Annotated in this window: 28 protein-coding genes (2 of these 28 cut by a window edge); 11 read left to right on the forward strand and 17 right to left on the reverse strand. The window is 64.2% G+C overall.

The genetic code is table 11. From position 1 onward, the window contains the following. The 7 genes from TQ98_RS18850 to TQ98_RS18880 form a co-directional block, all read right to left on the reverse strand. Positions 1-239, reverse strand: the 5' end (the start) of a protein-coding gene (locus TQ98_RS18850; protein WP_044870427.1) for an acyl-CoA dehydrogenase family protein. It extends 922 nt beyond the left edge of the window; 239 of the gene's 1161 nt are visible here — the first part of the coding sequence; the start codon lies at positions 237-239; its stop codon lies beyond the left edge, outside the window. A 25-nt stretch (positions 240-264) separates the two neighbouring features. Next, positions 265-1047 (reverse strand): enoyl-CoA hydratase-related protein, encoded by a 783-nt coding sequence (locus TQ98_RS18855; protein WP_044870428.1) that lies wholly within the window; start codon positions 1045-1047, stop codon positions 265-267. Positions 1048-1415: 368 nt separating this feature from the next. Then, on the reverse strand, positions 1416-2813 hold the full coding sequence (locus tag TQ98_RS18860; RefSeq protein ID WP_044870429.1) for an amino acid permease: 1398 nt from the start codon (positions 2811-2813) through the stop codon (positions 1416-1418). 182 nt (positions 2814-2995) lie between these two features. Further along, a complete protein-coding gene (locus tag TQ98_RS18865; RefSeq protein WP_044870430.1) occupies positions 2996-5242 on the reverse strand; it encodes a hybrid sensor histidine kinase/response regulator in 2247 nt (748 codons plus the stop codon). After that, positions 5239-6012, reverse strand: a complete 774-nt coding sequence (locus tag TQ98_RS18870; RefSeq protein ID WP_044870685.1) for a transporter substrate-binding domain-containing protein — start codon at positions 6010-6012, stop codon at positions 5239-5241. The genes TQ98_RS18865 and TQ98_RS18870 overlap by 4 nt, the downstream gene beginning before the upstream one ends. A 4-nt stretch (positions 6013-6016) precedes the next feature. Continuing rightward, positions 6017-6730, reverse strand: a complete 714-nt coding sequence (locus TQ98_RS18875; RefSeq protein ID WP_044870431.1) for a response regulator — start codon at positions 6728-6730, stop codon at positions 6017-6019. 84 nt (positions 6731-6814) lie between these two features. Beyond that, entirely contained in the window at positions 6815-7465 is a 651-nt protein-coding gene (locus TQ98_RS18880) for a TetR family transcriptional regulator C-terminal domain-containing protein (RefSeq protein ID WP_044870432.1), read from the reverse strand. 150 nt (positions 7466-7615) lie between these two features. On the opposite strand from TQ98_RS18880, the gene TQ98_RS18885 reads away from it, so the two are divergent. From TQ98_RS18885 to TQ98_RS18900, 4 genes are all read left to right on the forward strand, one after another. After that, the gene (locus tag TQ98_RS18885) at positions 7616-8710 is read left to right on the forward strand and encodes a polyamine ABC transporter substrate-binding protein (protein WP_044870433.1); all 1095 of its coding nucleotides are present in this window, start codon (positions 7616-7618) and stop codon (positions 8708-8710) included. A gap of 33 nt (positions 8711-8743) precedes the next feature. Beyond that, a complete protein-coding gene (locus tag TQ98_RS18890; protein WP_044870434.1) occupies positions 8744-10162 on the forward strand; it encodes an aminotransferase in 1419 nt (472 codons plus the stop codon). Positions 10163-10205: 43 nt separating this feature from the next. Next, positions 10206-11054 carry a helix-turn-helix transcriptional regulator gene (locus tag TQ98_RS18895; RefSeq protein ID WP_044870435.1) on the forward strand — a complete coding sequence of 283 codons (849 nt, stop codon included), beginning with the start codon at positions 10206-10208 and terminating at the stop codon, positions 11052-11054. Between the two features lie 85 nt (positions 11055-11139). Beyond that, entirely contained in the window at positions 11140-11565 is a 426-nt protein-coding gene (locus TQ98_RS18900) for an organic hydroperoxide resistance protein (protein ID WP_044870436.1), read from the forward strand. 42 nt (positions 11566-11607) lie between these two features. Here the strand turns inward: TQ98_RS18900 and cheR are convergent, their stop codons facing one another. Then, positions 11608-12435 (reverse strand): protein-glutamate O-methyltransferase CheR, encoded by an 828-nt coding sequence (gene cheR, locus TQ98_RS18905; protein ID WP_044870437.1) that lies wholly within the window; start codon positions 12433-12435, stop codon positions 11608-11610. Positions 12436-12479: 44 nt separating this feature from the next. Next, on the reverse strand, positions 12480-13412 hold the full coding sequence (locus TQ98_RS18910) for a chemotaxis protein CheV (protein ID WP_044870438.1): 933 nt from the start codon (positions 13410-13412) through the stop codon (positions 12480-12482). A gap of 76 nt (positions 13413-13488) precedes the next feature. On the opposite strand from TQ98_RS18910, the gene flgA reads away from it, so the two are divergent. From flgA to TQ98_RS18930, 4 genes are all read left to right on the forward strand, one after another. Continuing rightward, on the forward strand, positions 13489-14250 hold the full coding sequence (gene flgA / locus TQ98_RS18915) for a flagellar basal body P-ring formation chaperone FlgA (RefSeq protein ID WP_103103005.1): 762 nt from the start codon (positions 13489-13491) through the stop codon (positions 14248-14250). A 129-nt stretch (positions 14251-14379) separates the two neighbouring features. Further along, a complete protein-coding gene (gene flgM / locus TQ98_RS18920) occupies positions 14380-14718 on the forward strand; it encodes a flagellar biosynthesis anti-sigma factor FlgM (protein WP_044870439.1) in 339 nt (112 codons plus the stop codon). Between the two features lie 49 nt (positions 14719-14767). Next, entirely contained in the window at positions 14768-15235 is a 468-nt protein-coding gene (locus TQ98_RS18925) for a flagellar protein FlgN (protein ID WP_044870440.1), read from the forward strand. 88 nt (positions 15236-15323) lie between these two features. Next, positions 15324-16073: a flagellar brake protein gene (locus tag TQ98_RS18930; protein ID WP_044870441.1), complete on the forward strand. Its 750-nt coding sequence runs from the start codon at positions 15324-15326 to the stop codon at positions 16071-16073. A 34-nt stretch (positions 16074-16107) separates the two neighbouring features. On the opposite strand, the gene TQ98_RS18935 is transcribed toward TQ98_RS18930, so the two are convergent. The 5 genes from TQ98_RS18935 to TQ98_RS18955 all read right to left on the reverse strand — a co-directional run bounded on the left by TQ98_RS18935 (position 16108) and on the right by TQ98_RS18955 (position 41773). Next, a complete protein-coding gene (locus TQ98_RS18935) occupies positions 16108-16725 on the reverse strand; it encodes a TIGR04282 family arsenosugar biosynthesis glycosyltransferase (protein WP_044870442.1) in 618 nt (205 codons plus the stop codon). Between the two features lie 99 nt (positions 16726-16824). Beyond that, entirely contained in the window at positions 16825-18153 is a 1329-nt protein-coding gene (locus TQ98_RS18940) for an MFS transporter (protein WP_044870443.1), read from the reverse strand. A gap of 63 nt (positions 18154-18216) precedes the next feature. Continuing rightward, positions 18217-19458 (reverse strand): glutamine synthetase family protein, encoded by a 1242-nt coding sequence (locus TQ98_RS18945; protein WP_177410224.1) that lies wholly within the window; start codon positions 19456-19458, stop codon positions 18217-18219. Between the two features lie 278 nt (positions 19459-19736). Further along, on the reverse strand, positions 19737-30158 hold the full coding sequence (locus TQ98_RS18950; protein ID WP_103103006.1) for a peroxidase family protein: 10422 nt from the start codon (positions 30156-30158) through the stop codon (positions 19737-19739). An 830-nt stretch (positions 30159-30988) separates the two neighbouring features. Then, positions 30989-41773 carry a peroxidase family protein gene (locus tag TQ98_RS18955; RefSeq protein ID WP_044870706.1) on the reverse strand — a complete coding sequence of 3595 codons (10785 nt, stop codon included), beginning with the start codon at positions 41771-41773 and terminating at the stop codon, positions 30989-30991. On the opposite strand from TQ98_RS18955, the gene TQ98_RS27680 reads away from it, so the two are divergent. Together TQ98_RS27680 and TQ98_RS18960 are read left to right on the forward strand one after the other, a co-directional pair. Further along, the gene (locus TQ98_RS27680) at positions 41760-42152 is read left to right on the forward strand and encodes a hypothetical protein (RefSeq protein WP_146036030.1); all 393 of its coding nucleotides are present in this window, start codon (positions 41760-41762) and stop codon (positions 42150-42152) included. The two genes, TQ98_RS18955 and TQ98_RS27680, sit on opposite strands and share 14 nt — an antisense overlap. Positions 42153-42167: 15 nt before the next feature. Continuing rightward, complete coding sequence (locus TQ98_RS18960; protein ID WP_044870705.1) at positions 42168-43676, forward strand: ATP-binding protein; 1509 nt, start codon at positions 42168-42170, stop codon at positions 43674-43676. 20 nt (positions 43677-43696) lie between these two features. On the opposite strand, the gene TQ98_RS18965 is transcribed toward TQ98_RS18960, so the two are convergent. From TQ98_RS18965 to TQ98_RS18975, 3 genes are all read right to left on the reverse strand, one after another. After that, on the reverse strand, positions 43697-44374 hold the full coding sequence (locus TQ98_RS18965) for a response regulator transcription factor (protein WP_044870704.1): 678 nt from the start codon (positions 44372-44374) through the stop codon (positions 43697-43699). A 97-nt stretch (positions 44375-44471) separates the two neighbouring features. After that, positions 44472-55073 carry a peroxidase family protein gene (locus tag TQ98_RS18970; protein WP_103103007.1) on the reverse strand — a complete coding sequence of 3534 codons (10602 nt, stop codon included), beginning with the start codon at positions 55071-55073 and terminating at the stop codon, positions 44472-44474. Positions 55074-55823: 750 nt separating this feature from the next. After that, positions 55824-56900, reverse strand: a complete 1077-nt coding sequence (locus TQ98_RS18975; protein WP_044870446.1) for a sigma-54 dependent transcriptional regulator — start codon at positions 56898-56900, stop codon at positions 55824-55826. A 274-nt stretch (positions 56901-57174) separates the two neighbouring features. Here TQ98_RS18975 and msuE point away from each other — a divergent pair, with 274 nt between their 5' ends. Next, positions 57175-57671 carry the 5' portion of an FMN reductase gene (gene msuE / locus TQ98_RS18980; RefSeq protein WP_044870447.1) on the forward strand. The gene runs 67 nt beyond the window's last position, so only the first 497 of its 564 coding nucleotides appear in the window; it begins with the start codon at positions 57175-57177; its stop codon lies beyond the right edge, outside the window.

Below are 57671 nucleotides of genomic sequence, written 5' to 3' on the forward strand. Positions count from 1 at the left end.
AGCTCACGTTCGACCAGGGCCTGGGACAGGTAGTCGAGGCCACCGCCCCCTACTTCCTCAGGCATGTTGAAGGCATAGAAGCCGGCGGCGAGGGCCTTGCCACGAATTTGCGCGGCCAGCTCCGGAGACACGGCATCGGCGCGGTCCACGGCTTCTTCATGGGGCAGCAGTTCCTTGTCGACGAAGGCGCGTACCGCGTCGACCAGCATTTCCTGTTCCTGGGTCAGTTGGAAGTTCATCGCTATGTCCTCGGGGTTCGGCGCATCAACGGCCGGTGAATTGGGGGGCGCGTTTTTCGGCAACAGCGCGCAGGGCTTCGGCGGCATCTTCGCTGCGGCCACAGAGCAGGCCGGCAGCCTGTTCGGCTGCCAGCTGCTGGGCCAGGCTGCGGCTGGCGCCGTCACGGATCAGGGTCTTGGTCTGGGCAAAGGCGAAGGTCGGGCCGGCGGCCAGGCGGGCGGCCAGTTGGCCGGCGACGTCTTGCAGTTGGTCATCCGCGCAGACTTCGCCCACCAGCCCGACGGCAAGGGCCCGCTCCGCGCCCCAGAGTTCGTCGAGGAACAGCAGGCGCTTGGCCTGCTCGGCGCCGATCAGGCGCGGCAGGTGCCAGCTGGCGCCGGCGTCCGGCGAATAGGCCATGCCGGTGTAGCCGGCCTTGAAGCGCGCCGAGGCGGCAGCGATGCGGAAGTCGCAGCACAGGGTCAGGTCCATCCCGGCGCCAACGGCGGTGCCGTTGATGGCGGCGATGGTGGGTTTGGCCAGCCCGTGCAGGCGGGTCATCAGGGCATGGGCGGTTTCGGTCCAGCCGTAGGTTTCCAGCTCGCCCCGGGCTTCGGCCTCGGCCCACTCGGCCAGGTCGGCGCCGGCACAGAAGCTGCGGCCCTCCCCGCTCAGCACGATGACCCGCACCGCCGGGTCGGCTTCATGGGCGTCCAGCAGTTCCAGCAGGGCTTTCAGGGTGGGAATGTCCAGCGCGTTGCGCTGTTGGGGGCGGTTCAGGGTGATCCGGGCGATGCCGGCTTCGACCTGGCTGAGCAGGGTGGTCATGGAAGCCCTCGTCTTGTTGTCGTTGCTGTGAGGAGGTGGAATCTGAGCCGATCCTAAACGAGTGTTCAGGAATCCGGCAATCCTGCCCGAATGGGGTATGTAACGGTGATGGCCAATAGATAAGTTGTTGTTTTTGATTGGTTTTTATTTTTAGGAGGGGAGGAAGGCGCGGGAGCTGTTACATCTTTGAACAACTCGGAACCGGGGTTGGGGGCTTTCCTGTGGGGGCGAATTCAATCTCTGGTCAGGCCGGAAGTCCCTGCGGGGGCTCTGCTTCCCTCTCCCCCGGCCCCTCTCCCGGAGGGAGAGGGGGCAACAAAAAAGCGCGGCAGATCACTCTGCCGCGCTTTTCCGGGTATCGCCGGAGATCAGGCCGCCGGGATCGGCACAGGGCTGCGCTGACGCTTGAACTGCAGGAAGTAGTAGGCGCCATAGCACAGGGCGATGAAGCCGAAGCCCCAGTACAGCGAGGAACGCTGGGCCGGGTCCATGGCCATGAACACGAACAGCGAGCCGCACAGCAGGATGCACGCCACCGGGATCAGCGGGAACAGCGGCGCGGCGTACTTCAGATCAGCCACGGTGCCGCCGGCCTGGTAGTGCGCGCGGCGGAAGCGGTACTGGGCCAGGGCGATGACGATCCAGGTCACGGTGCCGGCCAGGCCGCTGATGGCGGTCAGGATCATGAACAGGGTGTCGGCCGCGATGAAGCTGGTCAGCAGGGACAGCAATGCGAAGCACAGGGTGATGGACAACGCGAAAATCGGCACACCGCGCTTGTTCAGCTTTTCCAGGCTACGCGGCGCCATGCCGGTCTTGGACATGGCCCAGAGGATGCGGGTGCAGGCGTAGAGGCCGGAGTTACCCACCGAGAGGATGGCGGTGAGGATCACGAAATTCATCACGTCGGCGGCGAAGGGGATGCCCACCATGTCGAACACCTGGACGAAGGGGCTTTCCATCAGGCCAGCCTGCTGCCAGGGCACGATGGCAGACAGCACCACGATGGCCAGCACGTAGAAGATCAGCACGCGGAACACCACGTTGCGCACGGCGCGGGGGATGCTCTTTTCCGGCTGGTCGGTCTCGCCGGCGGCCACGCCCATGATCTCGCAGCCCTGGAAGGCGTAGACCACGGTCATCATCACGGCGAGCACGGCGGACAGGCCGTTGGGGAACAGGCTTTCGCCGATCAGATGGGAGAACTTCGGCGCCGGCTCGCCACTGGCCAGCGGCAGACCGCCGAACATGGCCAGGATGCCAACGACGATGAAGATCAGAATGGCCGCGACCTTGACGCCCGAGAACCAGTATTCGGCCTCACCGAAGGCACGGGTGCTGAGGGAGTTGATCCCGAACAGCAGGGCCACAAACAGCGCGGACCAGTACCAGACGGGGACATCCGGGAACCAGCGGTCCATCAGCATGCCGGCGGCGGTGAATTCCAGGCCGACCGTGGTGGCCCAGCTCAGCCAGTAGACCCAGCCCACCATGAAGCCGGTGGCGGGCCCGACGTAACGGGTGGCGTGTGCCTGGAAGGAGCCGGAAACCGGCATCTGCACCGAGAGTTCACCGAGGCAGACCATGACCAGGTACATCAGCAGGCCGGCGACCAGGTAGGCCAGCACGGCGCCGGCCGGGCCGCCCTGGTTGATGGTGAGGCCCGAGCCCATGAACAGGCCGGTGCCGATCACGCCGCCCAGGGACAGCATGAAGATATGGCGGCTCTTCAGAGCACGGGTGAGCTGGATGCGCTCTTCAGACATGGCGCACCTCCGAAACGAGGTGGCGGCAGCGCAGGCGGGCTTTGCGGGTCATTATTCTTGTCTCCAATAGGCCACGAGGACCGCGTTCGAGCGCGGTTCGGGTCGATTATTGGAAGGACTTGTAAGACGCCGTTGTAAGCCAGGATCGAAGTTGTAAAAAGTCGTAAGGAATTTGTTCGATTTCAGGAGGCGGGTTGCAGCAGGCCGTCCAGTGCCCGAGCAGAGCGCGCCAGCAGGTCTTCCAGCCGTGGCCTCAGCGCCGGCAAGGCGGTGACATCACCGGCCAGGGCCGCCGCTTCCAGCTCCCGCAGGCAGGTCGCCAGGGCACGCAGGCCCAGGGACTCGCTGCTGCCGGCGAGGCGATGGGCCAGGTGGCCGACTTCGGCGCAATCCTCGGCTGCCAGCGCTTCCAGCAGCCCGACGCGATGTTCGTCGAGCATGCGCCGCAGCAGCTCCAGCAGACCGCGCACCTTCTGTTCGCCGAGCAGGCCGCGATGGGTATCCAGCAGTTGCTGATCCAGCAGTTCGGCATCGCCCCCGTCTTCCAGCTTGCCCTCCTGCCCGGCCAGGGCTCGACGCAGGTCGTCCAGCTTCAGCGGCTTGGCCAGCGCGCCGTCCATGCCGGCATCCAGGCAGCTGCGCACCAGGGCCGGTTGCAGGCTGGCGGTAAACGCGAGGATGCGGCTGCCGCGATTCAGGCCCTGCAGGTCGTCACGGATCAGGCGACACAGTTCGGTGCCGGGCATGCCCGGCAGATGCAGATCGAGCAGGAGCAGGTCGAAGCGCCGCTGCCGGCACAGCGCCAAGGCGGGCTCGGCGTCCTCGACCAGGGTGACGCGATGGCCGTCGCGCTCCAGCAGCCCGGCCACCACTTCGCGGTTGAGGGCGACGTCTTCCACCACCAGCACGTCCAGCGACCGGGACAGAGGAGCGACCATCGAGGCGGCCGTCTGATCGCGGGCAGCGTCCAATACCAGCTCGAACCAGAAGCAGCTGCCCTCGCCTTCCTCGCTCTGGACGCCGATCTGCCCGCCCATCAGTTCCACCAGCCGCTTGCTGATGGCCAGGCCCAGGCCGGTGCCGCCATAGCGCTGGGCCACGGCTTCGCTGGCCTGGGTGAAACGCTCGAAAATCTTCGCCTGCATGTCTGGAGCGATGCCAATGCCGTCGTCGGTGACGCTGATGCGCAGGCGCTGGCCGCCGGGCAGTTCCTCCAGCAACTGCACCTCCACCAGGATTTCCCCCTCCTCGGTGAACTTCACCGCGTTGGCCAGCAGGTTGCTCAGCACCTGGCGGAGGAACTGTTCGGCGCCACGGCAGCGACCCTGCACGCGGGGATCGAGACGCGCGCGCAGGATGGTGCCGTTGGCGCTGGCCCGGGGCTCCAGCAGGGTGAGCACCTGGTCCACCAGCGCCGGCAGGGAGAAGTCCAGCAGTTCGGGCCGGCTCTCCCCTTCCTCCAGGCGGGCGAAATAGAGCACTTCGTTGAGGATCGCCAGCAGGCCTTCGGCGGCCTTGTGCAAGGCGTCCAGGCGCTGGCTGTCGCGCTCGCCAAGGGCCGCGCCGCGAAGCAGTTCGGCCATGCCGAGAATGCCGTTGAGGGGCGTGCGGATTTCATGGCTCATGGTGGCGAGGAAACGCGACTTGGCCAGGTTGGCCGCCTCGGCGTCTTCCTTGGCGCGCTGCAGGCTGGCAGTGCGCCGCTCCACCAACCCCTGCAGGGCCGCGCGGTCATCCTCGCGGCGCTGGATGTCGTCGAGGATGGCCCGGCGCATGTCGTCCAGGGCCTGGGCCACGGTGTCGATTTCGTCGGGGCTACGCCCGGCCCGGCGATTCAGGCGCAGGGTTTCGTACCAATCCCCGGCGCCGATGCGTCGGGTGAAGTCGGCCATCACCCGCAGGTGGCGGGTCACCAGCCGGTGGAACAGCCAGGACAGCGCTACCGCCAGGCCGCAGAGGAACACCCCCATCCACAGCAGGCTGTTGAGGCCGGTGGCGTAGAGGCGCCGGTAGACGGCGCCGAGGTCGATGGCGACTTCCAGCTCGCCGAGCGGCCGCACCTCACTGCCGGGCGGCTGGTAGGCCAGGGGGAAATGCACGCGGCGCAGGGGCCCGACTGGATTGGCGGCGCCGTCCTGCAAGTCGAAGTCCCGGCTGGTCAGGCGCACCTGGGCGATATCGGGGAAGTCCGCCAGGCCGCGCAGCTGCATCTTCAACTGCTCCTGGTTGAGGTCCCAGAGGCTGCGCTCGAAGCTGGTCAGGTAACCCACACGGATCAGCTCCAGACGCGCTTCGATATCCCGCATCTCGCGGCGATATTCCAGCAGCAGCTGCACGGCGCTCGCAACGAGGGTGAAGCACAGGCTGAACAGCAGGATGGAGCGCAGCAGACGGCGCAGCAGGCCGCTGGCAGGTTTCGGGCCGGTCATGGACGGGGCTCCGGCTGGACGACCATGTCGCGGTAGATGGCCTGGCTCTCATCCAGCCAGCGGTCGATCTGGCCACTGTCGGTGAGGCGTTGCAGCTCCTGGTCGATCTCGTCCATACGGGCAGCCAGCGGGGACTGACGGGCCACTGCCAGACGCAGGTAGTCCACCGCCAGGGTGATGGGCAGGGCACGAATGTCGCCGCCGCCGGGCAGATGCTCGATATAGAGCAGGCCGGTGCGGCGCTCGTAGGGGATGAAATCGATGCGGCCGCGAATCAGCTTGCCGAAGTTCTGCTGGCTGTCGGATACCCATTCGATGTTGCCGGCGCCGGCGACGGTGCGGTCGAAGGCCTCGCCGTAACTCTCGCCGAACAGCAGGCCGCCGCGGTAACCGGTCAGGTCCTCCAGCTTGTCGACCTTCAGTGGCCGCTGGCGGTTGTAGAAGATCGCCACTTCTTCGCGCAGCACCGGGACGGAGGCGAACTGCAGGTAGCGCTCGCGGGGCTCGGTGCGGTAGGCCAGCACCGCGTCCACCCTCCCCTCGGCGGCGTCCGTCAGGCAGCGCTTCCAGTTGCCCAGGTTGACGAATTCGACGTCCAGGCCGAGCCGGGCGAATACCGCTTTCACCACGTGGGGCGCCAGGCCGCGCATGTGCTTGCCATCGCTCCAGGAGATGGGCGGGTAGACCGGATGATCGCAGTAACGCACGGGCTGCGCGGCCAGCGCCGTGCCGCTCAGCAGCAGGAGCCCCAGCAGCCAGGCGCGCGCCATGAGGTCAGGCAGCGCTGGCATTGGCGGTGAACAGGTAGCCCGCGCCGTGGATGGTGATGATCAGCTGGGGCTCTGCCGGATCGTCCCGCAGCTTGCGGCGCAAGCGCCCTACCAGCACGTCGATGGAGCGGTCGTTGGGCAGCCACTCGCGGTTGCGGATCTGGTCCATCAACTGGTCGCGGCTCAGGGTGTGCCCGGCGTTGCGCAGGAAGACGCTGAGGAGCTGGAACTCGCCGTGGGTGAGCAGGGTTTCGCTACCGTCCTGATCGATCAGGCGGCGGCGGTCGCTGTCCAGCACCCAGCCAGCGAAGCGTTTGAGCTGGCCGGTAGCGGGCGCGGCCGGTTGCTGGGCATGGCGCACGCGACGCACCAGATTCTTGGCGCGGGAGACCAGTTCGCGGGGGTTCAGGGGTTTGACCACATAGTCGTCGGCGCCGCATTCCAGGCCGACGATGCGGTCGACCTCGTCGTTGCGGCCGGTGATGAGGATGATGCCGACCTCAGAGCGCACCCGCAGTTCGCGGGTCAGGGTCAGGCCATCCTTGCCGGGCAGGCGGATATCCAGCATCACCAGGTCAACCGGGCTTTCCGCGAGGCAGGCCTCGGCCTGTTCGGCGGTGCTGGCGCAACGGACCTGATAGCCCTCCTGGGCCAGGTACGACTGGAGCAGTTCACGGATCAGCGGATCGTCATCGACGATCAGCACGCTGGCAGACATTACGGTTGCCCTCCGCCTCCGCGCACGAGCGGGGCGTTCTTATTGTTGGAAGTGGCTGGAGGTTAACGTCGGCTGAACAGGCGATCAACAGCCCCCGACGGGTCGCAGGAAGCGCTGTACACCGCCGCTCTGCAGGCCATCGACCCAGGCCTCGCAGATCTGCACGCCCTGCTCCGGGGTGAAGGTCTGGGGATTCAGCCCGGATTCCAGCCAGAGCCCGTCCAGCAACGCACTGAGGCTGATGGCCGCGAGCTCGGCATCGAAGCCCGGCCAGCCCTGCTCCACCGCCAGCTCGTTGAGCACGTTGGCGAGGATGGCGCGGTACTCGCCATAGGAATGGTCGTGGGCCGCATTGATGGCCTGGGCGGTCTTCACCGCGCCCCAGAAGGCCAGCCAGGCTTCCAGCAATTGCGGGTCCAGCAGTTCGGCGGAGAAGGAGGCCTGGAAGAACGCCGACAGCCGCGCCCGGGGGCTGGGCGGCGCGTCGTCGATGGCATCACGCAGGAGCTTCATCACCCGTCCGGTGACGGCCAGGTAAGCCTCGGCCACCAGTTCGTCCTTGCCGGCGTAGTGATGGTTGATCAACCCCACCGAGACACCGGCCTCAGCGCAGATCTTGCGGATCGAAGCGCCCTGGAAGCCGTGGCGCTTGAGGCAAATGAGGGTCGCTTCGATCAGGTGCGCCTTGCGCAGCTCGGGGTCCAGTCGGGAGTAGCGCACATCCTGGGTTGTCATGCCGACAGCTCCTGTGGTGGTACGGCGAATCTGAACGAATGTACAGCAACAATTGAATCCCACCTACCCGTTCGGGTTATGGCCCCATCGCCGCCCGGCGCACAGAGTAGCCACAGGTGACCCAATAACGACACAAGAGGTGGAACCGACATGCGCAAGACCCTCGCTGCAGCACTCGGCGCGACGCTCATCCTGTTGCCGGCCCTTGGCCAGGCGGACGATGGCAATACCCTGCGCCTGTACAACTGGTCGGATTACATCGGCGAGAACACCCTCAAGGACTTCGAGAAAGCCACTGGCATCAAGGTGGTCTACGACACCTTCGATTCCTATGAGACGGTCCAGGGCAAGCTGTTGCCGGGGCGCTCCGGCTACGACCTGGTGGTGATGAACGCCGCGCTGGTACCGCCGCTGTTGAAGGCCGGGGTCTTCCAGCCACTGGACAAGAGCCGGCTGCCCAGCTGGGGCAACCTGGACCGGCAGGTGCTGGCCAGCCTGGAGCATTTCGATCCGGGCGTGACCTACTCCGCGCCCTATACCTGGGGCAGCAACGGCATCACCTACAACGTGGAGATGATCAAGGCGCGCATGCCCGATGCGCCCATCGGCTCCCTGGCGATGGTCTTCGATCCCGAGGTGGTGTCGCGCTTCGCCGACTGCGGCGTGACCCTGATCGACTCGCCCACCGATGTGCTGCCGCTGGCCCTGACCTACCTGGGCCGCGACCCGAACAGCGCCGCGCCGGAGGACTTGAAGGCCGCCCAGGACCTGCTGATGAAGGTTCGTCCCTATATCCGCAAGTTCGACTCCATGAGCTACCTCAACGGCCTGGCCAACGGCGACCAGTGCATCGCCATGACCTGGTCCGGCGACTACGCCACCGCCCAGGCCCGCGCTACCGAGGCCGGCGCCAAGGTGAAGCTGGATTACTTCATCCCGAAGGAAGGCTCGCTGATCTGGTTCGATGACTTCTACATCCCCAAGGATGCGCCCCATGTGGAGAACGCCCACAAGTTCATCGAATACATGCTGCAACCCCGGGTGATCGCTGACGTTACCGACTACATCCGCTATGCCAACAGCAACCAGGCCGCGACCCCCCTGGTAACCGCGGAGGTGCGCAACGACCCGGCGATCTACCCCGACGACGCCACCCGTGCCCGCCTCTTCACCCAGAAACCCCAGCCGCAGAAGGCCATGCGCCTGATCACTCGCACCTGGAATGCAGTGAAAACCGGCAAGTGATTTGAATTACCTGATGGACCCGAGGTTAAGACCATGACCAAGCTGAACGCCGACTTCTTCGCCCAGTTCGACAACGAGCGCCTGGTGGCCGCCGACAAGGCGCACTACATGCACGGCTACCACATCTTCGACGACCACCGGGAGAACGGCGCGCTGAACATCGCCGCAGGCAGTGGCGCCTATATCTACGACACCGCTGGCAACCGCTACCTGGATGCCGTGGGCGGCATGTGGTGCACCAACATCGGCCTGGGCCGCGAGGAAATGGCCGAAGCCATCGCCGACCAAGTCCGCCAGTTGGCCTACTCCAACCCCTTCTGCGACATGGCCAACGTCAAGGCCATTGAACTCTGCGAGAAGCTGGCGGAACTGGCCCCCGGCGACCTGGACCACGTGTTCCTCACCACCGGCGGCTCCACGGCCGTGGATACCGCCTTCCGCCTGGTGCAGTACTACCAGAACTGCCGTGGCAAGCCGGAGAAAAAGCACGTCATCACCCGGATCAACGCCTACCACGGCTCCACCTTCCTCACCATGTCCCTGGGTGGCAAGGCGGCGGACCGGCCGGCGGAGTTCGACTTCCTCAAGGACCGTATCCACCACATCTCCTGCCCCAACCCCTACCGCGCGCCGGCAGGCATGAGCGAGGCGGAGTTCCTGGATTTCCTGGTGAACGAGTTCGAGGACAAGATCCTCACCCTCGGCGCCGACCGGGTGGCGGCCTTCTTCGCCGAGCCGATCATGGGTTCGGGCGGCGTGATCATTCCGCCGGCCGGCTACCACAAGCGCATGTGGGAGGTCTGCCAGCGCCACGACGTGCTGTATGTATCGGACGAGGTGGTGACCTCCTTCGGTCGCCTCGGCGCCTTTTTCGCGTCGGAAGACGTGTTCGGCGTGGTGCCGGACATCATCACCACCGCCAAGGGCCTGACCTCCGGCTACCTGCCCCTGGGCGCGTGCATCTTCTCCGACCGCATCTGGCAGGTCATCGGCGAAGCGGACAAGGGTCGCTGCTTCAGCCACGGCTTCACCTACAGCGGGCACCCGGTGAGCTGCGTCAGCGCACTGAAGAACATCGAGATCATCCAGCGGGAGAATCTGCTGGCCCATGTGGACGACGTGGGCGCTTATCTGGAGCAACGGCTGCAGAGCCTCGCCGACCTGCCACTGGTGGGCAGCGTGCGCTGCAAGAAGCTGATGGCCTGCGTGGAGTTCGTCGCCGACAAGGCCAGCAAGGCCCTGTTCCCCGACGCGCTGAACATAGGCGAGCAGATCCACCTGCGGGCGCAGAAACGCGGCCTGCTGGTGCGGCCCATCGTCCACCTGAACGTGATGTCGCCGCCCCTGACCATCACCCACGCGCAAGTGGACGAGATCGTCGAGACCCTGCGGGAGGCCATCCTCGAAACCGCCGAGGACCTCAAGCAACGGGGCGACTATGCGGGCAATTGAAGGCGTCTGGCCGCCTGCAGGCGGTGCCAGTAGACTGCCGGACATGACCGAGTCCCAACCTGCCAGCACCACCCTCGCCGCCCTGCATGCCTGGCATGCGGGGCTGGCGCAGGCCATGGCCAGCGTCGCGGAACCGGTGTTCTGCGAGCACCTGATCGACGCCCTGAGAAGCCTGGTGCCCATCGAGTCGGTACTGCTCGGCCTGGAATGCAAGGGTCTGGCGCCGCGACCGCTCTACCAGTGCGGCATCCCCACCGAGTACCGCGAGGCGCTGATCGAGCGCTACTACGCCCGCGGCTATCTGCTGGACCCCTTCTGCCTGGCGATGGAGAACGGCCTGGCCGAGGGCTTCTACCACCTCTCGGAAATCGCCCCCGACGACTTCTTCAGCAGCGAGTACTACCGCACCAACTACCTCAAGTGCGGTTCCGTGGAAGACGCCCACTTCATCGTCGACCTCGGTGGCCAGCGCAAGGTGTCCCTGTGTGTGTACCAGGGCCGCAGTGGGGCGCGCTTCAGCCAGGAAGAGCTTGCGCTGCTGCGAACGGCGCACCCGCTGGTCCGCGAGCTGGTGCGCCAGTTCGATGAGCGCGGCGGCCTGATCCGCAGCCTCGACGGCCACGGCACGGCGCCCCTGCGCAGCGGCGCTCCCGCCGGCCTCAACCAGCAGATCCGCGAAGCCTTCATGAACTTCGGCGGCGACCGCCTGACCGAGCGGGAACGGGAAATCGCCCACCTGCTGCTGCGCGGCCACTCGGCGAAATCCAGCGCCAAGGTGCTGGAAATCTCCCCGGAAACCGTGCGCATGCACCGCAAGAATCTCTACACCAAGCTGGAGATCAGCTCCCAGGCGGAGTTATTCGCCCTGTTCATCGACTGGCTGACGGCCTGAGGGGCGACCTTCAGTCAGCCAGAGCCAGGTGAGTCGAATCCTTTGACTAGGCTTGGGTGTCTCGCCCACCAACAGGAGACTCACCATGCCCATCGAGAAAGCCCTGTATACCGCCTATGCTGAAGCCTACGGCGGCCGCGAAGGCCGCGCCGTGTCGTCGGACGGGGTGCTGGATGTGAAGCTGACCACCCCCAAGGAACTGGGCGGTGCCGGCGGGAACGGCACCAACCCTGAACAACTCTTCGCCGCCGGCTATTCGGCGTGCTTCCTCGGCGCCCTCAAGTTCGTCGCCGGCAAGGAGAAGATCGCCCTCAGCGAGGACACCTATATCGAAGGCGCGGTGGGCATCGGTACCCTGCCCACGGGCTTCGGCATCGAAGTGGAACTGAAGATCTCCCTGCCCGGGCTGGACAAGCAGGCCGCCAAGGCGCTGGTGGACAAGGCGCATATCGTCTGCCCCTACTCCAATGCGACGCGGGGCAATATCAATGTGACGCTGACGCTGGTGTGAGGCGCACACGGATAAAAAAGGGAGGCCGCTGGCCTCCCTCTTTCATTTCACCTTGTAGATGATCCCCGGACTGCACTGGACCATCTGGTACAGGTCCGGCAGGCCATTGAGCGCCTCGGAGGCGCCGAGGAACAGGTAGCCACCCGGCTTCAGCGTGGCGTGGATGCGGGTGAGGATGTCCTTCTTCACTTCCGCCGAGAAGTAAATCAATACGTTGCGGCAGAAGACGATGTCGAACTTGCCCAGCGCCGCGTAGCTGTCCAGCAGGTTCAGCGGGCGGAACTCCACCCGGCTGCGGATCGCCGGTTTCACCGCCCAGCGCCCCGGCCCCTTCGGATCGAAATAGCGCTGCAGGCGTTCCTGGGACAGGCCCCGGCCCATGGCCAGGCTGTCGTACTCACCGGAGCGGCAGGCAGTCAGCATGGTGGAAGAAAGGTCCGTGGCGACGATGCGAGCACCGCCCTTGAGCTGGCCGAGGTTGACCTTCTCGTACTCGTCGATCGTCATGGAAATGGAGAACGGCTCCTGTCCCGACGAACTGGCGGCCGACCAGATGCGCAACGGCTGGTTCGGGCTGGCCTTGATCAGTTCGGGCAGCACCCGGTTTTTCAGCACTTCAAAGGGATAGGTATCGCGAAACCAGAGGGTCTCGTTGGTGGTCATGGCATCGATCACCTGCTCGCGCAGGCCACCACGGGAAAAACCCTGGATGCGCTGCGTGAGCTCGCCCAGGGTCTTGATGCCGTTCTGCTCCATCAGCTTGTTCAGCCGGCTGGACACCAGGTACTGCTTGTTGCTGCCCAGCAGGATGCCGCAGGTCTTCTCCAGGAACACCCGGAACTGCTCGAAATCCACATTGCCTGAAGACACTAAGGGCGCCTCACCAATCTATTCCGTGTCAGGGGGCCGAGCCATCAGCCCCCATCCGTTACCCTGATGCGTTCCACCACACGGGCCGCCAGATCGTCCGGCTTGAACTTGGCGAGGAAATCGTCCGCGCCCACCTTCTTCACCATCGCCTGGTTGAACACACCGGAGAGCGAAGTATGCAGGAGGATATGCAGTTTCTGCATGCGCGGATCGTTGCGGATTTCCGCCGTCAGGGTATAGCCGTCCATCTCGGGCATTTCGATGTCGGAGACGATCATCAGCAGCTCCTGCTCCGGCGCCTTGCCCTCCTCCACCATCTCGCGCAGGTAGTTGTAGGCCTGACGCCCGTCGTTGAGGGCCTTGACCTCCACGCCGACGGTTTCCAGGCAGCGGATCACCTGCTTGCGCGCCACCGACGAGTCGTCGACGATCAGCACCCGCTTGCTGACGGCCTTGCTTTGGGTCTCGATGTCCACCACGCCTTCGGACACCACTTCGGAGGTGGGCGCCACTTCGGCGAGGATCTTCTCCACGTCGATGATTTCCACCAGCTGCTTGTCGACCCGGGTCACCGCCGTCAGGTAATGCTCACGACCGGTTCCCTTGGGTGGCGGATGGATCTCCTCCCAGTTCATGTTGACGATGCGCTCCACCGAGCGCACCAGGAAACCCTGCACCTTGGTGTTGTATTCCGTGATGATGACGAAGCTGTTCTTCAGGTCATCCAGGCCTCTGCGCCCGGTCGCCATGGACAGGTCGAGAATCGGAATGGTACCCCCACGGATATTGGCAACCCCGCGCACCACCGGACTGGACTTGGGCATCAGGGTGAGACGGGGGCACTGCAGCACCTCCTTCACCTTGAACACGTTGATCCCGTAGAGCTGCGATCCGTCGAGGCGGAACAACAGCAGCTCCAGGCGGTTCTGCCCGACCAGTTGGGTACGCTGGTTAACCGAATCCAAAATACCGGCCATGACCAGACTCCTCTGACACGCCCTTGAACGCCCGCTTCAGCCTAGCAGGCGGCACGAGCCTTGCTTCTCTAATTGTATGAACGCTTTGACGACGCTTTTCCGACACTTGATGGCAAAACGCCGCTTTTCTCTTGCGGCTGTTTTACCTGCTTTGTGCTGTCTCGGCTACAGCCCGATATCGGCTGCGGCCGTGACATCGCCCGAAGTGCTTATCGGCACGGCGGAAGGCTTTCTTGAGTACGCCGTCGAAGAATATCTGCAGCGCAGCAACATCCAGGGTCGCAGCGAAATCCAAGTCAACCGCCTCGATCCGCGCCTGCGCCTGGCCGAATGCGACAAGGAATTGACGACCAGCCTGGAAAGCCCGGCCCAGCCCCTTGGACGGGTGACGGTGCGAATCCGCTGCGACGGCAGTTCACCCTGGACAGTGTTCGTCCCGGCCCAGGTGAAGCTGTATCGCGAAGTGGTGGTGGTGACCCGCCCGTTGCGTCGCGGCGCCCCCATCGGGCCCCAGGACGTTTCCGTGGCCGAGCGCGACGTGGGCACGCTGAGCCAGGGCTTCCTGAGCGATCCGGAGCAGGTCGTCGGCCAGAAGACCACCCGCGCCCTGGTCCCCGACCAGGTGCTGGCGCCCCTGCACCTGCAGCAGGCCGAAGTGGTCAGCAAGGGCGACCAGGTGGTGATCAGCGCCGCAAGCAGCGCGATCAACGTGCGTATGCCGGGAGAAGCCCTGTCCAACGGCGCCCTGGGCGAGCAGATCCGGGTCCGCAACCTGAGCTCCGGCCGCGTGGTGAAGGCCCGCGTCAAGGGCCCGGGGCAGGTCCAGGTGGATATGTAGACATGATTCCGCTGGCGCCCCGGAGGGCTGATTTTCTAAACTCAGCCAGTACAAAAAAATTTCCTAAAGTTATCCCGGACAGGGCCGATAAACCGGTAAGCGTCCATATAGCGTCCGAGGTTCTTCATCATGGTTATCGACTTCAACCGGCTCAATAACGGCCCCACGCCCTCCAACTCTGGGCGCACCGGCAGCACCCAGGCCGGCAAGAGCGAAACCGTCACCAGCGGCCAGACCACTGCTCCCCAAACGACCGGCGAGCAGGCCCCGGCAGCCAAGAGCGGCGAATCCGTGCAACTGAGCAGCGAGGCTCAGGTGCTGCAGAAAGCCGGCGAAAAACTGCGCGACCTGCCCGTGGTGGACAAGGAGCGCGTAGAAAAACTCAAGCAGGCCATTGCCGACGGCTCCTACCAGGTCGACAGCAATCGCGTGGCCAGCAAGCTGCTGAACTTCGAATCCCAGCGCTAGTCCACGGGCGGCGCTGGGGAACTTGGACGCCCGATCCCCAGAGCGCGTAATGCAAGACACCAACCTGCTTCAGCTGTTCACCGACGATATCGGCCACGCCCAGCGTTTGCTTGAGCTGATGGACGAAGAATTCCAGGCCCTGGGCGAACGTGACCTCGCCCGCCTCGAAGGCCTGCTCGCCGAAAAACAGCCCCTGCTCGCCCAACTCGACCAGCACGGCCGCCAACGCAGCCAACTGCTGGCCAGCCTCCAACTGAGCGCCGACCGCGCCGGCCTCCAGCAGCTCGCCGAACGCTCGCCCCTGGGCCAGGAGCTCCTGGAGCGTGGCGACGAACTCGCCCAACTGCTGGAAAACTGCCAGAAAGCCAACGAACGCAACGGACGCCTGATCCGCGCCAATCGCGCCTCGGTCGGCGGCATGCTCGGCATCCTGCGTGGCGGCGAAACGCCTGGCCTCTATGACAGCCGCGGTGCCACCGCTAGAATCGGCCAGCAGCGCCCGCTAAGCCAGGCCTGACAAGAAATTACAAGAAGAATGCGAAGACAGGCGGAGCCCTGCCACCCTGCTTTGCGCAATCCGCTTTGTGTTTGGAGAGTCCTGGACCGTGTCCAACCCATTCCAAGAAGATAACGGCCCACAACCCCCCAAGGTGCTCAAGACACCCGTCGAGATCCTGGCCAACCTTCGCCTCCTGCAACAGCATCACGATCCCCTGATCATCACCTTCCACGACCGCAACCAGCGCTTCCAGAGCTACCTGGTGGAAGTGGACCGCGACCGCGGCCGGATCGCCCTGGACGAAATGATCCCGAACGATGGTGAGCGCTTCCTGAAGAACGGCGAGACCTTCCGCATCGAAGGTTTCCACGAGGGCGTGCGGATCGCCTGGGAAACCCAGCAACCCGCCACCGTCGGCGAGTTCGAGGGCGACCGCTGCTACTGGTGCCCCCTGCCCGACGAAGTGACCTACCACCAGCGCCGCAACGCGTACCGTGCCGCGCTCAAGCAGACGCAACTGGTGTCCATCGAGCTGGACGGCGACAAGCTGTCCAAGCCTTTCAAGGGTGTGATGCTGGATATCTCCGCCACCGGCTGCAAGCTGCGCTTCGAGGGCGATCTGACCGGCCGCGTGCAACCGGGCCAGGTCTATGAACGCTTCACCGCCCGCCTACCGATCGGCCCCATCACCACCTCCGTCGAACTGCGCCACCTGCGCTACGACGAAAAGCTCGATGCGAGCTTCGCCGGCATCCGCTTCCACAGCATGAGCGGCCTGGTGCAACGCAATGTCGAACGCTTCGTCTACCAGCTGCAGCGCGAAGCACGGCGGTTCGAGAAAGACGAGCTGTTCTAGCAGGCGGTGAGCGACTGCCAGACCGGCGCCGCCCTCAGACCGTCCCGAGCTTGAAGCCCAGCCGCCCCAGTCGCGGCAAGTGCTCGGGACTGTCCATCACCCAGAGCGATGGCAACAGCCCATGCTGCCACTCCAGTTCCTGCAGGCGCTCACAGGTCCGCGCGAGCACCTGGTTACTGCCCCATGGCATGGCCTCGAACAGGCGCGGATCGACGCGACGCAGGCCAAGCAGCGCATAACGTCCGTCTTCGGTCGGCCCCAGCACCGCCTGGTGATGGTCCAGGGCCTCGCACGCGGCTGACAGGTAGTCGGCATCCAGCATCGGGCAATGCTGGCCGATGAGCACCACGGCTTCGTTCTCGGACAGGCCAAGGGCGGCGATGCGGCGCATTCGCTCCCCCAGGTCGCCGACCGGCTGGCCCACCACCATCCAGTCATTGTCCTCGGCCAAGGCTTCCAGGGCTTCGTCCGGCCCATCCTCGATCCAGAAGATCCGTTCACTGAAGCCAAGGGGCGGGAGATTGAGAACGCGGGCCACCAGTTGCCGCTGCAACTGGCTGACTCCCGCCTCCCCCAGCACGGGGAGTAGCCGGGGGTCGAGCTTGCCGGCCTGCGGGGCGCTGGCCAGCAAATGCAGGGAAATGCTCAACATGACCAGATCCTCCTTGAAGTCCCGAGGCAAACCTCGGGACTGAAGCTCAGACAGTCATACCGGGCGATGATTGGGCAAAAGCGAAATGGCGTTGGGCCACTACTTGTTGGGTTGCGGTTCCTCGGCCGGCCCGGCGGACGGCTCAGTGGGCGGCGGCGGAATGTCGCCGTTCTGCATCTGATCCTGCACCGATTTCTCGTCAACGCGCGGGTCCAGTGCAGCCACCAGCGGCGAACTGGTCATGTTGTCCGGCGTGGGCACGTGGTGCAGCGGCGCCTCGTCGACCCGGTGCATGGCGGTGACCGCATCCGGCCGTACCCGCAGTACGAGTACCGCCGCGCAGAAGCAGACGAAGGCATAGAGCATGTTCGGCCCCAACTGCTTCATCAGGGCACCGGTCAGCAGCGGGCCGATACTGGCGCCGACGCCGAAGGTGATCAGCAGCATCGCAGTCAGCGATACCCGCCGCTCGGCTTCTATATGGTCGTTGGAGAACGCCACCGCCAACGGATAGAGACTGAACTGCAGCAAGCAGACCACGAAGCCCACCGGGAACAGCAGCTCCAGGGGCGCGGTCGGCATGATCGCCAGGGGCAGCGCCGCAAGCGCCAGCAGGGCCGCGGTGCTGCGGATCAGCACGGCACGATCGTGGCGGTCGGACAGCCAGCCCAGCGGCCACTGCACCAGCAGGCCGGCCAGGATGCAGCTACCCATGAACAGACCCACCTGGTCGATGGGCAGCCCCTGGGCGGTCGCATAGAGCGGCGCCAGACCATAGAAGGAACCGATCACCAGGCCCGACACCAGCACCGTGGTCATGGACTGCGGCACCCGCTTGATGAAGAAGCGCGGCTCCAGCGGCGCCGGATGCAACGGTGCCGGGTGCAGCTTGCGGGTCAGCGCCACCGGCACCAGGCAGAGGGCGAAGCACATGGCCACCAGCATCAGCAGTTCCGGCCCCAGCCCCGGATGCAGCACCAGCACCAACTGGCCCAGCACCAGGCCGAGGTAAGACGCCACCATATAGCCGGCAAAGACCTGCCCGCGCTGGCTGGCGTCGGCCTGCTCGGTGAGCCAGCTCTCGATCACCATGTACTGGCACATCATCCCCAGGCCCACCAGCATCCGCATGAACAGCCAGACCGGCAGGATGGAAATCAGCCCATGACCGAGCACCGCCGCGGTGACCACACCGGCGCAGGCCACGTAGGCCCGTATGTGCCCTACCCTGGCGATCAGCCGGTGCCCCAGCTTGCCGCCCAGGATCAGGCCGAAATAGTTGGACGCCATCAAGGCCCCCACCCAGAGCCCGTCCACCTTGTCGGCTGCCAGGCGCAGGCCGAGGTAGGTGCTGAGCAGGCCGGAGCCGATCAGCATGAGCAGGGTGGCGAAATATAGCGCACGAAAGGACTTCCAGATTCGATGCATTGACGCGCTCCAGGCGGCTTCCAATACAGAGAGGGCCGCCGGAATTGGCGGCCCCTGGTCGGATCAGACCTGGGCGGCGAGGATGCGCCGTTCCCAGGGCGTGATCTCATCGAAGAAGCTGCTGAGCTCCATCGTCTTTGTAGCAATGTAGCCTTCGATGAACTCCTTGCCGAACAGTTCACGGGCCAGATCACTGCGTTTCAGACGCTCGATGGCGGCATGCAAGGTACAGGGCAGGACAAGTTCGTCGGGGGCCTCGAATTCGCCCTGGATGGGCGCGCTCGGCTGCAACTGCTGCTCCATTCCGTAGAGCCCCGCCGCAAGGCTGGCAGCGATGGCCAGGTACGGGTTGGCGTCGGCGCCCGGCAGGCGGTTTTCCACCCGCCTGGCCACCGGTGCGCTGGCCGGAATGCGCAAGCCCGCCGCCCGGTTGTCGTGGGACCAGCAGGCGTTGTTGGGCGATGCATAGGGATGGCAAAGGCGCTGGTAGGAATTCACGTTGGGCGCGAAGAGTGCCGTGAAGTCCGCCATGGCCGCCTGCTGGCCGCCGATGAAATGGGCAAAGGCCGCAGTGGGCTCGCCATTGGCGTCGCTGAAGATGTTCTCGCCGCCATCGACGGTCACCACGCTCTGGTGAATGTGCATCGAGCTGCCCGGCGTATGCGCCAGCGGCTTGGCCATGCAGACCACCTGGATGCCGTGCCGTAGCGCCACTTCCTTGAGCAGGTGCTTGAACAGGAAAGTCTGGTCCGCCAACAGCAGCGGATCGCCATGAAGGAAATTGATCTCGAACTGGCTGACGCCCATTTCGTGCATGAAGGTGTCGCGCGGCATGCCGAACGCCTCCATGGTCCGATAGACCTCCTCGAAGAAAGGTCGCAGGCCATTGTTGGACGACACGCTGAACGCCGAGTGTCCCACCTCGCGCCGGCCATCCAGGCCGAGCGGCGGCAGGAACGGCTGGTGCGGATCAGGGTTGGTCGCGAAGACGAAGAACTCCAGCTCGGTGGCCACCACCGGTTGCCAGCCATGCTCGGCGTAGCGCTCCACCACCTTGCGCAGCAGGCCCCGGGTAGACAGTCCGGAAGGCCGCCCATCCAGCTCCTGGGCATCGCAGATCGCCAGGGCGCGCGGGCGCTCGCTCCAGGGCAAGCGATGGACCTGGGCAGGCTCCGCGACCAGGGCGAGGTCGCCGTCATCGCTGCCGTAGAAACGCGCCGGCGGATAGCCGCCCATGATGGCCTGCAGCAACACCCCTCGCGCCAACTGCAGCCGACGCCCGGACAGGAAGCCCTCCCCGGTCATCACCTTGCCCCGCATCACTCCGTTCAGGTCAGGGGTAACGCACTCGATCTCTTCAACGCCAGCCAATCGCTCGGTGAGCGGGCTGCGGACTTTGGTAGTCATGGTTATTGTCCTTGTGCACGACGACCGCTCTGGATGGCGGTTTGTACAAAATACGCACCGGCCGTTCGAAATATCAAGCAGGCTCCGAAACGATTTCTCCGGGTATGAAAAAGGGGTGAAGCGCCACGCGCTTCACCCCTTGTTCCGTTACCGCATCCCTCCTTCCGGCAAGCGTCTCAGCCCACGATAAAGTCCGCCTGGGTCACCGTAGTGGCATCCGCCACGCCCACCAGGACGATGGTGTTGGCCCCGATCGTCACTCGGGTATTCACCCCGACGTCGAGGATGGTGACGTTCGCCGCGAAGTTCGCCGCAGTGATACCCATGCCGGTGATGTCGATGTGGTCCTGGCCACCAGCCGGATCGGCATCGAAGTCCAGGATGCGGTCCTGGCCGAAGCCGGCTCCGAACGCGAAGGTGTCGTTGCCCAGGCCGCCAATCAGGGTGTCGATGCCGCCCGCCCCGTTCAGGGTGTCGTTGCCCGCCCCCCCTCTGAGGGTGTTGGCCAACCCGTTGCCGGTGCCGTTGAAGTTGCCACTGCCTCCGTAGTTCAGGTTCTCCAGGTTGGCACCCAGGGTGTAGCTCGCCAGCGAGGTCCAGACGCTATCCGTGCCCGCACCGGCCAACTCGATCACCACATCGCCTGCATCGGTTACCTCGTAGGTATCGTTACCTGCACCACCGCGCATGGTGTCCGCGCCGCCCTTGCCCATCAGCACGTCGGTACCTGTCCCACCGCCCATCTGGTTGTCCAACGCATTGCCTGTGCCGGTGAAGTTGCCATTGCCGCCGTAGTTCAGGTTCTCCAGGTTGGCACCCAGGGTGTAGCTTGCCAGCGAGGTCCAGACCGTATCCGTACCCGCACCGGCCGACTCGGCTACCGCATCGCCCGCATCGGTTACCTCGTAGGTATCGTTACCCGCACCACCGCGCATGGTGTCCGCGCCGCCCTTGCCCATCAGCACGTCGTTACCCACGCCGCTCACCAACAGGTTGGCCAGAACGTTGCCAGTGCCGGTGAAGTTGCCGCTACCACCGTAGAACAAGTTCTCGACATTGGCACCCAGGGCGTAGCTGGCCAGCGAGGTCCAGACCGTATCCGTACCCGCACCACCCGACTCGGCCACCACATCGCCTGCCTCGGTGACCTCATAGGTATCGTTCCCCGCACCACCGCGCATGGTGTCCACGCCGCCCTTGCCCATCAGCACGTCGTTACCCACGCCGCCCACCAACAGGTTGGCCAGCGCGTTGCCAATGCCGGTGAAGTTGCCAGTGCCACCGTAGAACAGGTTCTCGACATTGGCGCCCAGGGTGTAGCTCGCCAGCGAGGTCCAGACCGTGTCGCTTCCCTCCCCGGCCAACTCAGTCACCACATCCCCAGCCTCGGTCACCTCGTAGGTGTCATTGCCGGTACCGCCCGCCATGCTGTCCGCACCAGCCCCGCCAATCAGCGTGTCGCTCCCATTGTCGCCATTGAGAACATCATCACCCGCCAGACCGCGGAGCGTGTCGTTGCCATCACCGCCGCTCAGGGTATCGGCGCCTATGGAACCAATCAGGCTATCGCTACCCGGCCCCCCCGTGACCAGGGTGCCCACCACACTGGTCGCCGCCGAGGCCACCGACTCCGCGACGCCGCCATCATCGGTGAAGCTCGCCACCACCCGCAGCAGTTGGCCGAGCTGCGCCGCACCGACCGTGAAGTTCGCCCCCGTGGCACCGATGATGTTGGAGAAGCTCGCACCGCCGTTGGTGGAGAACTGCCACTGGAAGCTGAACACCGAAGTCGTGGTGCCATCCGCGTCGGCAATGGTCCCGCGGGTCGCGGTCAGCACTTGGCCCAGCGTCGGCGTGGTATCGCTGATCACCGGCGCACCGGTCGGCGCATCGTTCACCTGGGTAGCTGAGACCAGGGCAGTGGCGGCCGAGTACACGGTCTCCAGTACGCCATTGCGGTCCTTGTAGATCGCCTTCAGGCGCAGCGCTTGTCCGGCCAGGTCGGCGGTGACCCGGAAGGTCGGACCGGCCACCACGTCACTGTCGCCACCCGCGTTCAGCGTCTCGATGTCGACGAACACGCCGTCACCCTCGTCCACCTGCCAATAGAAAGCCACCGGCCCGGTGATGGTACCGCCGGGGTTGTCGGCATCGGTCACGCCCGCGATGGACGCCCGCAGCAGAGCGCCGACTTCCGGGGTCGTATCGCTGATCGTGGCCTGGCCGGTCGGACCGTTGTTGAGGCCCGGAACCAGCGGAATCGCCTGGTCGGAGAACTGCAGCCGCTCGATCCCGGTCAGGCGATCGACACCATCGCGGCCATCGACCGTGTCGGTCACGGTGATCACGTCATCCGAGAAGTCCAGCGTGGTGTCATTGTTGTCGATGCTGACCAGGTATTCCTCGAAGTTGCCGCGATATACCGCCGTGTCGTAGTTGAAGCCGGTGCCATTGAGGATCTCGCGAACGATCACCAGTTGCCCCGGATTCACCAACCCCGAAAGCACGGCCGAGGCGAGCGTCAGGTTGTTGGGCGTGCCTGCCAGGGCTCCGGACTTGCCGGTGATCACCCCGGTCAGGTGATTGGCGGTGCCGATTTCCACGCCCCCCACCTGGATGCTGATGCGCGCGTTCAGCGACTTGTCGCCATCGATCAGGTCGTTGCCACCGCCGCCGATGAGCAGATCACTGCCGTTGCCACCGAGGATGATGTTGCCGTCGCCGAACGCGTCGTCCGGAGTACCTGTGATGCCGTCGACGCCAGCTGCGGCGGTGCCGACGAAGGCCCGCAAGCCGATGATCAGGTCGAAGTTGGTCAGCGCGCTGCCGGCGGCTCCACCGTGGGTGGCGATGGCTACGGCATCGGCGTCGTCGCCGTGCAGCATATCGCTGAACCTGGAACCGGATAGGCCTTCGGTGGACGCGAAGCGTGACAGCACCGACGCCACGGATGGGGCGATGGGTGCCTCGTTGAAGGCGCGCAGGCGCATGTCGATGTTGACGCCGGCCGGGTCGTCGCGGAATACCGCCCAGTCGAAGCCCGACATCCCGACATAGCGGTCACCTTCCCCGCCATTGCCCATCATGATGTCGTCGCCGCCCTCACCGTCCATGCGGTCGATGATCCCGAGCTCGCCGTAGAATACGTCGTGGCCGATGATCGGGTCGTTGCCGAAGGCATCGAAGTTGTCGCCCGCGGCGCCGTCGGCCATGCCCTGCTGGATCCAGTCGTCACCCTCGTTGCCGAAGGTGAATTCGTTCGCGCGGCCGGCCAACAGGAAGTCGTTGCCCACGCCGCCGAAGATCTCGGACTCATCTTCGATCGTTATGATGAAGTCATTGCCGAACCCGCCGATCATCAGGTTGATGCCATTGCCGCCGTGGAGGACGTCGTTGCCCTCTCCGCCCTGGATGTTATCGTCGCCGCCCCGGTCGGTAATGATGTCGTCGCCGGCACCACCGAACAGCATGTCGTTGCCGTCACCGCCTTCGAGCCGGTCGTTGCCGGCGTCGCCGTGCAGGGTGTCATCACCGACGCTGGAAATCAGCCTGTCGTTGCCGGCAGTGCCGCCCAGCACCACATGGTCCTCGCCGCGGTAGATCAGCAGGCCGTCCCCGCGACCGACCAGCGGCAGCAAGGGATTGGTCCCCGTCGGGTCGTCACGCCCGGTGACGCCCAGGCCCGTGTGTTGCGCGAGCTGGTTCACTTCGAGGGTGAAGGCCGGGGTGGAGAAGATATCCCCCGGCAGGTGCACGGCGTCGGTGTTGGCCATCACCAGCTTGGCAAAGGAGTTGTTCTCCAGCTCGGTGAGGAAGTTCAGGCCGGCGGTGCGCTCCAGGTAGTAGAAGCGGTCGCCGTCCTGGAGTTTTTCCATCTGGTTCTCGAACACGAAGTTGAACGTCGAGCCCAGCAGGCCACCGAAGGGCATCTGCCGCTCGGCCAGGCCACCGATCCACAGGTCGATGTCATTCACCCCGGTGGCCGCCGCCGGCCCGTTGAGGAAGGCCAGGCGTTCGGCATTGAACGCGTCCGCCGCAGCGCCGGTCAGGGTTGGATCGCCAAACACCAGGTTGGTCGCCGCCAGCCGCTTGGCCGCCAATGTGGTGGCACTGGTGACGCTGGCGTGGGTGCCATAGGCGGCGATGAAATTCACCACCGACTCCTGATGCTTCAGGTTCGCGGCGAAATCCAGCCAGCTGGTGTAGGGCTTGAGCTGGGTGTCGCCGGTGGCGTTGTAGAACTCCTGGCGCGCCATGTTCAACGTCGGGACGCCGGTGTCGCGACCTCGGGTCAGGTTGATGGTCGGCAGGTCCAACGGCAAGCCCAGCAGGTTGTTGCGCAGGGCCTCGGTGACGAACTCGTCAATCTCGTTGCCCTGCTGCCGGGTCATGCCGCGGACGATGGCGCCAGCCGCCTGATCGGCGGATACCGCGACCGTACCCCCCGCACCGTTGCTCAACTGGTTGAACGCCAGCGGATTGAGGAAGGCCGCGATCAGCCCCATGGAGCTGTCGTTGGCGAAGGTCGGATCGAAGCGGTCCACGGTCTCGGTCAGCATCGAGTGGCCGAAGCGGTAAACGACGTGGGCGAACTCGGCGACGATGGCCGGGTTGATGTTGGTGTCGTAGACCTGGGTCGGCGCGAAGAAGACGTCCACCTGCGGCTGCACCTTGCGCGCGAACTCCTCGAACACCAGGTGCTGGTACTGCATCTCGGTGGTGAAGCGCGCAGCCTGGAACAGGCGTTCGCCATCCCAGACACCGGGTGACAGCTGCCACTCGGCGATGAAGTCCGGGTCGTTACTGGCCAGCACCACTGCCTTGATGTGCTCGATCATGCGGTTGTGTTCCGAGTGGAACACATGGTGCACGGCGGTCAGGCCGATGTTCTCGTTGCCACGGCCATCGCCGGTGATGAAGTGGGCATCGAGCAGCTCGTCATCATATTCCAGCCGCTGCCCGGTCACCGGGTCGGTTGCCACCGCATTGCCAGCGACATCGTCGGCATCCGCGGTCAGCAATGCGCCAGTGGAAGTGCGCGGATTGGCGTTATGCGCAATATCGTCGAGGAACGCGTGGTTGGTGCGTACCACATTGCCCGGCACCGCCAGGCCGCCAGCCTGCCCTTCGACGGTACCGGTGGCAGTGACGAACTGCGCGAAGCCGTTGGCGCCAGGCACGAACTTGCCATAGGCGTCGGTCACCAGCATGGGCAGGTTGGTGACATCGGCATCGGTGAGGAGGATGCCGAGCATCAGGGCTTGTGCCTTGACCTCTGCCCAGGTCGGCAGACCGCCACTGGCTCCATCGAGCAGCCGGCCGGTGGCCACCGGGTCACCCGCGGCATCCAGCGTGTACTCGCGCAGGAACACCTGATGCGAGGCGTGGGAGGTATAGGTCTGGTTCTGGTCGACGAAGGGCGTGGTCTGATTGTTGTGCAGATGCACGTCGTCAGACGTACCGAAGGTGTTGTCGGCCCCCGCCTGCACCAGGGTATTGGTGGCGCGGGTCAGCAACATGAAGCGCTGGGCCTCCGGCAGGTCATCTCCGGTTCCAGCGATGCCATCGGCCCCGAGCACCAGGGGATCATCGGCCTGCAATGGGACGAAGACAACGCCATTGCCCCCCTTGTTCACCAGGTCCAGGCCGTGATCGAAGAACTGGCCAAACAGGGTGAACCAGGAGTTGAAGCCCGCCGACAGACCTTCGTCCGGAGCCGTATTGGGAATGAACAGCGGCTGCCCCCGAGGAATGGCATTGCCGTTCAGATCGAGCAGCGTCCCCACCGGGAAGGCAACACCATTGGGGTCAAGCTGGGTGCCATCGGCGAGGATGCCTAGCCCGGCACCCACATAGGCCTGCACCGCGGCCGGGCTGGTGATGGTCTGGTCCACCACCAGGTTGGAAATGATCCGCGGATCGGCGTCCACGACATTCGCACCGGGACCACTGGTGGCGTAGTTGGTATTGGTGACGACGCCGCCAGGGGCGGGTCCGTTGCTGTCGAACTGGTCACCATCCTGGTCGTTACGGAAGAACTGATCCAGCAGGGTCGGGAACGGTTGGTCGGCCGCACCGAAGCCCTCCTGCCCCGGAACCAGGTTGTTGAAGCTGCCATCCACTGTCCGCAGGCCGAATGCGCCACGGGTGTTCGGCAGGATGTCCAGCAGGCTTTCGCCGGCGGCATGGCGTTCGGCAATCTTGATCTGGTCGAGGATGAACTGCAGGTCCCCACGGATCAGGTGCACGCCGCCATTGATGGGTTCAGTCGGGCTTTCGACCGGAATTGCCGCTGGCGTGGTCGGTACCACCACACCGGCCACATCGGCGGTCGGGGCGGAGAATGCGGTCTCCAGGACGCCTTCGTCATCCTGGTAGATCGCCTTCACGCGGATCGCCAGGCCGTTCTGCTCCGCGGTGACGCGGAAGGTACCGCGGGCAGCGGTCGAAGGGACATCGCCACCTTCGGTGACGATGTCCTGGAAGATGCCCGAGCCGGCAATGGTCTCGGCCTGCCAGATGAAGGTGATCGGCCGCCCGTTGAGCGTGCCGCCAGCGTTATCGGCGTCGGTGACCCCGGCCACGGAGGCTCTCAGCAATTGCCCGACTGACGGCGTGTTGTCCACCTGGCCGCTGGTGGCATCGAGGATGCTCAGCTGGCCTGTAGGCAGGCTGTTGGCACCACCGAGGACCAGCGTCTGATCGGCGAACTGCAGCCGCTCGATGTTCAGCAGGGTGTCCGAGCCCTCGGTACCGACGTTGTCGGTAACCGTGGTCACCCCATTGACCGTGGTGACGGTGTAGTTGGCGCGGTCGCCACCGAACACCGCCGTATCCACACTGTCATCGGTGTCGAGGATCTCGCGGACGATGCTCAGCTGGCTCGGGTTGATCTCGCCGGAGAGCATGCGCGGAATCAGCTCCTGGATGCTCTGCACGGTCGTTACATTGGGGTTGCCGGTGACCTGCACGCGCACGTTGAGCCAGCGGTCGCCGTCGATCAGGTCGTTGCCGCCACGGCCTTCGATGATGTCGCTGCCCGCACCGCCCAGCAGGATATTGCCGGCGCTGAAGGACACCACGCCAGGCCCGAAGGCATCGTCGAACAGGTCCTGCAGTCCGTTGATCAGGGCGATGTTGGTCAGGGTGCTGCCGAGTTCGCCATCGGTGGGGATGGTGGTGGCATCGGAGTGGTCGCCCTTGAGGATGTCGCTGAACGAAGAACCGGAAAGCCCTTCGACTTCCGCGAAGCGGTCGAGCAGGCCGGCATTGGAGGCCGGGACCGGCGGTTCCACCAGATCGTTGACCAGCAGGTCGACATTGACGCCACGCGGATCGCCACGGTAAGTGGCCCAGTCCCAACCGGACATGCCGTCGAAGTGGTCGGAACCTTCGGAGCCGACCATGATGTCGTCGCCGCCCTCGCCCATCACCTCGTCGAAGCCACCGCCACCGACGAAGACGTCGTTACCGGGCACCTCGTCGCGGGAGAACGGTGAGAAGTTGTCGCCGGGGGCACCGTCCTGGGTGCCGATCTCGATCCAGTCGTCGCCTTCGTTGCCCGCGGTCTGCAGGTTGCCCTTGGCGCCGTAGATGAAGTCATTGCCGGTACCGCCAAAGGTTTCCGACACGTCTTCGCCGGTGATGATGAAGTCACTGCCGCCACCACCGAGGATCAGGTTGAAGCCGTTGCCGCCGTGGATGACGTCGTTGCCCTCGCCACCCTTGATGTTATCGTCGCCACCCCAGTCGGTAATGATGTCGTCACCCGCGCCGCCATCGAGGTTATCGACGCCGTCGCCGCCTTCCAGGCGGTCATTGCCGGCATCGCCCCAGAGGGTGTCATCGCCGATGCTGGCGATCAGGATGTCGTTGCCGTCCGTGCCGCCGAGCACCACATGATCCACGCCGGTGTAGCGCAGGTAGTTGGTATCGGGCCCGGCGGTGTCCGGGTTGTCACGGATTACCAGCCCCAGCAGCGGGTTGTCGCCCAGCGGGTCGGAGTTGCCGGCAATGCCGTCCGTCCCTACCACATCGTCGGCGGTTCCCTGGATACCATCGGCGCCCGCCTCGTTCAGGCCGGTGTGCTGCGCCAGTTGATTGACTTCGAGAATCCACGCCGGGGTGGAGAAGATGTCCGCCGGCAGCCGGGTGATGTCGGTGTTCTCCATCACCATCTTGGCGAAGGAGTTGTTCTCCATCTCGGTGAGGAAGTTCAGCCCTGCCAGGCGACTCAAGTAATAGAAGCGGTCGCCGTTCTGCAGCGCCTCCATCTGGGTCTCGAAGACGAAGTTGAAGGTGGAGCCAAGCAGGCCGCCGAACGGCATCTGCTGCTCGGCCAGGCCGCCGATCCAGAAGTCCACCAGATCCAGGCCGGTGGTGGTCACGCCGTTGGCGCCATTGGCCCAGGCCCCTGTGCTGTTCAGGAAGTCCAGTCGGTCGATGGGAACATTGGCCCCCGTGCCGAGGACAATTGCCATCGCCGCAGCGCGCTTGGCTTCCAGGCTCGTCGCCCCGGTGATCGTGGAGTGAGTCCCGTAAGCGGCGATGAAATTGATCAGGGACGTTTCATGCTTGAGGTTGTCCATGAAATCGACCCAGCTGGTGTAGGCCGCCAACTGGCTGTCGCCGGTCATCGCGTGGAACTCGCGGCGCGCGGCGTTCAGTGACGGAATACCGGTGTCGCGGCCACGGGCGATGTTGATGGTGGCCAGGTCCAGTGGCAAGCCCAGCAGGTTGTTGCGCAAGGCTTCGGTTACGAACTCGTCGACCTCGTTGCCTTCCTGGCGGGTGGTACCGCGGATGATGGCCCCGGCCGCCGCTTCAGGCGTCGCGCCGCTGCCGGCGAATGCCAGCGGATTGAGGAAGGCAGTAATCAGGCCGATCTCGCTGCTGGCGAAATTCGGGTCGAGCCGGTCGATGGTCTCGGTCAGCATGGAGTGACCGAAGCGATAAACCGTGTGGGCGAACTCGGCGACGATGGCCGGGTTGATGGTGGCGTCGAAGCCGTTGGGCGCCAGGAATGCGTCGACGGCGGGCTGCACCTTGCGGGCGAACTCTTCGAACACGAGGTGCTGGTACTGCATCTCGGTACCGAACTTGGCGGCCTGGAACAGACGCTCGCCGTTCCAGTTCAGCCCATCCGGGGTCGCTGGCACGGCAGCCACCGGCGTCAGCAACCACTGGTTGAGGAAAGCCAGGTCGCCGGAGGCCAGGATCACTTCCTTGGTGTGTTCGACCAGGCGGTTGTGCTCGGAGTGGAACACATGGTGAACGGCGGTCAGGCCGATGTTTTCGTTGGCGCGGCCATCGCCGGCCATGTAGTGGGCGTCCAGCAGCTCGTTGTCGTAGGTGGCCGAATTCCCGTCATCCACCCCGGCCACTGCGTCGGCATCGACGCCCAGCAAGGCGCCGGTCTGGCTGTTGAATGGATTGGCGCTATGGGCGATGTCATCGAGGAAGGCATGGCCGGTGCGGATCGCGCCCACCAGGCTGATGGGTGCCGCTGGGTTGCCCTCGACCAGCACATTGCCGGGGAAGACCACTTGCGGGAATCCGTTCGGCCCCTTGATGAAATTGCCGTAGGCATCGGTGGCCAGCAGCGGGACGCTACCCACGTCGGCGTCGGTCAGGTCGATGCCGAGGATGTCGCGGGCCTGCGCCTTGACCACCGCCCAGGTCGCCATGCCACCCAACTCGACGTCGTCCGCCGTACCGAATCTGAGGTCTGCGCCCAGGTCACGATTGGTAATCAGCCGGCCGGTGGACACCGGGTCACCATCGGCATTCAGCTCGTAGGCACGCAGGAACACCTGGTGGGACGGGTGCGAGCTGTAGGTCTGATTCTGGTCGACGAAGGGCGAGGTGGTGTTCTGGGTTTCCTGGGTGTCATCGGCGGTGCCCAGCACGCCATCGGCTCCAGGACCGGCGAACTGGGTGGCGCGGGTCAGGACCAGGAAGTTGGTCTGGCTGCCCGGGACGAACAGCGGGTCGTCTTCCTGCAGCGGAATGAAGACAATCTCGTTGCCTCCCTTTGTAACCAGGTCCAGGCCATGGTCGAAGAATTGGCCGAAGAAGGTGAACCAGGTGTTGAAGGGGGCGGAAAGCCCTGCGTCCGGAGCGGTGTTGGGAGCAAACAGCGGCTGCCCGGCGGGGACCGGAACCCCGGCGAGGTCGAGCAGCGTGCCGACCGGGAATGGAACACCGCCAGGATCCAGTTGCGTGCCATCGGCCAGGACGCCGAAGCCGGCATCGACGAAGGTCTGGACCGCCGCCGGGTTGCTGATGGTCTGATCAACGATCAGGTTGCTGATGATCCGCGGCTGGGAGTCGACCACCGTACCGCTGCCCAGGTAGGAGGTGCCGTCTTCTCCCGGACGGAATACCGGTTCCAGCATGCGCGGGAAGAGTTCGTCGGCAGCGCCGACGGTTTCCTGCCCGCCCAGCAGATGGTTGAAGGAGCCGTCCACCGTGCGCAGGCCCCAGGGCACTTGCGAGTTGGGCACAAGAGACGTCAGTTCGATGCCGGCCGCGTGGGCCTCGGCGATCAGGATCTGCTGGAGAATGAACTCGAGGTCAGACTTGATGAAGTTGGCCATGTTGTTTACCTCAATCCGACAGCAATAAGTCAGGCCGAATCGCGCCCGCGCGGGTGCGATTCCACGTTTCGTCGAAGGAAAGCGATCAAGCCGGGCAAATCGCAGTCGCGGCCGAACCCGCCAAGCCTTGGTAGTGGCTCAGTTCCGACTGAATGGATTTGTCCCTGTCAGCGGCCGTCGTCGAAGGCGGCGCGTAAGCTCAGGCGTGAGGTGGTCCGTGGAAACGGACGCGGGGGGCGGCACAGGTCGATGGGCCGTTCGGCCCACCGGGCGAGACTGAATCGATGCTCATTGCGGTGTTCTCCCTAGCACTCTTGTGGCCGGCGCCGCAGCTGCGTCCCTCAACGCCCCTGCGTGCCAAATAACAGTCATGCTCGTTCACACCCTGACTAAAGTTCCGGGCCCATGCACTGTCAATAAACTGTCGCAATGTATTTCCATATGTAAAATGCAATTAAGCTATTGAATTAACTGGATTAAATGCAAAAACCACCTCCCTTGAATCGCACGGCAGGCCATAGCACCCTTCCAGCACACCTGGCACGCCTGTTCGGACACAGCTGAAAGCACCGTCCTAGAGCGGCTGAAGCCCATCTCCCCACTCATCAGCGGAATACAACCGTTGACGCTAATGGGAAATCCATGCATTTCGGCGGCACCTTTCTTGCTTGGAATCTGACGTGGCGCGGCAATGCGCGGTCCGCGACCCGAACCGGCCGAAATCCAGACAGTGATCGATTCCCGGGAAGGTTCTGCAGGCAGCAAAAAGGGGTGAAGCGCCAGGCGCTCCACCCCTTTTTTCGTTACCGCAGACTACTGGCGGCGCCTCCTCAGGTCGCCAGGATGAAGTCCGCCTGAGTCACGGTGGTGGCATCGGCCACACCCACCAGAACGATATGGTTCGCGCCGATGGTGACCTGAGTGTTCGCTCCCTGGTCGACGATGCTGACGCTGGCAACAAAGTTGGCGGCGGTGATCCCCAAGCCGGAGATGTCCATCAGGTCCTGACCGCCTGCGGGGTTGGCATCGAACCCCGCTATACGGTCGAGACCGAATCCGGCCGCCGCGAATCGGAATACATCGTTACCCAGTCCTCCGTTCATGACGTCGTTGCCGGCACCCCCTTCCAGGTGGTCGTTTCCGGCGCCACCGTTCAGAGTGTCGTTCCCAGCTCCGCCGTTCAGGGTGTCGTTGCCCACCCCCCCTGTGAGGGTATTGGCCAGCCCGTTGCCGGTGCCGTTGAAGTTGCCACTGCCTCCGTAGTTCAGGTTCTCCAGGTTGGCGCCCAGGGTGTAGCTCGCCAGCGAGGTCCAGACCGTATCCGTACCCGCACCGGCCAACTCGACCACCACATCGCCCGCATCGGTGACCTCGTAGGTATCGTTCCCCGCACCACCGCGCATGGTGTCCGCGCCGCCCTTGCCCATCAGCACGTCGTTACCCTTCCCACCGCCCATCTGGTTGTCCAACGCGTTGCCAGTGCCGGTGAAATTACCGGTGCCGCCGTAGTTCAGGTTCTCCAGGTTGGCGCCTAGCGTGTAGTTCGCCAGCGAGGTCCAGACCGTATCCGTACCCGCACCGGCCGACTCGACCACCACATCGCCCGCATCGGTGACCTCGTAGGTATCGTTCCCCGCACCACCGCTCATGGTGTCCGCACCGCCCTTGCCCATCAGCACGTCGTTACCCACGCCCCCGCTCATATGGTTGGCCAGCGCGTTGCCAGTGCCGGTGAAGTTACCGGTGCCGCCGTAGCTCAGGTTCTCCAGGTTGGCGCCCAGGGTGTAGCTCGCCAGCGAGGTCCAGACCGTGTCCGTACCCGCACCACCCGACTCGACCACCACATCGCCCGCCTCGGTGACCTCGTAGGTATCGTTCCCCGCACCACCGCGCATGGTGTCCGCACCGCCCTTGCCCATCAGCACGTCGTCACCCACACCGCCCACCAACAGGTTGGCCAGCGCGTTGCCAGTACCCACGAAGTTGCCGGTGCCATCGTAGAGCAGGTTCTCGACGTTGGCGCCCAGGGTGTAGCTCCCCAGCGAGGTCCGGACCGTATCCGTACCGCCGCCAGCCAGCTCGACCACCACGTCCCCAGCCTCGCGCACGTCATAGGTATCGTTGCCCGCACCACCGGTCATCACGTCGTTGCCCGCCCCCCCGATCAGCGTGTCATTCCCGCCATCACCGTTGAGGATGTCGTTGCCGGCCAGGCCGTTGAGGATGTCGCTGCCAGCGCCGCCATTGGCAATGTCATCCCCTGCGGTGCCGAGGAAGTTGTCCACCCCGGGGCCACCGTTGAACAGGTCGCCGACCACCCCCGTGGACGCAGAGATGACCTGTTCGAGCGTGCCGAGATCATCGACGTAGCTCACCACCACCCGCATCAGCTGACCGACCTGTGCCTGGGTGGGCGTGAAGGCCGGGCCCGTCGCGCCAGCGATATTAGTGAAGACCGCCCCCGTCCCGGCCTGCCACTGGAAGCTGAATACCGAGGTCGTGGTGCCATTGGCATCGGTAAACGCATTGGTCGCCGTCAGCGCCGAGCCTTCCGTCGGCGTCGTATCACTGATCAGCACGGTTCCGACGGGTAGCACGTTCACGGTGCCCGTACCGGCCGCTGTAATCGGTGCGGTCGGTGCCGAGAACACCTCTTCCAAAACGCCGTTCTGGTCCTTGTAGACCGCCCGTACGCGCAGGGCGAGACCCGTCGCCACCACCAGCTCCGGCACAGCCGGTACGGCACCGATGAGTGTGGCCGGCGGGGCGACCCTGAGTTCCGAGCCCACCACGGCCGTGGTGCCTTCCGCCCGCGCGACCTCACCGGCGGCGAAGAAGGTGATGTCTTCAAACACCCCGGACCCCGGACGCGCCTCGAACTGCCAGAAGTAGCTGATCGGTCCGGTGATCGCGCCGCCGGTGGCGGTATTGTCGGGGTCGGTAATCCCAGCGGCCGATACCGTCAGCAGCTGGTCGACCGCCGGGGTGGTATCGTCTATCGTCAACGCGCCGACCGGCGCCGCGTTCACACCGCCGAGCACGACCGCCTGATCGGCGAACTGCAGCCGCTCGATATTGGTGAGGGTGTCGGTGCCGTCCCTGCCGGCGACGCTGTCGACGACCGTGAAGGTGCCGTTGGCATTCTGGGTAACGCTGTAGTCGGCCAGGTTGCCGGAGAAGAGCGCCGTGTCGAAGTTGGGGCCGGCGGCCGTCAGGATTTCACGGACGATCTTCAGCTGCCCAGGGTTGTAGGTGCCGTTCAGCATCAGCGGGGCCAGCGCCGTCATGTTGGCGAAGCTGGCGATTTCCGGGCCTGTGCCATCGATATTCTGCCGCACGCTGATGCGCACGTTCAGCCACTTGTCGCCGTCGATCAGGTCGTCGCCGCCACGGCCCTCGATGATGTCGCTGCCCGCACCACCCAGGATGATGTTGCCGCCGTCGAAGCGATCGTCTGCGGTCCCCAGGATGCCATCGGCGCCGGCTCCCGCCGCGCCCACGAAATCTCGCAGACCACTGATGAGGTCGAAGTTGGTGAGGATGCTGCCCTTGGCGCCGGCCACGGCGAGCAGGCCCGCGGTCGAGTCATCGCCGCTCAGGAAGTCCGCATGGGACGATCCAGACAGCCCTTCCACCAGGTCAAGCCGCGCCAGGATCGACGCCGTGGAACCGGGCACTTGCGGCTGGTCGAAGAAACGCAGCCTGGAGTTGAGGCCGATGGTCACACCGGCCGGGTCGTCCTTGTAGGTTGCCCAGTCGTAGCCGGAGAACCCGATGAAACGGTCCGCCTCGCTGGGGCTGCCGACCATGATGTCGTCGCCGCCTTCACCGTCGAAGTTGTCCGGCCCGCCATCCCCCATGAAGACGTCGTTGCCATTGATCGGGTCGTTGCCGAACGCGTCGAAGTTGTCGCCGGCAACACCGTCGGCGGAACCGCCCTGGATCCAGTCGTCCCCTTCCCCGCCCCTGGCGAATTCGTTCGCCTTGCTGCCGAGGATGAAGTCGTTGCCCAGCCCGCCGCTGGAGTCGGCCGCATCTTCACCGGTAATGATGAAGTCCTGGCCGGCCTGGCCGAGGATCAGGTTGAGCCCGTTGCCGCCCTGGATGACGTCGTTGCCGTCCTCGCCATGGATGACGTCGTCGCCGCCGATGTCGGTGATGATGTCGTCGCCGGTGCCGCCGAACAGCTGGTCGTTGCCGTAGCCGCCATCGATCCGGTCATTGCCGCCATCGCCGTAGACCGTGTCGTCGTCCGAATCACCGGCAATGATGATGTCATTGTTGGCCGTACCGCCAAGCACCACCGTGTCCGCGCCCGTGTAGTGCAGGTAGTTCGTATCCAGCCCCGGAGTCGCCGGGTTGTCGCGAATCACCAGCGGTGTGAGGAAATCGGAGCGCGGCGAACCGATGGGATGGTTCGATGGACCGGTGGGGTCTGCGGTGACGGGCAGGTCGTCGGCCGTACCGACGATGCCGTCGGGGCCGGCCACCACGCTCGGGTTGTATTGGTGCACCTGGTCGACCTCGAGGATGTAGGCCGGCGTCAGGAAGACCCGTGCCGGAAGGTGCGTGGCATCGGTATTGGTCATGACCAGGTTGGCGAAGGTGTTGTTCTCCAGTTCCGCGCCAAAGTCCATCGAGGCGGTGCGCTCCAGATAGTAGAAGCGGTCGCCGTTCTGGAGTTTCTCCATCTGGTTCTCGAACACGAAGTTGAAGGTCGAGCCCAGCATCCCGCCGAACGGCATCTTCTCCTCGGCCAACCCGCCGATCCAGAAATCGACGTTATCCAGGCCGGTGATGGTGACGTCGTCCGCCGTGTGCAGGACGCCGTCCGCGCCGGCATTGCTGGCCCAAACCCCTGTGCTGTTCAGGAAGTCCACGCGATCCGCCGGTGCCGTGGCGCCACCCAACACAATGGCGGCGGCCGCGGCACGCTTGTCCGCCAGGGTCGTGGCGCCGGTGATGGTGTCGTGCGTGCCGTAGGCGGCGATGAAGTTGATCAGCGATTCCGGGTGCTTCATATGCTGCACGAAATCCGCCCAGCTCGAGTACGGCTTGAGCTCCGCGTCGCCGGTGGCGCTGTAGAACTCCCGCCGGGCCGCGTTCAGCGACGGAATGCCGGTATCGCGACCGCGCGCCAGGTTGATGGAGGCCAGGTCCAGTGGCAGTCCGAGCAGGTTGTTGCGCAGGGCTTCGGTGACGAACTCATCGATCTCGTTGCCCACCTGGCGGGTCACCCCGCGCACGATGGCACCGGCCGCTTGTTCCGGAGTGGGGCCACTGCCGGCGAATTCCAGCGGATTGAGGAAGGCCTGGATCAGCCCGATGTCGCTCGAGGCGAAGTTCGGGTCCAGACGGTCGACCTGCTCCAGCAGCATCGAGTGCCCGAAGCGATACACCGTGTGCGCGAACTCGGCGACGATCGACGGATCGAGGTTGACGTCATACACCTGGGTCGGTGCGAAAAACGGGTCGACCATCGGCTGGATGGTCCGCGCGAACTCCTCGAACACCAGGTGCTGGTACTGCATCTCGGTGCCGAACTTGGCCGCCTGGAACAGCCGCTCGCCATTCCAGTCGAGGGTCGAGGTATCGGCTGGAAGGGTCGTGACCGGGGTCAGCAGCCACTGGTTCAGGAACGACAGGTCACCGCTTGCCGCAGTCGCCAGGACCACCTCTTTGGTGTGGTCGACCAGGCGGTTGTGCTCATGGTGGAAGATCGAGTGGACGGTGGTCAGGCCGATGTTCTCGTTGACCCGACCGTCGCCGGCGATGTAGTGCGCGTCCAGCAGTTCGTTGTCGTAGAAGCCCGGCGCCGGTGTACCGCCGGCAACCGTGTCGGCATCGGGCAGCAGCGCGGCGCCGGTTTGCTCATTGATCGGAACGGCGGTATGGGCGATGTCGTTGAGGAAGGCATGACCGGTGCGCACGGCATTGGTCAGGTCGACCGGCGCCAGCGGGTTGCCTTCCACCAGCACATCGTCAGCGGTCCCGGCAATGCCATCCGGCCCCACCATCACCACCTGCGGGAATCCGTTCGGGCCCTTGATGAAATTGCCGTAGGCGTCAGTGGCCAGCAGCGGCACATTGTTGAAGTCGGCATCGGTCAGGTTGATGCCGAGGATGTCATGGGCCTGCGCCTTGACCACCTTCCAGGTCGCCATGCCGCCAATTTCCACATCGTCGGCGGTACCGAAGTGGCCGTCGGCGCCCAGGTCGCGGTTGGTGATCAACTTGCCAGTGGCCACCGGGTCACCGGCAGCATTGAGCACGTAGGCACGCAGGAACACCTGGTGCGACGGATGGGAGCTGTACGTCTGGTTCTGATCCACGAACGGTGAGGTGGTGTTGGTGTTCTCGTGGATGTCGTCGGCCGTGCCAAGCACACCGTCCGGGCCAGGCAGGTTGGTCGCCCGCGTCAGCACCATGAAGTTGGTCGGGCTGCCCGGTACGAACAGTGGATCGTCCGGCTGCAGCGGGATGAACACGGTGCCGCTGCCCCCCTTGGTCACCAGGTCCAGACCATGGTCGAAGAACTGGCCGAAGAAGGTCATCCACTGGTTGAACGGCGCGGTCAGGCCCGCATCGGGGCTCACGTTCGGATTGAAGAAGGTCTGGAACGTCGTGCCATCGGTACGGGTTCCGGTGACCACTTGGGCACCGACCTTCAACACGTCGTCAGCCGTACCGAGGATGCCATCCAGGCCAGGATCGAAAGTGGCCGCGACCGCTGCCGGGTTGCTGGCGGTCTGATCGACGATCAGGTTGCTGATGGTGCGCGGCTGCGAATCGATCACCAGGCCGCTGGTCTGGGTGTAACTGGTGCCCGCGTCAGCCGCCCTGAAATTCGGCGTGGTCAGGCGCGGGAAGACCGTATCGGCCGCGCCAAACTCGGTCTGAGACTGAAGCACGTTGTTTTCCGTGCCCAGTACGGTGCGCAACCCGAAGGGCACCCGGACGTTCGGCAGCAGCGACTGCAGATTCTCACCCGCGGCGTTGCGCTCCGCGATCACGATCTGATCGAGGATGAAGGCAAGGTCCGATTGCGTGTAATGCACGCCGGTACTGGGTGCCGTGGTTTGGGGATCGATCAGCGAAGGCGTCGGCGCGGCAGCCGGAGCACCGGCCACAACCGCCGTGGTCGGAGCCGAGAACACCTGCTCGGCCACGCCGTGGTCGTCGACATAGATCGCCTTGACCCGGATGACCAGGCCGGCCAGATCCGGTGTCACGACCAGGGTCGGCGAATCCGCCCGCTCGAAGCCTACGCCGATGCGCCCCGGTCCGACGATGATGTCTTCGAAGACGCCCGAACCGGCCGCCGCCTCCACCTGCCACACGTAACTGATGGAGTTGTGGATGACGCCACCTGCATTGTCGCCATCACGAATGGCCGCCGCCGACGCGGTCAGCGTCTGGCCAACGGTCGGGGCGGTGTTGCTGATGGTCAGCGCGCCCACCGGCTCGGCATTGAGACCGGCCACGAGGACCACGGCCTGATCGGAGAACTGCAGGCGCTCGATATGGGTCAGGCGATCGGTCTCTTCCTGGCCGACATTGTCGGTGACGGTCACGATGTCATTGGCGCCGATATTCAGCGGGACGGTGGGGTCTATTTCCACCCCGTTGACCGCGATGCTGTAGTTGGCCAGCGGACCGAGGAAGTTGGCGGTGTCGAAGCCGCCCTGCCCCGGCAGGATCTCCCGCGTGGCGACCAGTTGGCCGGGGTTGTAGGTGCCGTTCAGCATGAGCGGAATCAGCGGCACCATGCTGTCGAAGCTGGCAATCTCCGGCCCGGTGCCGTCCAGGTTCTGGTGCACGCTGATGCGGACATTCAGCCACTTGTCGCCGTCGATGACGTCGCTGCCGCCACGGCCTTCGATGATGTCGCTGCCATCGCCGCCCAGGATGATGTTGCCCGCACCGAATTGGTCATCCGCCGTGCCCAGGATGCCGTCCGGGCCGGCCGCCGCCTCGCCGAGCAGGTCACGTAACCCGCTGATGAGGTCGAAGTTGGTGAGGATGCTGCCCCGGGCGGTGATGTTGGCGATGATCGCCGCGTTCTGCTCATCGCCGCGCAGGAAGTCGCCGAATGCCGACCCGGACAGGCCCTCCACCTCCGCGAAACGGTCGTAGACGGCATCGGCCGATTGCGCGAATGCGCCCACGATGGCGTCGTCCGCGTTCACCATCGGGTGGTAGGGGCTGAAGAACGGCACCACCATGTCGACGGTGACGCCGTACTTGTCGTTCTTGTAGGTGGTCCAGTCGAACCCGGACATGCCGTCGAACTTGTCCTGGGCGTCGCTGCCGACGGAAATGTCGTCGCCGCCCTCGCCGATCATTTCATCGAAGCCGCCCTTGCCGACAAAAATATCGTTGCCCGGCACATCGTCGGTCAGGGTCGGGCTCATGTTGTCGCCCGGTGCGCCGTCCTGGGTGCCGCCTTCGATCCAGTCATCGCCTTCGTTGCCGGTCGGCGCGAGGTTCACCGTGGCGCCGAGGATGAAGTCGTCACCGGCACCGCCGAAGGTCATCGTGATGTCTTCGGTGGTGATGACGAAATCCTTGCCCGCGCCGCCGAGCACCAGGTTGTTCCCGGCGATGGTCGAGTTGCCGGCCTGGATGACGTCGTTGCCGTCCTCGCCACGGATGGTGTCATCACCGCCCATGTCGGTGATGATGTCGTCGCCCGCCCCCCCGAACAGGTTGTCGTTGCCATAGCCGCCGTCGAGCCGGTCATTGCCGGCGTCACCGTAGACCGTGTCGTCGTCCGAATCACCGGAAATAATGATGTCGTCGCCCGCGGTGCCGCCAAGCACCACGGTGTCAGCGCCGGTGTAGTGCAGGTAATTGGTGTCCGGCCCGACCGTGTCGGGGTTGTCGCGAATCACCAGCGGCGTGATGAAGTCGGTGCGCGGCGAACCGATCGGATGCACCGACGGACCGAAGGGATCGGCGGTGGCGGGAAGGTCATCGGCCGTGCCGACGATACCGTCCGGGCCGGCCACCACGCTCGGGTTGAACTGGTGGGTCGGATCGACCTCCAGGGTGAAGGCCGGCGTCAGGAAGATGTTGGCCGACAGGTGGGTGGCGTCGCTGTTGAGCATCACCAGGTTGGAGAACGAGTTGTTCTCCAGTTCAGTGCCGAAGTTGAGCCCTGCTGTGCGCGCCAGGTAATAGAAGCGGTCGCCGTTCTGCAGGTTCTCCAGCTGGGTTTCGAAGACAAAGTTGAAGGATGAGCCCAGCAGGCCACCGAAGGGCATCTTTTCTTCGGCCAGGCCGCCGATCCAGAAGTCGACGCTGTCCAGGCCGGTGATGGTGACGTCGTCAGCCGTGTGCAGGATGCCGTCCGCGCCGGCCTGGCTGGCCCAGGCACCCGTGCTGTGGAGGAAGTCGAGGCGGTCTGCCGGCGCCCCGGCACCACCCAGGACGATGGCTGCGGCGGCGGCGCGCTTGTCCGCCAGCGTGGTGGCACTGGTGATGGTGGAGTGGGTCCCGTACGCGGCGATGAAGTTGATCAACGACTCCGGGTGCTTCATGTGCATCACGTAATCAGCCCAACTGGTGTACGGGGTCAGCTGGCTGTCGCCGGTCATGTGGTAGAACTCACGCCGTGCCGCGTTCAGCGAGGGGATGCCGGTATCACGACCGCGCGCCAGGTTGAGGGCGGCCAGGTCCAGCGGCAGTCCGACCAGGTTGTTGCGCAGGGCTTCGGTGACGAATTCATCGATCTCGTTGCCGACCTGCCGGGTGACGCCGCGCACGATGGCGCCCGTGGCCTCCTCCGGTGTCGGTCCGCTGGCGGCGTAGGCCAGCGGGTTGAGGAAGGCGGCGATCAGGCCGATCTGCTGGTCATTGGTCGGGTGCATCGGGTCGGCAACGACCGGGTTGAAGTTCGGGTCGAAGCGGTCGATGTTTTCCAGCAGCATCGAGTGGCCAAAGCGGTACACGGTGTGCGCGAACTCGGCAACGATCGACGCGTCGATGGTGGTGTCGTTGCCCATGGGCGCCAGGAACACGTCCACTTGCGGCTGGATCGTGCGGGCGAATTCTTCGAACACCAGGTGCTGGTACTGCATTTCAGTGCCGAACTTGCCCGCCTGGAACAGTCGCTCGCCGTTCCACTGGAGGGCATCGATATCGGCCTGGGTCACTGGCAGTGCGGTGACCGGTGTCAGCAGCCACTCGTTGAGGAATGCCAGGTCGTTCGACGCCAGCACCGTGGACTTGGTCTGGTCGATCAGGCGGTTGTGCTCGGAATGGAAGATCGCGTGAACGGTGGTCAGGCCGATGTTCTCGTTCACCCGACCGTCGCCGGCCATGTAGTGCTTGTCGAGCAGTTCATTATCGTAGGTACCGGGTGCCTGGACGCCGCCGATGACATTATCGGCGTCCGCCACCAGCCCGCCGGTGGGGTCGGCACTGTGGGCGATGTCGATCAGGAACTGGTGACCGGTGCCGACCGCATTGGTCAGGTCGATGGGGGCCAGCGGATTGCCTTCCACGAGCACGTCATCGGCGGTGCCGGCCAGTCCATCGGGGCCCTTCATCACGACCTGCGGGAAGCCGTTCGGGCCCTTGATGAAATTGCCATAGGCGTCGGTGGCCAGCAGCGGCACATCGAACACGTTGGCGTCAGTCAGGTTGATGCCCAGGATGTCACGCGCCTGTGCCTTGACGACGGCCCAGGTGGCCATGCCGCCTATCACCGTATCGTCGGCGGTGCCGAAATGGCCGTCGGCGCCGAGGTCACGGTTCACGATCAGCTTGCCGGTGGCATGGGGATGCCCGTCAGGCCCGATTTCATAGGCGCGCAGGAACACCTGGTGCGACGGGTGCGAGCTGTAGGTCTGGTTCTGGTCGACAAAGGGCGAAGTGGTGTTGCTTTGCGCGTGAATATCGTCGGCGGTGCCGAGGATGCCGTCGGGGCCAGGCAGGTTGGTGGCCCGCGTCAGCACCATGAAATTGGTCGGGCTGCCCGGCACAAAGAGCGGATCGTCAGGCTGCAACGGAATGAAGATGGTGCCACTGCCCCCCTTGGTGACCAGGTCCAGGCCATGGTCAAAGAACTGGCCAAAAAAGGTCATCCACTGATTGAACGGCGCCGTCAGGCCCGCGTCTGGCGTGATGTTGGGAATCTGGAAGACCGTCTTGTCATCAGCTGTGCCGAAGAGACCATCGAGGCCAGGGCTCGTGACGACCTGTGAGCCGGGATTGGCGGCGGCAGCCGCAACGGCCGCCGGGTTATTGGCCGTCTGGTCCACAATCAGATTGCTGATGGTGCGTGGCTGCGAGTCGAAGACCGGCCCGCTGGTCTGGAGATAGGAGGTCGGCGTGGTACCACCGGGGTCCGCGGGACCGAAGAATCCGACCGGCTGGACCTGCGCGGTGATGAATACCGGATCGGTCAGGCGCGGGAAGACGTTGTCGGCAGCACCAAACTGGATTTGTCCAAAGGTCAGGTTGTTATAGATGCCAGAGACCGTGCGCAGGCCAAACGGGACTTCTACGTTCGGCAGGATGTCGAGCAGACTTTCGCCTGCGGCATTGCGTTCAGCGATGAAAATTTGTTCGAGAATGAACTCGAGGTCGGACTTGATGAAGCTGGCCATTATTGTTTCCTCGATATTTAAACAATCAGGAAACCACGCACGCGAAATAACTACGCAATCACGCGACCTGGTTATAAGAGAACAACGACTGAACGGCAGAATCCGGTATTGCGGCCATACGATCCCCTTGCCGGGCACCAGAGACCAGCGGCGCAAGTTCGGGGATCAGTTCCCCATGCCGAACTTATTCAGACACTTGAGTTATGTATCAGGGAGGCAGGGGGCGATGAACACAGTGCAGATGAATGACCACGACGCGACAGGAACAGCACGCTCTTTCCTGTCGGAATTTTTGATTTACCAGACTAATCGAGAAGCCTCCAACGTCATTCACGGCCATCTCCTGGCATCAATAGTCAATACACCTAACATTGAGTAAAGAGGTGCCACCTGAATGTGTACAGAGACAAAAGACCAGCCAAATGGTGAGACCAAGGTCAGTGAGTCGGATGCGACCTTGGTCGAATCGGAAGCAGACGAGAATGCCAGTCAGGGCGCGGCTTACAGCGAAGTCGGTCGTTTCCGGCTACGCCAACTGAGCCGCTCGACCCAGTTCGTCATCTCCGCCGCGCTCATTCTCGGCCTGACCATGACGTTCGTCGGCAACCTCGTCACCCAGAGCATCGAAGATGCAACGGTTCAAGCAGCGGCAGAAACCGGTGCGCGTTACATGGAGAACTTTCTGGAACCGTTCGTGCAGGAACTCGGCACATCCAGAGTTATTCCTGAAGAGACCATCCAGACCATTGACAAACTTCTTTCTGAAACTTCGCTCAGCACCCATATTGTTTCGGTGAAGATTTGGCTTCCGGATGGCACCATTGTCTACAGCACCGACAAGTCCGTGATCCAGAAAAAATTCAAAATCACCGAAATTTCCAATGCACTGGCAGGCAATATCACCACGGCACTGGACGAAGACATTGGCGTCAACCCCGTGGATGACGTGGAGGATGCTTTCGAAAAAAGACTTAACGTACCGCTCTACGAAATATTTGCCCCATTGCGCGAAGCCGGCACCGGAAAAATCCTCGCTGTGGGTGAGTTTTATGAGACTGCGGAAGCGTTGCAACGTGAAATCACGAAAGTCCACAAGAAGGTCTGGCTGATCGTCGGCACGGCAACGATCTCCATGCTTCTTCTGCTCTTCTTCATCGTCCGGCGCAGCGACCTGATCATAAGGAAACAGGAAGAAATCCTGAGAGCCAGAATGCGTGAGCAGGCCATGCTGCTCTCGAACAATGCCTTTCTACAGAACAGGGTCGACGCCGCCAATCGCGAGTTTTCCAGGATCAACGAACTGACTCTTCGCCGCATCGGGGCTGACCTTCATGACGGCCCGGCGCAATTGTTGTCGCTCATCCTGCTGCGCCTTGAAGAGCTCGATGACTCGGAAAACGCCGCGAACAAGGAAGTATTCGAAATGGTCCGCCACGCCGGCCAGGATGCCTTGGACGAAGTTCGCGAAATCTCGCTTGGTCTGGCACTTCCGGAGATCAACGACCTGACGCTTCAGGAAGCGCTGGTCCTGCTCGCCGCGCGCCACGAGGATCGAACCGACACGCAGGTGGACATGGAGCTTGAAGCACTGCCCGACGACGTCCCCGTCTCGCACAAGATCTGCATCTATCGGTTCGCCCAGGAAGCGCTCAACAACGCCTATGCCCACGCCGGCGGCAAGGGGCAAAAGCTCAGCGCCGCGTATCGCGACGGATTGCTGGAAGTGCAGGTGGAGGATTCGGGGGACGGAATTTCAGCGGAGAAACCCGGTGTTCAGGCCCGGGGCCGGACTCACTTGGGCCTTGTCGGCATGCGCTACCGTGTCGAATCCCTGGGTGGTGTATTCACCATCGATTCTGCGCCCCATGCCGGAACCAGGGCCAAGGCGCAGTTCAGGATCTGATCGGCCAGGCCCCCGGCCTCCTAATCACGGCCCTGGCTGACGGCGTACAGGCTGGCAGCCTGCTCTTTCTCCCAATGCCGCCGCACCGCTACCACGGCCTCGGTCCGGTTGCGCACATGCAGCTTGTACATGACATTGGTCATGTAGTACTTCACGGTCTTTTCGCTCAGTTCGAGCTTGATGGCGACTTCACGATTGGTCAGCCCCTTCGCCACCTCGCGAATGACTTGCTCCTCGCGATAACTCAACTCGACCTTCTGCTTGTCACCGGTGTGCTTCCGAAGATTGCCCAGCAACTTGCCGGCGAGCTTGGCCGTGATGAAGGTTTCACCGTCAACGACGTTTCTGATCGCCATGACCAGTTCACGGCCGCTGATGCCCTTGAGCACATACCCCTGGGCGCCCGCTTCAAATGCGGAATAGGCATCCTCGATGGACTCGGACACCGTCAGCATCATGATCCTGACGTCCGGCGTACGCTCGGTGATTGTCCGGGCGGCGGCAAAGCTGTCACCCGGCATGTTCACATCCATCAGCAGGATGTCCGGAGCAAACCGCGTGGCAATGTCGACGGCATCGTCCGCCGACTCGCCCTGCTCGACTACCTCGAAGTCAGCAATTTTCTGCAGCGCCATTGCCACCCCATCCCGCAACAACGGATGGTCGTCGACAATGCCGATTCTGATCCTCGAATCCATGGGAACCTCCTCGCGAGACTTCAGCTAGAGCGAAAGGTGCGGGGCATTGGCCCCGCACCTTTCGAACCTTCAACTCAACGCAACGTGAACGACCTCCTCAGCTCACGATGAAGTCCGCCTGGGTCACCGTAGTGGCATCCGCCACCCCCACCAGGGTGATGATGTTGGCCCCGATGGTCACTCGGGTATTCACCCCGACGTCGAGGATGGTGACGTTCGCCGCGAAGTTCGCCGCAGTGATACCCATGCCGGTGATGTCGATGTGGTCCTGGCCACCAGCCGGATCGGCATCGAAGTCCAGGATGCGGTCCTGGCCGAAGCCGGCTCCGAACGCGAAGGTGTCGTTGCCCAGGCCGCCAATCAGGGTGTCGATGCCGCCCGCCCCGTTCAGGGTGTCGTTGCCCGCCCCCCCTCTGAGGGTGTTGGCCAAACCGTTGCCGGTGCCGTTGAAGTTGCCACTGCCTCCGTAGTTCAGGTTCTCCAGGTTGGCACCCAGGGTGTAGCTCGCCAGCGAGGTCCAGACGCTATCCGTGCCCGCACCGGCCAACTCGATCACCACATCGCCTGCATCGGTTACCTCGTAGGTATCGTTACCTGCACCACCGCGCATGGTGTCCGCGCCGCCCTTGCCCATCAGCACGTCGGTACCTGTCCCACCGCCCATCTGGTTGTCCAACGCATTGCCTGTGCCGGTGAAGTTGCCATTGCCGCCGTAGTTCAGGTTCTCCAGGTTGGCACCCAGGGTGTAGCTTGCCAGCGAGGTCCAGACCGTATCCGTACCCGCACCGGCCGACTCGACCACCGTATCGCCTGCATCGGTGACCTCGTAGGTATCGTTCCCCGCACCACCGCTCATGGCGTCCGCACCGCCCTTGCCCATCAGCACGTCATTACCAACGCCCCCGCTCATCTGGTTGCCCAGCGCATTGCCAGTGCCGGTGAAGTTACCAGTGCCGATGTAGCTCAGGTTCTCGACATTGGCACCCAGGGTGTAGCTCGCCAGCGAGGTCAAGACCGTATCCGTACCCGCACCACCCGACTCGGCCACCACATCGCCCGCCTCGGTGACCTCGTAGGTATCGTTCCCCGCACCGCCGCGCATGGTGTCCGCGCCGCCCTTGCCCATCAGCACGTCGTTACCCACGCCGCCCACCAACAGGTTGTCCAGCGCGTTGCCCGTGCCGGTGAAATTGCCGGTGCCGCCGTAGAACAGGTTCTCGACATTGGCGCCCAGGGTGTAGCTCGACAGTGAGGTCCAGACCGTGTCGGTTCCCTCCCCGGCCAACTCAGTCACTACATCACCGGCATCGGTTACCTCGTAGGTGTCGTTGCCCACACCACCGGCCATCACGTCGTTGCCCACCCCTCCGATCAGCGTGTCATTCCCGCCATCACCGTTGAGGGTGTCGTTGCCGGCCAGGCCGCGGAGGATGTCGTTGCCAGCGCCGCCATTGGCAATGTCATCCCCTGCGGTGCCGAGGAAGCTGTCCGCCCCGGGTCCACCGTTGAACAAGGCACCCACCACACTGGTCGCCGCCGAGACCACCGATTCAGCGGTGCCGCCATCATCGGTGAAACTCGCCACCACCCGCAGCAGTTGGCCGACCTGCGCCGCGCCGACCGTGAAGTTCGCCCCCGTGGCACCAACGATGTTGGAGAAGGTCGCACCGCCGTTGGTGGAAACCTGCCACTGGAAGCTGAACACCGAGGTGGTCGTGCCATCGGCATCGGCGATGGTCCCGCGGGTCGCGGTCAGCACCTGGCCCTGCGTCGGCGTGGTGTCGCTGATCGCCGGCGCACCGGTCGGCGCGTCGTTGACCGCGACGGTCGCGACCGGAGCTGTCACATTCGACAGTACGGTCTCCAGCACACCGTTGGCGTCCTTGTAGATCGCCATGACCCGCAGGTTCAGGCCAGCCTGGTCGGCGGTAACGCGGAAGGACCGGCCAGTAGCACGGGCGACCTCACCTGCGGCAAAGGTGATGATGTCTTCGAAGATGCCGGACCCCGGGTTGGTTTCCACCTGCCAGTAATAAGACACCGGTCCGGTGATGGTGCCGCCGGGGTTGTCGGCGTCGGTCACGCCGGCCAGGGAAGCGGTGAGCAGCGTGCCAACTTCAGGCGTGGCGTCGCTGATGCTCACTGCGCCCACCGGCAGCGCATCGGTGCCGGACAGGTCGATGACGCCGTCGGTGAACCGCAGGCGCTCGATGCTGTTCAGGTGGTCGGTGCCGTCACGGCCGGCCACCTGGTCGGCGACGGTCACGGTGCCATCCGCGTTCACGGTCCAGACGTACTCGGACGAAAGCCCTTGATAGGCCGCTGTATCCAATGCAGCAGTCCCCTGCAGGAGCTCCCGCACGATCACCAGTTGCCCCGGGTTGTAGGTGCCGTTGACCATCAGCGGCACCATCTCCTTCATGGTGTTGAAGCTGGCGATCTCTGCACCGCTGCCGTCCAGGTTGGCCCGCACACTGATGCGCACGTTCAACCATCTGTCACCATCGATCAGGTCATCGCCACCCCGTCCCATGATGATGTCGCTGCCGCTGCCGCCGAGGATGATATTGCCACCGTCGAAGAAGGCCACCGACGGCACGGCCACGGTACCGACCATCTGGTTGAGGAAGCCCTGCAGGCCCGAGATCAGGGCGATGTTGGTCAGCACGCTGCCCTTGGCGCCGGCCACGGGCAACGAAACGGCATCGGAATCGTCACCGCTCAGCACGTCGCCGAAGGCGGAACCCGACAGGCCCTCGACAAAGTCGAAGCGGGTCAGCACCGAGGCACCCGAGCCCGGCATCTGCGGCTGGTCGAAGAAACGATCGCTGATGTCGATGGTGACACCACGGGTATCGTTCTTGAAGGTCGCCCAGTCGTAGCCTGATCCACCGATGTAACGGTCGCCCTGGCCGGGGCTGCCGACCATGATGTCGTCACCGCCCTCGGCGTTGAACTTGTCGTTCTCGCCGCTGCCGACGTAGACATCGTTGCCGGCGATCGGGTCGTTGCCTGCCGGGTCGAAGTTGTCGCCAGGGGCGCCATCGGAGGTACCGGCCTCCAGCCAGTCGTCACCTTCGTTGCCCATGTCCTGCTCGTTGGCCTTGGAGCCCAGGATGAAGTCGTTGCCCTGGCCACCGAAGGCTTCGCTGGCGTCCTCACCGGTGATGATGAAGTCCTTGCCGAATCCGCCGAGGATCAGGTTGACGCCGTTACCGCCCTGGATCACGTCGTTGCCGTTGTCACCCTTGATGTTGTCGTCGCCACCCACGTCCGTGATGATGTCGTCGCCGTCGCCACCATTGATGAAGTCATTGCCGTAGCCGCCATCCAGACGGTCGTTGCCGCCGTCGCCGTAGAGGGTGTCGTCACCCTCGCTGGAACGCAGGATGTCGTTGCCGGCACTGCCGCCCAGCACCACGTGGTCTTCGCCGCGGTACATCAGGTAGTTGGTGTCCAGCCCGGCAGTCGCCGGATTGTCGCGATCCACCAGCGGTAGCAGCGGGTTGTCGCCCAGCGGATCGGAGTTGAGGGCGATGCCGTCGGCGCCGATCACGTCGTCCAGAGTGCCCTGGATGCCGTCGGCCCCCGGGTCGTTGAGGCCGGTGTGCTGCGCCAGCGGATTGACCTCGAGGGTGAAGGCCGGGGTCAGGAAGACCACGCCCGGCAGGTGGGTGGCAGTGGTGTTGGCCATGATCAGCTTGGCGAACGAGTTGCCTTCCAGCTCGGCGTTGAAGTTCAGGCCGGCGGTGCGCTCCAGGTAGTAGAAGCGGTCACCGTCCTGGAGTTTCTCCAGCTGGTTCTCGAACACGAAGTTGAAGGTCGAGCCCAGCATGCCGCCGAACGGCGTGACCTTCTCGGCCAGGCCGCCGATCCAGAAGTCCACCAGGTTGAGACCGGTTTCCACGCCGGTCCATGCGCCGGTGCCATTGAGGAAGTCCAGCCGGTCGGCAGGCGCCGTTGCCCCGCCCAGGACGATGGCGGTCGCAGCGGCACGCTTGTCGGCCAGCAGGGTGGCACCGGTGATGCTGGTGTGGGTGCCGTATGCCGCGATGAAGTTGATCAGCGACTCCGGATGCTTCAGGTGCAGCACCATGTCCGCCCAGCTGACGTAGGGCTTCAGGTTGGCGTCGCCGGTAGCTTCATAGAACTGCGCACGAGCATGGTTGAGCGTTGCCACGCCCGTATCGCGACCACGGGCGATGTTCAGCGTGGCCAGGTCCAGCGGCAGGCCGACCAGGTTGTTGCGCAGGGCTTCGGTAACGAACTCGTCGATCTGGTTGCCCACGGTGCGGGTCACACCACGCACGATGGCACTGGTGGCGTCTTCCGGGGTCACCCCACTGGCGGCATAGGCCAGCGGGTTGAGGAAGGCAGCGATCAGGCCCAGTTGCTGGTCGTTGGTCGGGTGCAGCGGGTCGACCGTGACCGGGTTGAAGTTGGCGTCGAAGCGATCGACCGTCTCGGTCAGCATCGAGTGGCCGAAGCGGTAAACCGTGTGGGCGAACTCGGCGACGATCGATGGATCGAGGTTGACGTCATAGACCTGCGTCGGCGCGAAGAACGGGTCGACGTTGGGCTGGATGGTCCGCGCGAACTCCTCGAACACCAGGTGCTGGTACTGCATTTCGGTACCGAACTTGGCGGTCTGGAACAGACGCTCGCCATTCCACTGCAGGGCATTGATCTCGGCCGCAGTGATCGGGAAGGCTGCAGGAGCCGTACCCGGCAGCAGCCACTCGGTGAGGAACGCCAGGTCGTTGCTGGCCAGCACGGTGCTCTTGGTCTGTGCCACCAGGCGGTTGTGCTCGGAGTGGAAGATCGCGTGCACGGCGGTCAGGCCGATGTTCTCGTTGACCCGGCCGTCACCGGCCATGTAGTGCGCATCCAGCAGCTCGTTGTCGTAGGTCCCCGCTGCCGGCGGGGTGCCGACGTTGATGACGTTGTCCGCATCCGCGGTCAGACCGCCGGTAGGATCGGCGCTGTGAGCGATGTCGATGAGGAACTGGTGACCGGTGCCGACCGCACCGGCCAGGCTGATACCCAGACCGCCGTTGGCGGCCGGATTGCCTTCGACCAGCACATCGTCAGCCGTACCCGGCAAGCCGTCAGGACCGACGAAGACCACTTGCGGGAAGCCGTTCGGACCCTTGATGAAATTGCCATAGGCGTCGGTGGCCAGCAGCGGCACGTTGAAGACGTTGGCATCGGTCAGGTTGATCCCGAGGACGTCACGGGCCTGAGCCTTGACCACCGCCCAGGTGGCCATGCCGCCGATTTCCACATCGTCGGCAGTGCCGAATTCGCCATCTGCACCCAGATTGCGGTTAGTGATCAGCTCACCGGTCGCTACCGGACCATTGGGCGTGGAGATGTACTCCCGCAGGAACACCTGATGCGACGGATGCGAGGTGTAGGTCTGATTCTGGTCAACGAACGGAGAAGTCGTGTTCTCGTTCTGCCCAGGCACACCGCCCAGTTGGGTGGCACGGGTGAGGACCATGAAGTTGGTCGGACTACCGGGCACGAAGCGCGGATCGTCCGGTTGCAGCGGGATGAACACCGTCCCACTACCGCCCTTGGTCACCAGGTCCAGGCCGTGGTCGAAGAACTGGCCGAAGAAAGTCATCCAGGCGTTGAACGGCGCGGTCAGGCCAGCGTCCGGCATGGTGTTGGCGATGAAGTTCACCTGCTGGTCATCGGCCGTGCCGAACAGACCGTCCAGGCCAGGGCTGGTCACGACCAGGTTGCCCTCCTTCAACACGTCGTCGGCCGTTCCGAGAATCCCGTCCACACCCGGATCGAAGGTCGACGCCACCGCCGCCGGGTTGTTGGCGGTCTGGTCGACGATCAGGTTGCTGATGGTGCGCGGAGCGGTGTCCACCACGCTGGTGGAGCTGTTGTAGTTGGTGTTGGTAATGCCCGTCGCGGCGGAGAAATTCGGGTCGCCCTGGCCGTTGGTGAACTCCGCTGGCAGCAGCCGCGGGAAGGCATTGTCGGCAGCGCCGAACTGGCTCTGATCGATGCCGGAGAAGTTCAGCAGGTTGTTGAACTCACCAGTGACGGTACGCAGCCCCATGGACGCACGCACGTTCGGCAACAGCGACAGCAGATCGACGCCTGCTGCATGGGCCTCGGCGATGCGGATCTGATCAAGGATGAAGTTCAGGTCCGAACGCACCAGTTGAATGCCAGGGCCACTCTGGGCCACGCCAGGCCCCAGGTCGACCACCGGAGTGGGCGGCGGCGGGATGAAGGCTGCCACGGCAGCGGAAGGCGCGGAGAACACCTGTTCGGTGACGCCGCCAGCATCCTGATAGACGCCCTTGACCCGAATCGACAGGCCGGCAAGGTCCGGCGTGATCCTGAAGCGGATACCGTTGGCACTCTGGAAGGCCAGGTCGCCTGCCGGTGCGGCAATGATGTCCTCGAATACGCCGGTACCCGGAACGCGTTCGACCTGCCAGACATAGTTGACGTTGGTGATATCGCCACCGGGGTTGTCGCCGTCGGACACACCGGCCGCGGAGACGGTCAGGAAATCACCCACCTCCAGGGCACCGCCATTGGTGTCAGTGATGGCAAGGGAGCCCACGGGTTCGATGTTGAGGCCGGGGACCAGCACCTGGACAGCGTCGGAGAACTGGATGCGCTCGACGTTGGTCAGACGGTCGATGCCGTCACGGCCAGCCACCGAGTCGGTCACCGTCCAGGAACCATCGGCATTGGCCACCACCGTGTAATCGGCGGCGAGTCCCTGGTAGTTGGCGGTGTCGAAGGAGGCACCACCATTGAGCAGTTCACGCACCGCCACCAGTTGCCCCGGGTTGAAGGTGCGGTTCAGCATCAGCGGGACCAGGTCCTCCATGCTGTCGAAGCTGGCGATTTCCGCGCCGGTGCCATCGGCATTGGCACGCACGCTGATACGCACGTTCAGCCACAGGTCACCATCGATCAGGTCGTTGCCGCCGCGACCTTCCATGATGTCGCTGCCGCCACCACCGAGGATGATGTTGCCGCCGATGAAGGTGTTCACCAGGTCGTCCGCGGTGCCGAGAATGGCGTCCGCGCCCACCGAGGCCTGGTCACCCAGGAAAGCCCGCAGGCCGGTGATCAGATCGAGGTTGGTCAGCGCACCACCGGTGGCGCCGCCATGGTTGATGATGGTGGTCGGGTCCACGTCATCGCCGCGCAGGATGTCCGCGAAGTCGGAGCCAGACAGACCTTCCACTTCGGCGAAACGGTCGAAGATCGAGGCCGGCGACTGCGCCACCGGGAAGGCAATGTGGTCACCCACCTCGCCGATGCCGAGGAAGGCCGCCAGGGCCAGGTCGACGGTGACGCCGATGTTGTCATTCTTGTAAGTGACCCAGTCGTAGCCGGACATGCCGTCCATCTTGTCCTGGGCATCGCTGCCCACGAAGATGTCGTCGCCGCCCTCGCCGATCATCTCGTCGAAACCACCGCCACCGACGAAGATGTCGTGACCGATCACGTTGTCAGCCAGCAGGGGCGCGAAGTTGTCGCCGGGCGCACCATCCTGGGTGCCCTTCTCGATCCAGTCGTTACCCTCGTTGCCGGTGGGCGGCAGGCTGGTCTTGGCGCTCAGGATGAAGTCGTCGCCCTGGCCGCCAAAGGTGGTGGACATGTCTTCGCTGGTGACGATGAAGTCCTTGCCGTTGCCACCGAGGATCAGGTGCCCGGCGCCGCCGGCCATCATGTTGCCGACATGGATGACGTCGTTGCCGTCACCGCCCTCCATGCGGTTGTCGCCGCCGGCATCGGTGAGGATGTCGTCGCCGGCACCACCCATGACGGTGTCGTTGCCGTAGCCGCCTTCCAGTTCGTCATTGCCGCCATCACCGTAAACGGTGTCGTCGCCGTCGCCGGAGATGATGGTGTCGTCAAGCGCGGTGCCACCGAGCACTACGTGGTCTTCACCGGTGTAGCGCAGGTAGTTGGTTTCCACGGCGGCGGTATTGGGGTTGTCGCGCATCACCAGCGGGTTGATTTCAATACCGTTGATGATGATGCCCCCAATGGGATCGGAGTTGCCGGCGATACCGTCCGCGCCAACCACGTCATCCGCCGTGCCCTGGATGCCATCCGGGCCGGGGTCGTTCAGGCCGGTGTGCTGCGCCAGCGGATTGACCTCCAGGGTCCAGGTCGGGGTGGAGAAGATCGCGTTGGACAGGTGGGTAGCATCGGTGTTGAGCATCACCAGTTTGGCGAAGGAGTTGTTCTCCAGCTCGGTGCCGAAGTTCATCCCGGCAGTGCGCGACAGGTAATAGAAGCGGTCACCGTTCTGCAGGGACTCCAGCTGGGTCTCGAAGACGAAGTTGAAGGTCGAGCCCAGCTTGCCGCCGAAGGGCATCTTCTCTTCTGCCAGGCCGCCGATCCAGAAGTCCACCAGGTCCAGGCCGGTGGTGGTGACGCCGTCGGCGCCGCTGGCCCAGGCCCCGGTGCTGTGCAGGAAGTCCATGCGGTCAGCCGGTTCGCCGGCACCGCCCAGCACCAGCAGGGTCGCAGCGGCACGCTTGGCCGCCATGGTGGTAGCGCCAGTGATGCTGGAGTGGGTGCCATAGGCGGCGATGAAGTTGATCAGCGATTCCGGGTGCTTCAGGTGATCGAGGAAGTCCACCCAACTGGTGTAGGCGGTCAGTTGCTCGTCACCGGTCATGTGGTAGAACTCGCGGCGCGCAGCGTTCAGCGAAGGAATGCCGGTGTCACGACCACGGGCAATGTTCAACGCAGCCAGGTCCAGCGGCAGGCCCACCAGGTTGTTGCGCAGGGCTTCGGTGACGAATTCGTCGATCTCGTTGCCCACGGTGCGGGTCACACCACGGACGATGGCGCCGGCCGCAGCTTGCGCCGTCGGTCCGCTGGCGGCGAAGGCCAGCGGGTTGAGGAAGGCGGCGATCAGGCCGAGTTGCTGGTTGTTGGTCGGGTGCAACGGGTCGACGGTGACCGGGTTGAAGTTCGGGTCGAAGCGATCGATCGTCTCGGTCAGCATCGAGTGGCCGAAACGGTAAACCGTATGGGCAAACTCAGCGACGATGGACGGATCGATGGTGGTGTCATAGCCGGTTGGCGCCAGGAACTCGTCCACTTGCGGCTGGATAGTGCGGGCGAACTCTTCGAACACCAGGTGCTGGTACTGCATCTCGGTGCCGAACTTGGCGGCCTGGAACAGGCGCTCGCCGTTCCAGTCCAGGGCCGCGATATCCGCAGCAGCGACCGGGAAGGCCGTTACCGGAGTCAGCAGCCACTGGTTGAGGGTGGCCAGATCGGCGGCGGTAGCCAGGGCACCGGGAGACAGCAGCGTGGTCTTGGTCTGTTCCACCAAGCGGTTGTGCTCGGAGTGGAACACGTGGTGCACGGTGGTCAGGCCGATGTTTTCGTTGACCCGGCCGTCACCGGCCATGAAGTGGGCGTCCAGCAGCTCGTTGTCATAGGTGCCGGCTGCCGGCGGGGTGCCGACGTTGATGACGTTGTCGGCGTCCGCGGTCAGGCCACCGGTGGGGTCGGCGCTGTGGGCGATGTCGATGAGGAACTGGTGGCCGGTGCCGACCGCACCGACCAGGCTGATCCCCAGACCGCCGTTGGCGGCCGGATTGCCTTCGACCAGCACGTCGTCAGCCGTACCCGGCAAACCGTCCGGACCGACGAAGACCACCTGCGGGAAACCGTTCGGGCCCTTGATGAAGTTGCCGTAGGCATCGGTGGCCAGCAGCGGCACGTCGAAGACGTTGGCGTCGGTCAGGTTGATCCCGAGGATGTCACGGGCCTGGGCCTTGACCACCGCCCAGGTGGCCATGCCGCCGATCTCCACATCGTCGGCGGTACCGAATTGACCATCGGCGCCCAGGTCACGGTTGGTGATCAGCTTGCCGGTGGCATGGGGATGACCATCGGCACCGATCTCGTAGGCACGCAGGAAGACCTGGTGTGACGGGTGCGAGCTGTAGGTCTGGTTCTGGTCGACGAAGGGCGACGTGGTGTTCTGGTTCAGGCCGGGGCCGCCGAACTGGGTAGCGCGGGTCAGGACCATGAAGTTGGTCGGACTGCCTGCGACGAAGCGCGGGTCGTCCGGCTGCAACTGAATGAAGATGACGTCATTGCCGCCCTTGGTTACCAGGTCCAGGCCGTGGTCGAAGAACTGGCCGAAGAAGGTCATCCAGGCGTTGAACGGGGCGGACAACCCGACGTCAGACGCAACGTTCGGGATGAAGAAGGTCGGCTTGTCATCCGCCGTGCCGAACAGCCCGTCGAGGCCGGGGCTGGTCACGATCTGGACGCCGTCCTTCAACACATCGTCGGGCGTTCCGAGAATCCCGTCCACGCCGGGATCGAAGGCCGCCGCCACGGCCGCCGGGTTGCTGGCGGTATCATCGACGATCAGGTTGCTGATGATGCGCGGCTGGGAATCGAACACCGTACCCGTCGTCTGCGCGTAGTTGGTTCCCAGCTCGGCTGGCCGGAACACCGGGTCCAGCAGACGCGGGAAGATGTTGTCCGCAGCGCCGAACTCCGACTGTCCCAGGAGCAGGTTGTTGAACGAGCCATCGATGGTGCGCAAACCGAAAGGCACCTGCACGTTGGGGAGCAAGTCCAGGAGGTTCTCCCCGGAAGCATGGGCCTCTGCGATGAGAATCTGCTGAAGGATGAAATCCAGGTCCGCAAGGTTGAAGTTGGCCATTTTTGCTGATTCCTCAATTCCGACTGCGTAAGGGCGTGCGCCGTGGCAGCAAGGACAGGGCTCCACGCTTTCGACTTGACTACGGGATGTGGGGGGACGAGATGACGCCTGCCTTCAAGCGGCGCAGGTGCGAGCGCTACTCATGCACTTGAGCAGGTGGTTCTACCCCTTTTTGCGCCGGACAATTGACGTCGGCGCCGTGGGTCATCAGCCCGGCGGACCGTGAATTTCGGTGAGGTAAGAGGCAATGGGGGGCATCGCCCCTGACGGCGGGATCAGCGAAACAGTGCTCATGACGAACTCCCTAGCGTGTGTTGTTCCCCGGCTAAGGCTGCAGCGCCCTCACGATGCAGCTGCCCGCAAAGCGAAACAATCTCTTACACACCTGACTAAAGATTCGCCAAAAAACACTGTCAAGCGACCGTCGGATAGGCCTTAACATCGAAAAATAGGCACGTAACTTGTTGTTTTATATCGTCTTTAATCGGAAATATTATCTTACAAAGATGATAATCCCTGGCAATTAGCCCCGGTCAAACGCCCCCCACCACTCATCGAACCAGCCCGGAACGCCCGAGATAGAGCCATCCGAGCAGTGTCTTTCCGTTAATCCGCTGTTTGCCACCGCCCGGAAGAGCCGGCCCTGATGGGCACAGTGTGCGGTCACGAGCGCCAGAAAACCGTGCTTTTTGCCTGATCGAAGGTGGGGATAAAGGAGATGGCCCGGACTGAACGCCGGGCCGACAGGACTCAGGCCAGACGGGCGCCCGGCGCCTGGGCAACCACACCCAGTTCGCCGATTTTTTCCAGCCGTGCGCGAACCACATTGCGGCTGACGCCCAGCAAGCGCGCCGTCTGCAACTGGTTGCCGTGACAGAAACGGTACGCGCTGCGGAACAGCCGCTCCTCGATCCGCTCGTAGAGATCCGGCTGGTTCGACTCGAACAGCGCCTGCAACGCCGCCTCCAGTTCGGCGGGCACGGTCGATGCCTGGAATGCAAGATCATGGCGCGCTGAAGCCGGACGCATGTCTACCAGGTGGAGGTCGCCTGGCTGGACCACGCGGTTGCGGCAAACCAGCAGCGCATGGTGGATGGCGTTCTCCAGCTCGCGGATGTTGCCCGGCCAGCCATGGGCCAGCAGCTTGCGTTCGGCGTCTGCGCTCAGGGTCGCCGGGGTGTAGCCCAGGCGCCGGCAGTGCTCGCCAACGAAGAACGCCGCCAGGGGCAGGATGTCGCCCTTGCGCTCGCGCAGCGGCGGCAGCGGGATACTCGCCACATGCAACCGATAGAACAGGTCCTCGCGGAAGTGCCCGGCCATCACGGCTTCCGCGAGGTTCACGTTGGTCGCCGCCACCAGGCGCACGTCGATGGGCACGGGCGTGCGTGAACCCAGGCGCACCACTTCCCGCTCCTGCAACACCCGCAGCAGCTTCACCTGCATGTTGAGCGGCAGGTCGCCGATCTCGTCGAGGAACAAGGTGCCGCCGTTGGCCACCTCGAACCAGCCGGCCTTGCTGCTGACGGCGCCGGTGAACGCCCCCTTCTCGTGGCCGAACAGTTCGCTTTCCACCAGGGTTTCCGGGAAAGCACCGCAGTTCACCGCAACGAACGGGCCGCCGGCGCGACGGCTGAGGTTGTGGATATGCCGGGCCACCAGCTCCTTGCCGGTGCCGGTCTCACCGACGATCAACGCATTGGCCTCGCTGGGCGCCAGGCGTTCGATGCGGTTGAGCAGTTCCTGAGAAGCCGGGTCCTTGAACACCAGCACGGAGGCCCGCACGGACTTGGTCAGTTCGCGGGCATTGGGGAGGGTAAGCAGAGACATGGTGCGTTCCTGGCATCCGATAGCGCAGAAAGATGATGCCCGAAACCCACATAGATTAAAAAATTATTGATTGATATTTATATATATCTTTATGGAATAACAATGCTGCCCTTCGCTGCTGATCCAGCAACACCCCGCCAACAGACCTGCTGCCCATCCATCAGAAGAAACCGGGCGACCAACTGCCAACCCCAGGGTTCATGGGTATCCGACGCCTTGGTACGTCCCTTGCTCTCCCCTGCCGCACCCAGAGCAACATCGCAAGGAACCTCCCATGAGCAGACCGATCAACGTGGTCGCCGTTTCCGGCGGCGTCTTCCGTCCTTCTCGCACGCTGGTGCTGACCCAGGCCATCCTCGCCGAGCTCGGCAGACACCTGCCCATCCACAGCCACCTCATCGAGCTGGGCGATATCGCCCGCCCGGTGGGCGGCGCCCTGTCGCGCCAGGAGCTGCCGGAAACCGTCGAGCACGAGCTGCGCGCCATCGAGAAGGCCGACCTGCTGGTGGTGGCGGCGCCGGTCTATCGCGGCTCCTACCCCGGCCAGTTCAAGCACCTGTTCGACCTGATCGACCTCAACGCCCTAGTGGACACGCCGGTGCTGCTGGCCGCCACCGGTGGCAGCGATCGCCACGCGCTGGTCCTGGATCACCAGTTGCGTCCGCTGTTCAGCTTCTTCCAGGCACTGACCCTGCCCATCGGCGTCTACGCCTCGGAGGCCGATTTCCAGAACTACCAGATCACCAGCGAGACGCTGAAGGCCCGCATCGC

This window comes from Pseudomonas sp. LFM046, assembly GCF_000949385.2.
Classification (GTDB): Bacteria; Pseudomonadota; Gammaproteobacteria; order Pseudomonadales; family Pseudomonadaceae; genus Metapseudomonas.

What these genes read in the sequence shown, in the direction of transcription:
- TQ98_RS18855 (WP_044870428.1), bottom strand. Translation starts at nt 1,047, where the DNA reads ATGACCACCCTGCTCAGCCAGGTCGAAGCCGGCATCGCCCGGATCACC.
- TQ98_RS18860 (WP_044870429.1), bottom strand. Translation starts at nt 2,813, where the DNA reads ATGTCTGAAGAGCGCATCCAGCTCACCCGTGCTCTGAAGAGCCGCCAT.
- TQ98_RS18865 (WP_044870430.1), bottom strand. Translation starts at nt 5,242, where the DNA reads ATGACCGGCCCGAAACCTGCCAGCGGCCTGCTGCGCCGTCTGCTGCGC.
- TQ98_RS18870 (WP_044870685.1), bottom strand. Translation starts at nt 6,012, where the DNA reads ATGGCGCGCGCCTGGCTGCTGGGGCTCCTGCTGCTGAGCGGCACGGCG.
- TQ98_RS18875 (WP_044870431.1), bottom strand. Translation starts at nt 6,730, where the DNA reads ATGTCTGCCAGCGTGCTGATCGTCGATGACGATCCGCTGATCCGTGAA.
- TQ98_RS18880 (WP_044870432.1), bottom strand. Translation starts at nt 7,465, where the DNA reads ATGACAACCCAGGATGTGCGCTACTCCCGACTGGACCCCGAGCTGCGC.
- TQ98_RS18885 (WP_044870433.1), top strand. Translation starts at nt 7,616, where the DNA reads ATGCGCAAGACCCTCGCTGCAGCACTCGGCGCGACGCTCATCCTGTTG.
- TQ98_RS18890 (WP_044870434.1), top strand. Translation starts at nt 8,744, where the DNA reads ATGACCAAGCTGAACGCCGACTTCTTCGCCCAGTTCGACAACGAGCGC.
- TQ98_RS18895 (WP_044870435.1), top strand. Translation starts at nt 10,206, where the DNA reads ATGACCGAGTCCCAACCTGCCAGCACCACCCTCGCCGCCCTGCATGCC.
- TQ98_RS18900 (WP_044870436.1), top strand. Translation starts at nt 11,140, where the DNA reads ATGCCCATCGAGAAAGCCCTGTATACCGCCTATGCTGAAGCCTACGGC.
- TQ98_RS18910 (WP_044870438.1), bottom strand. Translation starts at nt 13,412, where the DNA reads ATGGCCGGTATTTTGGATTCGGTTAACCAGCGTACCCAACTGGTCGGG.
- flgA (WP_103103005.1), top strand. Translation starts at nt 13,489, where the DNA reads ATGAACGCTTTGACGACGCTTTTCCGACACTTGATGGCAAAACGCCGC.
- flgM (WP_044870439.1), top strand. Translation starts at nt 14,380, where the DNA reads ATGGTTATCGACTTCAACCGGCTCAATAACGGCCCCACGCCCTCCAAC.
- TQ98_RS18925 (WP_044870440.1), top strand. Translation starts at nt 14,768, where the DNA reads ATGCAAGACACCAACCTGCTTCAGCTGTTCACCGACGATATCGGCCAC.
- TQ98_RS18935 (WP_044870442.1), bottom strand. Translation starts at nt 16,725, where the DNA reads ATGTTGAGCATTTCCCTGCATTTGCTGGCCAGCGCCCCGCAGGCCGGC.
- TQ98_RS18940 (WP_044870443.1), bottom strand. Translation starts at nt 18,153, where the DNA reads ATGCATCGAATCTGGAAGTCCTTTCGTGCGCTATATTTCGCCACCCTG.
- TQ98_RS18945 (WP_177410224.1), bottom strand. Translation starts at nt 19,458, where the DNA reads ATGACCGGGGAGGGCTTCCTGTCCGGGCGTCGGCTGCAGTTGGCGCGA.
- TQ98_RS18950 (WP_103103006.1), bottom strand. Translation starts at nt 30,158, where the DNA reads ATGGCCAACTTCATCAAGTCTGACCTCGAGTTCATTCTCCAGCAGATC.
- TQ98_RS27680 (WP_146036030.1), top strand. Translation starts at nt 41,760, where the DNA reads ATGAAGCTGGCCATTATTGTTTCCTCGATATTTAAACAATCAGGAAAC.
- TQ98_RS18955 (WP_044870706.1), bottom strand. Translation starts at nt 41,773, where the DNA reads ATGGCCAGCTTCATCAAGTCCGACCTCGAGTTCATTCTCGAACAAATT.
- TQ98_RS18960 (WP_044870705.1), top strand. Translation starts at nt 42,168, where the DNA reads ATGTGTACAGAGACAAAAGACCAGCCAAATGGTGAGACCAAGGTCAGT.
- TQ98_RS18965 (WP_044870704.1), bottom strand. Translation starts at nt 44,374, where the DNA reads ATGGATTCGAGGATCAGAATCGGCATTGTCGACGACCATCCGTTGTTG.
- TQ98_RS18970 (WP_103103007.1), bottom strand. Translation starts at nt 55,073, where the DNA reads ATGGCCAACTTCAACCTTGCGGACCTGGATTTCATCCTTCAGCAGATT.
- TQ98_RS18975 (WP_044870446.1), bottom strand. Translation starts at nt 56,900, where the DNA reads ATGTCTCTGCTTACCCTCCCCAATGCCCGCGAACTGACCAAGTCCGTG.